The organism is Sinorhizobium fredii, assembly GCF_002944405.1.
Classification (GTDB): Bacteria; Pseudomonadota; Alphaproteobacteria; order Rhizobiales; family Rhizobiaceae; genus Sinorhizobium; species Sinorhizobium fredii_C.
The window spans coordinates 2,389,367-2,442,865 of sequence record NZ_CP024307.1 but is presented as its reverse complement, the minus strand read 5'-3'; the positions used below and the strand labels follow the sequence as shown (position 1 = coordinate 2,442,865).

Genomic DNA, 53,499 nt, shown 5'->3' with positions numbered 1-53,499 from the left:
CATCTGGGACGAATGGGCCGATGAAAGCGGCGAACTCGGGCCTGTCTATGGCTACCAGTGGCGGTCCTGGCCGGCGCCCGCCGGCGGCCACATCGACCAGATCGCCGGGCTGATCGAGGGCCTGAAGACCAATCCGAATTCGCGCCGGCACATCGTCTCGGCCTGGAACCCGGCGCTCGTCGACGCAATGGCGCTGCCGCCGTGCCATTGCCTCTTCCAGTTCTACGTCTCGGACGGCAAGCTCTCGTGCCAGCTTTATCAGCGTTCCGCCGACATCTTCCTGGGCGTGCCGTTCAACATCGCGTCCTATGCGCTGCTGACGATGATGGTGGCGCAGGTGACCGGGCTGAAGCCGGGCGACTTCGTGCACACCCTCGGCGACGCGCATATCTACCATAACCACTTCGAGCAGGCGCGGCTGCAACTGACGCGGACGCCGAAGGCGCTGCCGAGGATGGAGATCAATCCGGCGGTCAAGGACATTTTCTCCTTCAAGTTCGAGGACTTTACGCTCTTCGGCTACGAAGCCTATTCACATATAAAGGCGCCCGTCGCGGTCTGAACGCGAATGTACTGGAGTATCGGGCGGCCAGTCACCCGGTGACGCCCAAAAATGCCGGCGAGGACGGGAGGTTCTGATGCTGACATTGATCCATGCACCCTTGTCGCGCTCGTCGCGGATCATCTGGCTGCTCGAGGAGCTCGGCGCCGAATACGAGATTCGCTACGTCAATATTCGCCGCTGGGATGGGTCCGGCGGCCCGGACGAGAACAATCCGCATCCGCACAAGCAGGTGCCGGCGCTGCTGCACGACGGAACGCTCGTCTGGGAGTCGGCCGCCGTCGTGCAATATCTGACCGATCTCTATCCCGACTCAAGCCTCGGTCGGCCGCCCGGCCACCCGGACCGCGGCGCCTATCTTTCCTGGCTTGCCTATTATGCCGGGGTGATCGAGCCGACGGCGCTTGCCCATATTTCCGGCGTGACAGTCAGCAACCCGATGCTGGCGCGCCTCTACACCGAGATGTGCGCGCATGTCATCGGTGTCTTGACGCGCCAGCCCTATCTCATAGGCGACAGGATGAGTGCGGCCGACCTGCTGCTCGCAAGCGCGCTCCAATGGATGCGCAAGATCCTGCCGGAAAGCGACGTGATCGACCGTTACATCCACGCCGTGACCGACCGGCCGGCGCTGCTGCGCGCCCGCGAAATCGACAGCAAACCGAGTGGCTTCCATGACTGATGCAAGACCGGAGCCGAAAATCGTCATCGTCGTCGCGGTTGCGACCAACGGTGTGATCGGGCGCGAGGGCGACCTGCCGTGGCGGCTTTCGACGGACCTCAAGCGGTTCAAGGCGCTGACGATCGGCAAGCCGGTTATCATGGGGCGAAAGACCTGGGCGTCGCTCGGCCGCCCGCTGCCAAGCCGGCCGAACATCGTCATCAGCCGCGACCTGAACTTTACGGCCCCGGGAGCCGAGGTCGCCTCTTCGCTCCAGGAGGCGCTCGACAAGGCGCGAGCGCATGCGGCGGAGCTCGGTGCCGACGAGATCTGCATCATCGGCGGCGGGGAGATCTACCGGCAGTCGATCGACCTTGCCGACGTGCTGCACGTGACCGAAGTGCAGGCCGAGGTGGAGGGCGATACGCGCTTTCCGCCGATCGACCCCCAAATTTTCGAGAAGGTCTTCGAGGAGGATCTGCCGCGCGGTGAGAAGGACAGCCATGCGATGCATTTTGTCACGTGGCGTCGCCGCGAAACGCTGCCAAAATAGTCGAAGCCGACCGGTGGCGAATACTCGCTTCGTTCCTTTCCGATCGCGTCGAGAGGCCGTCAACTATTTTTAGCACTTTACGGTGAACTCGCCCGTATCGCGTTGAAAGCAATGCACATGATACCTATAACGGGATCACGTCGTGACCGGCCGCATGTCTGCGGGGCGTCCAGCGAGAGAATTTTCTTTGAAGAGAGGTTTTGATGCCCTGGAGCAATCAGAATGGCGGCGGCGGCCCATGGGGCGGCGGCGGCAATCAAGGGCCATGGGGTCAGGGAAACAGACCGCGCGGAGGCCGGGGCGGCCCGCCGGATCTGGAAGAGATCATCCGTCGCGGCCAGGATCAGCTGAAGAACGTCGTTCCGGGCGGCTTCAACGGTGGCATCTTCGTCATCGTCGGCCTGCTGATCGTCGGCTTCCTGCTGCTGAATTCGATCTACACCGTCCAGCCGGATGAACGCGGCGTCGAGATGCGCTTCGGAAAGCCGAAGGAAGAAATCTCCATGCCCGGCCTGCATTACCATTTCTGGCCGCTCGAAACCGTCGAGATCGTCAAGGTGACGGAGCAGCAGCTGAATATCGGCAGCCGTGTTGGCGCCCAGTCGAGCGCCGGGCTGATGCTGTCCGGCGATCAGAATATCGTCAACGTGCAATTCTCGGTACTGTTCTCGGTCACCGATCCGAAGTCCTATCTCTTCAACGTCGAAAACCCGGCCGACACGCTGCAGCAGGTGGCCGAGAGCGCCATGCGCGAGGTCGTCGGCCGGCGCCCGGCCCAGGACATCTTCCGCGACAACCGTCAGGCGATCGCCGCCGACGTCAAGAACACCATCCAGGCCACCATGGACACCTATGGCGCCGGCATTTCGGTGAACACGGTCGCGATCGAGGATGCGGCGCCGCCGCGCGAAGTGGCCGACGCCTTCGACGAGGTGCAGCGCGCCGAGCAGGATGAGGACCGTTTCGTCGAGGAAGCCAACCAATATGCCAACCAGGTGCTCGGCAAGGCGCGCGGCCAGGGAGCCCAGATCCGGGAAGAGGCGGCCGCCTACAAGGACCGCGTCGTCAAGGAGGCCCAGGGTGAGGCGCAGCGCTTCATTTCGGTCTATGACGCCTATTCCAAGGCGCCGGAGGTCACCCGCAGACGGCTTTACCTCGAAACCATGCAGGATGTTCTCGGCAAGTCGAAAAAGGTCATTCTCGACGAGAAGAACGGCCAGGGCGTGCTGCCCTATCTGCCGCTCAACGAAATCGGCAGGCCCGCGCAGTCGGGAGGTACCCAATGATAAACAATCGCAGTTCCATCATCCTCATCGTCCTCGCGGCGCTGCTGGTCGTCGTCTACTCGTCGGTGTTCGTCGTCAATGAGCGCCAGCAGGCGATCGTCGTTCGCTTCGGTGAAATCCGCGACGTGAAGACCGAGCCCGGGCTTTATTTCAAGCTGCCTTTCGCCTTCATGGATGCCGACCGTGTACAATATGTCGAGGACCAGGCGCTCCGCTTCGACCTCGACAATATCCGCGTGCAGGTTTCCGGCGGCAAGTTCTACGAGGTGGACGCCTTCGTGGTCTACAGGATCGCCGATCCCCGCCGCTTCCGTGAAACGGTGTCCGGCGACCGCGAATCTGCAGAAGCGCGTCTTCGCACGCGTCTCGACGCGTCGCTGCGCCGCGTCTACGGCCTGAGGGGCTTCGAGGCGGCGCTTTCGGACGAGCGCGCGTCGATGATGCGCGAGGTTCGCGCCGATCTGCGGGGAGACGCGGAATCGCTCGGACTCAACATCGAGGACGTCCGCATCCGCCGGACGGACCTGACGCAGGAAGTCTCGCAGCAGACCTTCGACCGCATGAAGGCGGAGCGCCTAGCCGAGGCCGAACTGATCCGCGCCCGCGGCAACGAAGAGGGCCAGCGCCGTCGCGCTATTGCCGATCGCCAGGTGGTCGAGATCGTCGCCGAAGCCCAGCGCGATTCGGAAATCCTTCGAGGCGAGGGCGAAGCCGAGCGGACGGGCATCTTCGCAGACGCTTTCCAACGCGACCCCGGTTTCTTCGAATTCTATCGCTCGATGGCGGCCTATACCCAGTCGATCGGAAATCCGGACACAACCGTCGTGCTGTCGCCGCACTCCGAATTCTTCCGTTATTTCAACAGCGCGGACGGGGCGGCGGCGCCGCTTTCGCCGACCGTACCGGCAGCGCCTGCGACCGGAGATTGAGCGGACGATGTCCGATCTTTTGACCGGGTTTGCATTTTTCCTGATCATCGAGGGGCTGGTGTACGCACTGGCCCCTTTGGTTCTTGTGGAATTGGCGAAGCGTTTGCCGTATGTCCCGGAGCATCAGCTGCGCCTCGCCGGGCTCACATCGGTGGCGGTTGGCGTCGGACTTGTTTGGTTGCTTCGAGGGTAGTGCGAAATGCCACATACACTGCTGATCCGGTTGGTCGATGCCGAATATGCAATTACCCGCCTGACTATCGGGTCCGCTATTCCGGAGTGGCTGCCCGGGCCAGGGTTTTGGACCGTTTCGAGTTCGCGCGAGGAGATGACGCTCGTCTGCCGTGCCGCCCGTGTCCCTTCGAGCGTCCAGAGCTCGCTTGGCTGGCGCTGCCTCCGCATCGAACAGCATTTCAGCTTCGACGTGCCGGGGGTCCTGTCTTCCGTGCTCCGCCCGCTTTCGGCGGCCGGTGTCGGCGTCTTCGCCAATTCGACCTTCAGCACCGACTATGTCTTCGTTGCCGGTTCCGATCTCGAAAAGGCGGTACAGGCGCTGAAGGAGCACGGCCACGAAATCACCAGCTGATCCGCCGAAGATCAGGAAATCGTGTCTGGACGCTCCGGAAAACCGCCGTATCTTCAACAGAAGATCGTTTGCTGCGCGAAGCAGCCGCGGCAACGCCTTGCGGCAGTGGTATAATTCGCCGAAACGAATGGGAAGGGATCACGTGGTGACCGCGGACGAGCGGAGTCCGTGGACCGTGTGGCGCAACGGAATACAGGAGCACAGCGACTTGTCGAAACGACCCAAGATCTTCCGCGGCCTGGTGTTGGCGGCTGCGACGGCACTGCTCTTTTCCAATACGGCTCTTGCCGAAACGGCGCTGCCGCGGCCGGCGGCCGGGCCGCCCTCGGTCGCCGATCTCGCCGAAAGCCTGCTCGATGCCGTGGTCAACATCTCCATCTCGCAGAACGTCAAGGCCGACGATGACAATGCGCCGATGCCGCAGGTGCCGGAGGGTTCGCCGCATCAGGAATTCTTCGACGAATTCTTCAAAGGGCAGGGCGGCGAGGGCGGGCGCCCGCGTACGGTCAACTCGCTTGGCTCCGGCTTCATCATCGATCCGTCCGGCTATATCGTCACCAACAATCACGTCATCCAAGATGCCGACGATATCGAGATCAATCTCTCCGACGGCACGCGGCTGAAGGCGAAGCTGGTCGGCAACGATACCAAGACCGATCTGGCGGTGCTGAAAGTCGAGCCGAAGAAGCCGCTAAAGGCGGTGTCCTTCGGCGATTCACGAAAGATCAGGATCGGCGATTGGGTCATGGTCGTCGGCAACCCCTTCGGCCTCGGCGTGTCCGTCTCCGTCGGCGTGGTTTCGGCGCGCGGCCGCAATATCAATGCCGGACCCTATGATAGCTTCATCCAGACCGATGCCGCCATCAACCGCGGCAATTCCGGCGGGCCGCTGTTCAACATGCAGGGCGAGGTGATCGGCATCAACACCGCGATCCTGTCGCAGACCGGCATGTCGGTCGGCATCGGCTTTGCGGTGCCGACCGAGCTTGCGATGAACGTCGTCAACCAGCTCAAGGAGTTCGGCGAGACGCGGCGCGGCTGGCTCGGCGTGCGCATTCAGCCGGTCACCGACGATATCGCCGAGAGCCTGAAGATGGACGCGCCGCAAGGAGCGCTGGTTTCCGGCATCATCGAGGGAGGCCCGATTACCAAGGGCGAGATCAAGGCGGGCGACATCATCATCCGCTTCGACGGAACGGCGATCGGCGAAATGCGCGATCTCATGCGTGCCGTCGGCGAAAGCCCGGTCGGCAAGGCCGTCGAGGTCGTAATCATCCGGGACGGCAAGGAGCAGACGGTGCGCGTGACGCTTGGTCGACTCGAGGATGGCGAACACCTGGCGGCCGCCGGAGCTGGCGGGGAACTGAAAAAAGAGAGCGCCAAGCCGAGCGAGCCGCCGGCCGCCACGTTGCCGGCGACGGACGTCGTCCTTGGCATGAAGCTCGCGGTGCTCGACGCCGATCGCCGCAAGAGCTTTGGCATCGCCGAGAATGTCAGCGGCGTCGTCGTGACCGAGGTCCAGCCGAACTCGCCCGCCGCCGAGCGCCGCGTCGAGGCGGGAGACGTCATTGTCGAGGTCGGTCAGGAGGCAATGGACTCGCCGGAAGACGTCACCTCCCGCGTCGGCGAACTGAAGGCCGACGGCCGCCGCAACGCATTGCTGATGATCGCCAGCAAGACCGGCGAGCTGCGTTTCGTGACGGTGCGGATGGAGTAGCGAGGCCCAGTCTTCGAGCTTGCCGGAGAGGGCGCGGGAAATCAGTTCGGTGTCTTTGCGCCCAGCCTCCATTCGTCCGCTGTGATCGTGTAAAGCACGTGGCGCTTCAGAGGCTGATGCGTGTGGGGCACGCCCGGATGATCGAAGTCGCGAGATGGGTCCGGCCGCATGCCGATGCGCCTCATCACGGCGATCGACCGGGCATTCGTCGCCACCGCGAAGGAGACGATCTCGCCGAGATCCCTTTCACCGAAACCGAGGTCTACAAGCGCCAGCGCTGCCTCGGTGACGTAGCCTTTGCGCCAATAGGAAACGGCAAGGCGCCAGCCGATTTCGACTGTGCCGTCGGGCAGATGCGGCTCAAGATGGGTGCGGGCCAGCCCGCAGAAGCCGATCGGCACGTCGCCGTCGCGCAGCGCAAGCGCGAAGAAGCCGAAGCCCGTCTCGGCGATGGTGCCGGCATTGCGGTCGAACAGCGCATCGGCCGCCGCCCGGTCACGTCGAAACGGAAAAAATTCCATCACCTTCGGATCGCTGTTGATCTCGGCGAAGAGATCGCGATCGCCCTCGCGCCAGTTGCGGATGATGAGGCGCTCGGTCTTGCCGATGATCACGTCACAAAATCCGTCTTGCGATAGCCCTGGAGATAGAGGAGGGCGGAGAGATCGCCATGATCGATCCGGATCTTCGCCTGTTCGGCAACGACCGGCTTGGCGTGCAGCGCCACGCCGCTGCCTGCAAGCTGCAGCATGCCGAGATCGTTGGCGCCGTCGCCGACGGCGATCGCGTCCGCCGTCGAGATGCCGAGCCGTTCCGTGATGTCGATCAGCGCGTCGACCTTGGCTTGCTTGCCGAGGATCGGCCGGGCGACCTCGCCGGTCAGTGCTCCGTTCTCTTCCAGAAGCTCGTTGGCACGGTTTTCATCGAAGCCGAGCTTTTCGGCGATCGGACCGGTAAAAACGGTGAAGCCGCCGGAAACGAGCGCCGTATAGTGGCCCTTTGCCTTCATGGTGGCGATCAGCTCGCGTCCGCCGGGCGTCAGTGTGATGCGCTTGGCGATCACTTCGGCAATGACCGTGGCCGGCAAGCCTTTCAGGAGCGCCACGCGTTCGATCAGCGCCGGTTCGAAGGCGATCTCGCCGTTCATGGCGCGGGCAGTTATCGCGGCAACCTTTTCCTTCAGCCCGACTTCCGCGGCGAGTTCGTCGATGCATTCCTGGCCAATCATGGTTGAATCCATGTCGGCGATGAGAAATTTCTTTCGGCGCGTCTCGGCATCCTGCACGGCGACGTCGACGGCGGCTCCATCCATCGTGTCCCGCAGCCGCGCTTCGGCTTCAATTGGATCCGTGCCGTCCTTTAGCGCAAGGTCGCAGGCAACGCCATCGGCCAGCCAGTAAAGCCCTGATGCCTCAACGGCTGCGGCCGCCGCCTCAGCCAGCGCGGGGGTGAGAACGGGATTTGACGGATTGGCGATAAGCGTGGCAACGAGAGCCATGATGAAAAACCTTGAACGAGATCTGGACGCGATCCTGATAACCGGGCCGACCGCCAGCGGCAAGTCCGCGCTTGCGGTGGCGCTGGCGAAGCGGCACGGCGGCGTGGTGGTCAATGCCGACAGCATGCAGGTCTACGATACCTTGAAGGTGCTGACCGCGCGTCCCGACGAGCCCGAGATAGGCGGCATCGCGCATTTTCTCTACGGCCATGTGCCGGCCGGGCGTCTCTACTCCACCGGCGCCTGGCTGCGGGACGCCGAGGTCTTGGTCGAGAGACTGCGCGGCGAGGGCAGGTTGCCCGTTTTCGTCGGCGGCACGGGCCTCTATTTCAAGGCGCTGACCGGTGGGCTGGCGGACATGCCCGACATTCCGCCGGCGATCCGGCAGCGGCTGCGACAGCGGCTGACGGTCGAAGGGGCTGCCGCACTCCACGCCGAGCTCGAGCGCAGCGACAGGCAGGCGGCGGCACAATTGCGGCCTGAAGACGGCCAACGGATCGTCCGCGCACTCGAGGTCGTCGAGGCGACCGGCAAGCCGATTCGTCACTATCAGCAGATGCGCGGCCCGGTGATTGTCGATCCGGACCGAGCCCGGAAAATCGTCGTACTGCCCGAACGGTCGCTTCTTCACAGCCGGATCGATCGGCGCTTCGAGGCGATGCTCGCTAGCGGCGCGGTCGAGGAGGTGCAGGCGCTCCTGGCGCTGAAGCTTTCGCCGGACATGCCGGTGATGAAAGCAATCGGCGTGCAGCAGATCGCCGCGATGCTGAGGGGCGAGATGAGGGAGGCGGAGGTGATCTCCACGGGCGCGGCGGCGACCCGGCAATATGCCAAGCGCCAGATGACCTGGTTCCGCAACCAGCTCGATGACAGCTGGCAGCGGATCGCGCAGCCAGACGAAGTTCTCTAGGCGCGTTTCGCTCAGCCGATGCCGTGTTCCCGGAGCACGGCCTCTTCGTCGCCGCTCACCCAGCCGAAGATCTTCGGCTCTCCATTGCGCAGCTGGACAAGATAGTGGACCTCGAAATCGATGACTACATCGGGTCGCCCATCGGCCTCATAGACGGACCGCCAGTCGACGCGGACGAGCGAATGCAGCGGGTCGATCGGCGTTGTCTTGAGGTCGCGGATCTTCAGCTCCTTCGTGCCGATTTCCCTGTAGCGGGCGTAACCCTTTTCCATCGACGCTTTGAGGCTCTGGTCGTTCTTCCCCGCCATGACGCCCGCCGGTGAGGCGGCGATGAAATCGGATGCGAAGGCGAAGGTCGTCTCGGCTACGTCCATTTCCCTGGCGAGCACGCGGTTTGCCATGCTCTCGTAGCGATTGAAAAAGCTACGAAGGATTTCATCCATTGCGTTCTCCTGTCGCGGCGCCGTGCCCGGTTGGTTTGCCGAGGGATCGATCGGCGTCTGCTGGTGCTGAACCAGCCGCCACGCCTTCCCGGTTCGTGCATAGGTCGAGGTGCAATAGGCCGCATAGGGGGCATCGGAGTCGCGTCGGGCGTCGACCCTGTAGGCCAATACGAGGACGCTGTCATTCGGCCGAGCGCTCCTCCGCTCCGTCATCTCCACGTCCAGCCAGCGCGGCGCGCCATCGAGAGCCCGGATGATTTCCACCCCGCCGAGGATGCCCACCGGAGCAAAGGCCATCAGGCATTCGTCGTCGAGCAGTTGCTGGTACGCGCCGGCACCTTCGAGCCACAGTCCGCGTTCCCGTTGCCAGGCCTCTCGCTCGTCCATTGCAGCCTCCCGTCCTGTTGCTGCGCGTTCTATGGCAACAACGTCGGAGGTCGCGATCCGATCCCTGCTATTTGCGGATGATGCTTCCGAGAGGGCGCTTCAGCAGGCTCTCGCGCAGCGATCCCGAGGTTGCGGAGGCCGAGAAGCCGCGCTCCGGCACTGCCGGCGTGTTCAGCATTCGCGCGGCGTCTTTTTCCGCCTGCCCGGAGAGGATCTGGTCGCGGATCTGGTTGAAGCGTTCAAGCTGCGGATTGGTCGGCTCGGACCCGCGCGGCAACATTTCGGGCCGATAGGATTCAAGCGCGGACGTGGAGAAATCGTCGCGCAGATCCATCGGCTCGACTTCGTCGGGCGCATCGCCGGTACGATCCTCATAGGGAACCGCCAGGTTGCTTTGGGCGGCAAGATAGCTTTGCTGAAAGCTCGAAATGTCCGGCCCGTTCATGGCGCGCATGCGGCTGACGATCGAACGAAGGTCGACGACCGGCGGCTGATCCTCGTCGACCTTGTCGATGATGCCGTGGGCGCGGGGAAGCCTCGCCTCTTCGACCCGGCCGAAGCGCATGCGCATCGGCACTGCCACGGCCTCGCCGAATGCGATCGCCTCACCGTTGCCGATCGAGGAAATGAAGCTGGTGGTCGACATCGACGAATTGGAAATCGCCGAGCGGATGATTTCCTGGTCGCGGTCGTTGGCGAGCCGCATGGCAAAGACCGTCGAGCATTGCGACAGAATCGTCGGATCGAGCTCGCCCGGGCGCTGCGTGATGATGCCGAGCGACACGCCGTATTTGCGGCCCTCCTTGGCAATCCGGGCGATCGCCTGGCGCGTCGGCAGGAAGCCGAGCGTCGGATCGGCGGGCACGTAGCGGTGCGCCTCTTCGCAGACCACCAGCATATGGATGCCGCCATTGCTCCAGAGGCCGATTTCGAACGCCATGCGGCAGAGCACCGAGGCGACCGAATTGACGACCTCGGACGGAATGCCGGCGAGTTCGAAGGTGGCGATCGGCTTGCCTTCGCCCGGTATACGGAAGATCTTGGCGATCGTGTCCTGGATCGTGTCGGTGATCGTGTTCGACGAGAACATGAAGTGATAGCGCGGATCGTTGATCGCCGAGACGATCTTCACCTTCAGCGAGCGCAAATGCGGCTTGTCGTTGCGGCCCTCGAGCCGGCCGATGCGCTCGTCGATCATCGCCAGCAGATCGGCGATGCGGTAGGGGACCGGCGTGTCCGCGGTGATCGAGCTTTTTTCGGTCTGACGGCGCATTAGGCCGGACTCGCCGCCCTTGAAGGCCTTCTTGGCATCCGGGATCACATCGCGCAGGATATCGAGCTCTTCGGGCACGGGCGGCCGACCGCGAAAGAGGACTTCCGCGAATTCCTCGAGGCGGAAGAGCCAGAACGGCAGGTCGAGCGTATCGGTCTCGATGACCACCGCACTCTCCGGAAAGGCGGCCGCGAACTCGTTGTGAGGATCGAGAATCAGGACGCGTAGCTTCGGATCGGCGGCAATCGCCTTGTTGAGCAGCAGTGTGACGGCCGTAGACTTGCCGACGCCGGTCGTGCCGACGATGGCGAAATGCTTGGCCAGCATCGAGGGCACATGGATGGTGGCATCGAGGCTTTCGTCCTGCGTCAGCTTGCCGATGACGCAACTGTCCGCCTGCCGGGAATCATAGATCCGCGCAAGATCGGCTGCACGGATCCGGTGCGCGATGGCGCCGAGATAGGGATAGCGGCTGATGCCGGCTGAGAACTCTTCCTGTCCGTCGGGGCGCTTGAAGACTTCGCCCATCAATTCGACCTCGATGCGGAAGGTGTTGTTGGTCTCCTCGCTCCATTCTTCGGCCGCGGTCTGCATGGAGCAGACCAGAGCGACGATCCGGTTTGTGCCGACTGAGATCGAAATCAGCCGACCGACCGACCAGAGTTCGGTGAGGGAGGTCTCGCCCCCCTCGGCCACGGCTGCGATGGTTGCGCGCGAGCCGTTGCACGCGACGACCCGCCCGAGGAAACGGTTCCCCGGCTTCATGCCGTCGCGGCGGTCCTGTTCTCCGGCGCTGATCGGAGCTTGAGTTTCACTGTTGAGCAAGACACACCTCGGCTAACAGCGTTCCAGAATAACGAAACGATTTTAATAAGTGGTTGCGCACTATGGGGCGCCCTTCAGGTTCAAACGGCTCACAATGAACTTCGCTCGCATCCCTAAGCATTGAGGGATGTAGCCACGAATGGCTCGTGTTATCCACGGAATGGACCGCGCAGCCATTCATTTCTCCGCGTCGACGAGGGGGAAGCCATGCCGAGCTTGAGCAATGGGAGCGAGTTGACCGTCTGGGAGGACCTCGACAATCAAAGCCCTGATGCGGTCCTCTTCACGATAACGGCATCGAATGGGGATGTTCTCGGCCCCGTCGGCGCACGCGCGGATTACCCTTTCGGTTCGATTGAAGTGGCTTCGATCGACGTGTTCGACGGGTTCTTCACGATCACGACTTTCACCCATGACGGCAGGACCGAGGTCGCAACGACGATAGAGACCCTCGTCTTCGACAACGAGGGCAATTACATTCGCAGCTTGTCTGATCAGGCCGCTTATCTTTCGGCCCAGATCGTGTCAGTGACCGCGGAGAGTCCCGACGACATCACGGTGACCTGGATCGGCGCAAATCAATACTTTGGCGGCGAAAACACGCAATACGGCCAACACCAGATCATCCTGCGGGATGGCGCGCTGCACCTGGACAGCTTCGTCAACCATGTCCCCGTAGCGACCGATATGAACTTCACGCTTCTCCCTGGCCAGTCCCTCGACGACGTGGCCTTTAGTGCGGCGGACGCCGATTTCGATCTGCTGGCCTTCATCGTCGTGGAGGGGCCGGCCCATGGCACGCTGGAACAGGAGACGCGCTACGAAAGCGGCTACTATCCATTCCCCCAGGGTGAATACGGGGGCAGCCTTCACTTTCATCAGGATTTCCTCAGTGGAAACCTGTTCGACTACACTCCCCAGGCGGGTTTTCTCGGGACCGACAGGTTCACCATCTACGTCACCGATGGTCAGGGAAACAGCAATCTGGCGACCATCACCATAACGGTCACTCCGCCCGCGCAATCGATCATACTGACAGATGCCGCCGAGAAGATCAGCTATCAGGCATATGATCACCCTGTGCTGGTCGTCGCCGCGGGCGGCAACGACCGGATCGCGGGTAGCCGGTTCGACGATACACTCGAGGGCATGGCGGGCAATGACAGGCTGAATGGCGGCGCGGGCAACGACATCCTCAGCGGCGGCGTCGGTCGCGACAAGCTGATCGGGGGGGAGGGAGCCGATACCTTCCTGTTCGACGTTGCCCCGGACACGGCAAGCTGCGACCGCGTCCTCGACTTCTGCGCGGCCGATGACCTGTTCAGGCTGGACGCTGCTGTATTTGCGGCGCTCTCGGTAGGCACGCTGGACAGTGAGACCTTGGCTTTTGGCAAGGCTGCGTCCCACGAGGACGACCGGATCGTATATGACCAAGCTCGTGGGGAGCTATTTTACGATGCGGATGGCACCGGGGGCGCAGATGCCGTTCGGTTCGCCATCGTGAGCCGTGGCACTTCGCTCGCCGCAGAGGATTTCCTTGTGTTCTAAGGGTCCGGTCCGGGAAGGACGTCCGTTAAATCGGCGTTGACGGGTCACGGTTTTCTGTTTATCAAATCGACCCATGAAAAATTTCGCGGTTATTCTTGTGGTGGGACGGCGCATGGGCAGGATGGTGTAACCATCCGGCGGTAGCCACCCATGCGCTGAACGAGGCTCCTGATGGGGCCTTTTTTTATGTCCTCAAACAAGCTAATCACCCCAAGCCTTACAAAAGGGACGGAAGCAGGCCAATGAGCGGAACTGAAAACCAGATGACAGGGGCGGAGATCGTTCTCCAGGCCCTGAAGGACAATGGTGTCGAACACATCTTCGGCTACCCGGGCGGCGCCGTGCTTCCGATCTACGACGAAATTTTCCAGCAGGAAGAGATCCAGCACATTCTCGTCCGCCATGAGCAGGGCGCCGGCCACATGGCCGAGGGCTATGCCCGCTCCACCGGCAAGGTCGGCGTCATGCTGGTCACCTCCGGTCCCGGCGCCACCAATGCGGTCACGCCGCTCCAGGACGCGCTGATGGATTCGATCCCGCTCGTCTGCATCTCCGGCCAGGTTCCGACCCCGTTGATCGGCTCGGATGCCTTCCAGGAATGCGACACGGTCGGCATCACGAGGCCCTGCACCAAGCACAACTGGCTGGTCAAGGACGTCAACGATCTTGCCCGCATCATCCATGAGGCGTTCCGCATCGCCCAGTCCGGTCGTCCGGGTCCGGTCGTCGTCGACATCCCGAAGGACATCCAGTTCGCGACCGGCACCTACACGCCGCCTTCCGCCGTGCCGACGCAGAAGAGCTACCAGCCGAAGACCCAAGGGGACCTCAAGAAGATCGAGGAAGCGGTCGCGCTGATGAAGTCGGCGCGCCAACCGGTCATCTATTCCGGCGGCGGCGTCATCAACTCCGGGTTGGAGGCGGCGCATTTCCTGCGCGAGCTCGTCGACCTCACCGGCTTTCCGATCACCTCGACGCTGATGGGCCTCGGCGCCTATCCGGCCTCCGGCAAGAACTGGCTCGGCATGCTCGGCATGCACGGCACCTACGAGGCCAACATGGCGATGCATGACTGCGACGTCATGATCTGCATCGGCGCCCGATTCGACGACCGCATCACCGGCCGCCTCAACGCCTTTTCGCCGAACTCCAAGAAGATCCATATCGATATCGATCCGTCCTCGATCAACAAGAACGTCCGGGTCGACGTTCCGATCGTCGGCGATGTCGGCAACGTCCTCGAAGACATGGTCCGGCTGTGGCACGCGGCGGCAAAGACGGTCGACAAGGCACGGCTGAACGATTGGTGGGGGTCGATCGCCAAGTGGCGGGCGCGCAATTCGCTTGCATATACGCCGAGCGACGATGTCATCATGCCGCAATATGCGATCCAGCGGCTCTATGAGCTCACCAAGGACCGCGACACCTATATCACCACCGAGGTCGGCCAGCACCAGATGTGGGCGGCGCAGTTCTTCGGCTTCGAGCAGCCGAACCGCTGGATGACGTCGGGCGGCCTCGGCACCATGGGCTACGGCTTCCCGGCCGCTGTCGGCGTCCAGGTGGCGCATCCGCAAAGCCTCGTCATCGACATCGCCGGCGATGCATCCATCCAGATGTGCATCCAGGAAATGTCCTGCGCGGTCCAGTACGGGCTGCCGGTCAAGATCTTCATCCTCAACAACCAGTACATGGGCATGGTCCGCCAATGGCAGCAACTGCTGCACGGCAACCGGCTGTCGCATTCCTATACGGAAGCGATGCCCGACTTCGTCAAGCTGGCCGAAGCCTATGGCGGCGTCGGCATCCGTTGCGAGAAGCCCGGCGAACTGGACGACGCGATCCGCCGCATGATCGACACGCCGGTGCCGGTGATCTTCGACTGCCGCGTCGCCAACCTCGCCAACTGCTTCCCGATGATCCCGTCCGGCAAGGCGCATAACGAAATGCTGCTTCCCGACGAGGCGACGGACGAGGCGGTTGCCAATGCCATCGATGCCAAGGGCCGCCAGCTCGTCTGAGGATAAGGATTAGGAACAAGAGAATGAGCGCACATCTTCAACCGACGGGCTCCGCCTATTTCATCGCCAAGGAGACGGAGCTTGCGGAGACGCACACGCTCTCCGTCCTCGTCGACAACGAGCCGGGCGTGCTGGCCCGCGTCATCGGCCTCTTTTCCGGCCGCGGCTACAACATCGAAAGCCTGACGGTCTCCGAGACCGAGCACGAGGCGCATCTGTCGCGCATCACCATCGTCACGCGCGGCACGCCGCACGTGCTGGAGCAGATCAAGAACCAGCTCGAGCGGCTCGTGCCGGTGCACCGCGTCGTCGACCTCACCGTGCGCGCCGCAGGGCTTGGCCACGACCGGCCGGTCGAGCGCGAGCTGGCGCTCGTCAAGGTGCACGGTTCGGGCGAGCACCGGGTGGAGGCGCTGAGACTTGCCGATGCCTTCCGCGCTTCGGTCATCGACGCCAATATCGATCACTTCGTCTTCGAGATCACCGGCAAGCCTTCGAAGATCGAGCAATTCATCGCAATCATGAAGCCGCTCGGTCTGATCGAGGTCTGCCGCACGGGCATTGCCGCAATGAACCGCGGCCCGCAGGGGATGTGAGGGATTGCGCACCTTTGGTGCGCGCCCCGCCCCAACCCCTCCCCACAGGTGGGAGGGGCTTGGCGCCCGCGGCGCGCTCCTGCAATTTCAGTCGCTTTGTGCTCGCTGCAAAGGCCAGGAATTAATTACCGCAGAGGGCGCGGCAGGTTAAGCCCCTCCCACCTGTGGGGAGGGGCATTCTTCCTTTTGGGCAGGGCTATCTTCCTGTGTTCTCAAATCACCTCCAGCCGCATCTTCCGTCTTGGCGGCGGGAAGATGCGATCGAGTTCGGCGAGGTTTTCCGCCGTCAGGTGAATATCCATGGCGTCGCGGTTTTCGCGGGCGCGCTCGGCAGAGCCGGTCTTCGGTATGGAGATCACGCCGGCGCGGGTCTTTAGGAAGGCGAGAGCGACCTGAGCGGGGGTCGCCTGGTGCGCCTTGGCGATATGAACGAGGTCCGCATCGTGGAGCAGGCGCCCTTCGTCGAGCGGCGAATAGGCCATGATCGGCACGCTGCGGTCGCGGCACCAGGGCAGGAGGTCGTATTCGATGCCGCGGCGGCCAAGGTTATAGAGCACCTGGTTTGCCGCGACGCTGCCGCCGCCCGGGACCGATATCAATTCCTCCATGTCGTCGACATCGAAGTTCGAAACGCCCCAGGCGACGATCTTGCCGTCCCGCTTCAACTCCTCGAAAGCGGCGAGGGTTTCGGCGAGCGGATAGCCGCCGCGCCAATGCAGCAGATAGAGATCGACGCGGTCGGTGCCGAGATGGCGGAGGCTACGCTCGCAGGCGGCAATGGTGCCCGAGCGGCTGGCATTGGAGGGCAGCACCTTGCTGACGATGAAGGCTTCGTCGCGACGGCCGCGGACCGCCTCGCCCACAATCCGCTCGGAGCCGCCGTTCCCGTACATTTCGGCCGTGTCGATAAGCGTCATGCCGAGATCAAGCCCAATCTGGAGGCTGCGGATTTCGTCGGCAGCCGTGGTGCGGTTCTCGCCCATCCGCCAGGTTCCCTGACCGAGGACCGGAACCTTGCGCCCATCCGGGAACGTGGTGGTCGGGATAGGATCGTGCATGACATGCGCCCTCGCTCGCTTCTGACAATGACAAAATGGCACCCGGGCGGAAAAAGTCCATGATCTGCGGGCGACAGGAGACCTGATTGAAAATTTCGTCCAATGCCTTGCGAAGACCACATTGTCTCACGACAGGCGGCTCATCGATGTTGATCGGCGACGTTCTTTATTGCGCCAAGGCACGATGTCGCTGGGTCCTCCCGAGTTTGGTTGCCTTTCGGAGGCGCAAGGCGGGCCATTTCGGTGCGGGACATTCGTTCAACAGATGTCATCTCCCTGCCTTTGACCACGGATGTACCGGCATCGGCAGGTCGAGATGATGAGGAAGGTCGGGTTTTCACCCGGCCTTTTTTGTTGCCTCCTACCGACGTATCGGGCGATTCATCGCTTCCGGTTTTGTAACCATGACAAGATTTGACTGGTCTTTGGATTTAGGTCAGCTAGGCTGACCTAAATTTCCAAAATGCGGAACGTCGCTGCCGACGACCGTCTCGAACAATGCCTTGGGAGAAATGCATGCAAGCCGATACGCTTCTGGCGTTGTTCCTGTTCGCCTTCACGACATCGATCACGCCCGGCCCGAACAATATGATGCTGTTTGCCTCGGGCGTGAATTTCGGCTTCGCCCGTACGATCCCGCATATGCTCGGGATCGGTAGCGGCTTCTTCCTGCTGTTGATTGCGGTTGGCCTGGGCCTTGGCGCGCTGCTTCACTCCGTGCCGCTTCTCTACACCGGGCTGAAGTTCGCCGGTGGCGCCTATCTCGTCTGGATTGCATGGAAGATCGGATCCTCGCGCTCGCTTGGCGAGGGCAAGTCAGGGGCTGCGCCTTTGACTTTTCTCCAGGCTGCCGCCTTTCAATGGGTCAATCCGAAAGCCTGGGTGATGGCTGTCTCGGCCATGGCCACTTATACCAGTGGCGAACGCTATCTCGCGAGCGTGCTCGTCGTCGGCCTCGTCTTCGCGCTCGTTAACGTGCCGAGCGTCTCGACCTGGGCAGGCTTCGGCTCGGCGCTGAGGCAATGGCTCTCCGAGCCGGCGCGGCTCAAATGGTTCAACATCACCATGGCCGTGCTGCTCGTCGTCAGCCTCTGGCCGATGCTAAAGTAGAGTAACTCTTGAAATATCGATTCCGATTCCCGCCCTGATGCATTAGAGATGGCCGGGTTTCCGGCGGAGGAGGCACGGAATGTCCGAGCATCATCGTGGCCAGGACGGCGATCACGGCCATCACCATCACGACAATCATTTCACCGATGTGGAAGCGCGGGTGAAGGCGCTGGAAACGGTGCTGACGGAGAAGGGACTGATCGACCCGGCGGCAATCGATGCGATCGTCGACACCTACGAGACGAAGGTCGGTCCGAGGAACGGTGCGCGCGTCGTTGCCAGGGCCTGGAGCGATGCGGAGTTTGCGGACTGGCTGAAGCGCGATGCAACGGCGGCGATCGCGAGTCTCGGCTTCACCGGCCGGCAGGGCGAACACATGCGCGCCGTCTTCAACACGCCCGATACCCACAATCTCATCGTCTGCACGCTCTGCTCCTGCTATCCCTGGGCCGTGCTCGGCCTGCCGCCCGTCTGGTACAAGGCGCCACCCTATCGCTCGCGCGCCGTCATCGATCCGCGCGGCGTGCTCGCCGAATTCGGGCTGGAGCTGCCGATCGACAAGAAGATCCGCGTCTGGGATTCGACCGCGGAGCTGCGTTATCTCGTGGTGCCGGAGCGGCCCGACGGCACCGAAGACTTCAGCGAGGAGGCGCTCGCCGATCTCGTCACGCGCGATTCGATGATCGGCACCGGGCTCGCCCTTTCACCGCAGGCCAAGCCATGAACGGGCCTCACGACCTTGGCGGCCAGCATGGCCTTGGGCCGATCGCGCCGGAAAAGGACGAGCCCTATTTCCATGCGGAATGGGAAAAGCGCGCACTCGGGATCACGCTCTCCTGCGGAGCCTTCGGCGCCTGGACGATCGACGAGAGCCGGCATGCGCGCGAAAGCCTGCCCCCCGCCACTTATCTCGCGGCAAGCTATTACGAGATCTGGACCCGTGCGCTGGAAACGCTCCTGAAGCGCCACGGCTTCGTGACCCAAGCGGAGCTCGATGCCGGCCATATGCACGAGAAGGGGCGGGAGCCGAAGCGGGTGCTCAAGGCCGATATGGTGGCGGGCGTGCTCGCCAGAGGCGGGCCTTGCGACCGGCCGGTCGCTACGCCGCCGCGTTTCGGCGTCGGCGACCGTGTCCGTACGAAGAACTTCCATCCGGAAACCCACACGCGCCTGCCGCGCTACGCCCGTGCCAAAGTCGGCGTGGTGGAAGCGGTGCAGGGCAGTTTTGTCTTTCCGGACGACAACGCCCACGGCAAGGGCGAGAACCCGCAATGGGTCTACACGGTCGTCTTTGATGGCGGGGAGATCTGGGGTGAGGGCGGCGATCCGTCATTGACCGTCTCAATCGATGCCTGGGAGAGCTATCTTGAGTCCGTGTAGCACCACCTCTCCACTTGTCGCCTCTGCCGAACTGCCGAAATCGGCGGACGGCGATCCAGTCTTTGCCGAGCCCTGGCAGGCTGCCGCCTTCGCCATGACCGTCCGGCTCCATGAACAGGGCGTGTTTTCCTGGAGCGAGTGGGCCGAGGCGCTTTCGGCCGAGCTCCACAAGCCCGGCCGGAAGCCGGACGGCAGCGATTACTATGATTGCTGGGTGGCGGCCCTCAGCCACCTGGTCGAGAAGCTTTCCATCACCTCTGGGCCGGAGCTGGAGGCGCTCGTCCGAAGCTGGCAGCGTGCTGCCGAAGGGACGCCGCATGGCAAGCCTATCGTCCTGGAGAACGATCCGCTGCGACGAGGATGAGCCCGCGTGCTATGAGCCCTCCGACCCCTCGAACTGGCGGTAACACGCGTCGGCGACCCGCTGCAGGAGGCTGCGCGGCACCTCGCCGGTAACCGCGTAGCCGATCTCGCCGTCAATCCAGTAGAAAGTTTCGAGATCGCCCTGGCTCGCGATGCGGAAGCTCGTCTCGCGATTGTCGCTGTTGCGGCCGAGAAGTACGGTGAGCCGCTGGCGGGAGCCGTCCTCATACATCAGCAGGGCGCCCGCCGTGCCGTTGACGGGGATCAGCCGGCCGCCTACGAGCGAAAATCCGAAAGCCGACAGATCCGGAATCTTCAACCCGTAATCGAGCCGCTTGCCGAGCCAGGTGGCGAGATGCGCCTCCTGGTCGGCGCCGACCTCGACCGGATGGCGCACCTCGCTCGCATAGACGAGAAAAGCGGATTGCGCCTGGCGCGGAAGGCTGTCGGTGCTCTCGGCCGCCGCGGGCAACCGATCCCCGGAGACGATCGCAGGGGCGTAGAACCCGGTCAGGGCACCGGCCGCGAAGATCAGGAGACCGGCGGCGATCCGTAGGAGGACGGGCGCAGGGGCCGAGGCAACGCCGTGCCCCCGGCCTCGACGGGCCGAGACCAGCGCCCGATCGCCTTCATGATCACGGGCATAGGATGCGAAATGGTGTTGGAGCGCAGCCGCCTGGGCCTGCCATTCGCGGACTTCCTGAGCGCGATCCGGGTGCCTTTCGAGCCAGGCTTCGATGCGCCTGCGCTCCGGCTCGCTCAGCTGGCCATCGACATAGGCATGCAGTTCGTCTTCGGAGACGGTGTTGAATTCGTCCGTCATTTCGGTCTCCGCAGGGCGATCACGTTGTCGTCCTTCATCGCTTCGGCGAGCTGGCGGCGCGCGCGCGACAGGCGCGACATCACCGTGCCGATCGGGATAGCCATCATCTCCGCCACATCCTGATAGCGGTAGCCTTCGATCACCACGAGCATCAGCACGGAGCGGTTGTCGACCGACAGCCGCTCCAGCGCGCGCTCGAGCCGCCGGCTTTGCAGGGGGTCGGCATTCTGGTCTTCGGCGACGAGGCCAAGAGCCTCCTCATATTCGACCTCGGGATGCAAGGCGCGATGGCGGTGACGGTTGCGGTAGAGGTTCGTCATGATGGTGAAGGCCCAGGCGCGCAGGTTCACGCCTCGCCATTGCTGCCGGCGCGCCAGCACCTTTTCGACGCAGTCCTGGAGAAGGTCCTCGCCGTCCGTGTCGGATCGGGCGAGGCTACGTGAATAGCGCCTGAGCGCCGGCATGAGGGTGAGGACGTCTTCCTCGAAAGCGTCGGGTGCGGAAGCATCCGCACCTGCTTCCGAATCGTCACGGCCGTGCGACATCCCATTCGCCCTTCACACCGTCACCGGTAATATCGCCCATTTTCTTGTCCTTTACCCAGAAGTAGAGCGGCATGCCGTCCTTTGCCCATTGCTTGCTGCCGTCCTTGCGTTCGACGATCGAATAGGCGCCTTCTGCCATCGCGTCGCCTTCCACCATGAAGGGCGGCCAGTTCTTTGCGCATTGATCATAGCAGGTGGAGACGCCCTTCTGATCATCCTTGTAGGTGTAGAGCGTCATGCCGTTTGCCGCGGCAAGCACCGGACCTTTTTCGCTCTCAACCGTTTTGACGGGCGGTGCCGCGAAAGCGGAAGCGCTGGTGACGAGGCAAATGGTGATGGTCAAGGGGATCGTTCTCATTGCGGGGCTCCTTCCTAGAACCGTTCCAAGCGGGTTCATGGATGAGACACGGCGGGCCAAGAATTTATTCCCTAGGCGCTCGTGCTGGTTGCAAATGACGGGAAGGTGCTTCGCGTTCGCGTTGGGGTGCCGTGACGGCGTCAGGCCCGGTCGGCGACGAAGCGGGCAAGAGCCGGGCCGATCAGCGTGATGATCAGCAGGCGGGCCGTCTGCAGCGCCATGACAAAGGGAAGGTCGACATCGCTCGAGGCGGCGATCACGGCAATGGAATCGAGGCCACCGGGACTGGTGGCGAGATAGGCTGTCAACGGATCGATGCCGACCGCCTTGGTGAGGAGCAGTGCGAGCAAACCGGAAGAGGCCATCAGCACGAGGATGGAGACGACCGTCGGCACGAAGGCCCGACGCGCATGCGCGATGATGCTGCGGGTAAAGCCCAGCCCGATGTTCCAGCCGAGCAGCGCGAAGGAGAGCGCCAGCAGCCATTGCGGCAATTCGATCGTCAGCATGCCGGAGACATTGAGAGCCGAGCCGATCGCGAAGGGGACGAGGAAAGCGCCGGCCGGGACGCGCAGCAGCTTGCCGAGGAAGCCGCCGACGATGCCGACGGCGAGCGTCGCAAGGAAGGGCAGGGCAGCGACCGGCGCAAACCAATGGGTTGCCGTCTCGGCCTCCGTGCCGCTGACCCAGAGATGCGCGACCATCGTCGCGGCGCCGGCGACGCAGACGACCCGCAAATATTGCATGAAGGCGACGAGGCGGGCATCGGCGCCATAGGCGTCGGCCATCAGCAGCATGGTCGAGGCCGCACCGGCCGAGGACCCCCAGATCGCCGTCGTTCCAGGCAGGATGCGCATCCGCGTGATCGTCCAGCCGCACAGCGTGCTGACGCCGATCACCGACAGGATGACGGCGAGGAAGAGCGGCCAATTGCTGGAGAAGGTGGCGAACAGATCGGGCCGCATCGAGCCGGCGATCATCATCGCCAGGACGAACTGGACGCAGAAAATGAACTGGCGGGGCAGGCGGATCGTGCCGCCATTCATGCCGACAAGCGCGCCGGCCACCATGGGGCCCATGAGAAGCCCGGCCGGAATGCCCGCCATTTCGAAGAGAGCAGCAAGCAGCAGGGAAAGCACGCCCAGCAGGCACCATTGCCAGATGCGCGGCAAGCGACCAAGCCGGCTGCTTTCGGGGGTCATCGGCGTTGCGGGCTGTTCCGGCTTCAACGGCATTCTCCGGCGAGGACGGCCGCTCGTGCACACAGTATGCAGCCACCCTGTTGTTAGCAGCATCGCGCGCGCCGTTTCAAGTGCCGTGGCAAGAAACTGCCACAGGCGATCTTGATCCAGACAGGGCTTCGGCGCGCAGCGCATGAAAGTGATTGACGGTGCTCCCGCCGCAGAAGATTTCGCGCTGAAGCCGCTCGACGGCATTGTGACCGCCGAAGCATCCACACCGACGCCAGACAGAAATCCGGGCTTGCGCCTGGCCACCGAATCCTGACACTGCAGGTCATGCAATTCGCTCCGCAACAGGACGAGGCCCTGAAGGCCGTTTCGCGTTGGCTGAAGGAAGGCCGCTCGCCGCTCTTCCGGCTGTTCGGCTATGCCGGCACCGGCAAGACGACGCTGGCACGGCATTTCGCGGAGCACGTCGACGGCGAGGTGCTCTTTGCGGCCTTCACCGGCAAGGCCGCGCAGGTGCTGCGTTCCAAGGGCGCCAGCAATGCCAAGACCATTCATTCGCTGATCTACCGGCCTCGTGGCGAGGAGGAGGTCGCGGACGAGGAGACCGGCAAGACCTCGATCGCGCCGATGTTCGCCATCAACCGCCAGAGCCCGGTCGCCAAGGCGGCGCTGATCATCATCGACGAATGCTCGATGGTCGACGAGGCGCTCGGCAAGGACCTGATGAGCTTCGGCACGCCAATCCTGGTGCTCGGCGATCCGGGTCAGTTGCCGCCCGTGTCGGGCGGCGGCTATTTCACCAATCACGAGCCGGACTATCTGCTGACCGATATCCACCGCCAGGCGCGCGACAACCCGATCATCCAGCTCGCCATGCATGTTCGCGAGGGCAAGGAGATCATGCAGGGCGACTACGGCACGGCACAGATCATCTCCAAGAGCGAGGTCACCCAGCCGCTGGTGCTGGAAGCCGACCAGGTGCTTGTCGGCACCAACCGGACGCGGCGGCGCTACAACCAACGTCTGCGCGAGCTGAAGGGTTTTTCGAGCGAGTATCCTCAATCGGGCGACAAGCTCGTCTGCCTGAGGAACGATCCTGCCAAAGGCCTGCTCAACGGTTCTCTCTGGCAGGTGATGAGCTCGTCGAAAGAGACGGTGAAGCCGGGGATCAACCTGATGATCCGTCCCGAAGAGGATGACATGGACCGCGGCGCGGCGAAGATCAAGCTCTTGAAAGCGGCCTTCGAAGAGGTCGAGGGCGAGATTCCCTGGTCCACCCGCAAACGCTACGACGAGTTCGACTATGGCTATGCGCTGACCGTGCACAAGGCACAGGGTTCGCAATGGGACAATGTCGTGCTCTTCGACGAGAGCTGGGCCTTCCGCGATACGCGCGAACGCTGGCTCTACACGGCAATCACCCGCGCGGCGGAGCGGCTGACGATCGTCAGGTAATCGTTCTGCGAAGAGTTGCCTCCAAAGGAGCCGCTAATGCCGTCGACCGGTTTGCTGATCACCTTTCTCGTCACCACCGCCGTATTCGCCTATGTGCCGGGACCGGCCATGCTCTACGCGGCCGCCCAGACGATGGCGCGCGGCCGCTGGTCCGGTGTGATGGCGACGCTCGGCATTCACATCGGCGGCTATGTGCATGTCGCTGCGGCTGCTGCAGGGCTTTCGGCCCTCTTTCATGCCGTGCCCACACTTTATCTGACCGTCAAGCTGGCCGGTGCCGCCTATCTGATCTGGATGGGTGTTTCGCTCTTCCGTGCCAAGGCTCAAGGCGATGTGGTATTGCCGGGGGTGCAGGCGAAATCGGGCCGGCGTGCCCTTTTCGAGAGCGTCACAATCGAGGTTCTCAATCCGAAGACCGCGATCTTCTTCGTTTCCTTCCTGCCGCAGTTCATCGACACGTCAGCCACACTTCCCGTATGGGTGCAATTCGTCGTCCTCGGGTCGATCGTCAACCTGATGTTCTCGTCGGCGGACATCCTCTGCGTCATGCTCGCCAGCGTGCTCGTATCGAGGCTCAGGCATTCAAGTCGCACCCAGCGTCTGGTTCAGCGCGTTGGCGGCGCCACGCTCATCGGATTGGGCGCCCATCTCGCCCTGCAGAAGAGCTGACAGAATGGCCGCTTTCGTCATACGGCCGCGATCGCTTTTGATCTCAACATGCCATCGTGCGGGCTCAAATAGAGAGATCGGATCGTTGCAACTCTGCGCCGATTGACATAGACCGGTTTCGGTGAGCAGCCTTGGCTACGCCAAGTGGGGAGCGTGACGCATGGTCTGCAGCACGCCTATCAAGCCAGATATTTCAGAAATTGCAAGAACCAGCTTATTTGTCTTGAACATGCGCGTATAGTCTTCGGGGGCGCGCTGCCGAACGCGGGGTGGTGGTGCATGCTGCGCGAAAACCGGACCAATACACCACGAAAAGGAGTCAGTCGCACCGCGCGCGCCGGCGGTTCGTCGGCACACGGCAGCGAGCGCCATATCGTTACCGCCCTTTGCTACGACCTCGTAGGGTCGACCGATCTCCTGCATGTCATGGACATCGAGGATTATCAGGATCTGATGTCCGCCTTCCAGCGGTCGAGCAGGCAGTCGATCGCCGCGCATTCCGGAGTGATGCAGCACGAGGCGGGCGATGGCGGCGTGGCGCTGTTTCCGATCGATCTCGATGCCAAGGACGCGGCTTCGCTCGCCATCCGGGCGGGGCTCGACATCGTCGACGCCTGCAAGCGCGTCGGCCGAGAGTGGGGACGGGATGATCTTCGCGTCCGCGTCGGCATCGCCACGTCCGCGGCGCTCATCCGCGACATGGAGCGCGAGAGCTGGCTGCAGGAGCCCGTCACCGGAGCGGCACTCGCCATGGCCGCTCGTCTGCAAGTCATCGCCGAGCCCAACAGCGTCCTGGTCTCGGAGGAGACACGAAACCTGGCAGGGCGATCGCACGCCTTCGTTTTTCAGGGCAGTAAGCCGCTCAAGGGCTTTTCAACGCCCGAGAAAGTGTGGCGGGCGCTCGGACACAAGATGGAGGTCGATCGCTTCCATGCGTACGGGCGACTGGGCGGTCCGTTCATCAACCGCGAGAGCGAGCTTAATACGATCGCTCGTACCTGGGACGGCGTTCTTGCCGGCCGGGGCGCAAGCCTGCTCATCGAGGGCGATGCCGGCATCGGCAAGTCCCGCCTTTTGCGGGAGATCCGCAGGAGAACGCGGGATCGGCGCTCGAAGCTGTTTTTCTTCCAGTGCCTCCCCGGGGGATTGCGCTCGACGCTGCATCCCCTGCTGCACAGCTTTCCCGGGTCGACGACGAGAAACGGCCAGATGGGCGTCACGGCATCCGATGTGGCGACATTGTTCGAGCGCAACGGCATCGAGGACAAGGAGGCGATCGAGGTCTTCGCCTATCTGCTCGGAGCAGAGGGACGAAACCAGCTTCTGGCGAATGACAACCCCAAGGCGATCCGTGAAAAGGCGCACCGGGCGCTTTTGCGGACGCTGGAAGCTGTCTCGCGAAGCGGCCCTGTGGTCGTCGCCGTTGAGGACATCCATTGGATAGACCCGACTTCGCGCGATCTGCTCGGCGAAGCAGCCCGGCTCATCGGTCAATTCCCGATCTTTCTCATCTTGACGTCGCGCCGCGGTGCACCGGTCGAGTGGCTGGATACGGCAACCCCGCTGCGGCTGTCGTTGCGGCCGCTCGACAGCGACGAAACGCGGCTGGCGATCAGGGCGAAGTGGCCTGAGCATCGGCTGGCGAGGCTGCCGGAGCTCTTCGAAGTGGCGGAACGGATATCCGGCGGCGTCCCGCTTTTCATCGAGGAAATCTGCCAATGGGCATCCCAAAGTGCCGAAGCGGATGAGGCGAGCCTGTCGGAGACCATGAAGCCGGTCCATCTATCCGCATTCGAATCCATACTCGACGCACGGCTGCAGCATCTGGGGCCGGCCCGGGAAGTGGCGCGTGCGGCGGCCGCCGCCGGCACGCAGGTGACCCTGCCCCTGCTGCGCGTGCTTCTGCCCGATTTCAGCAAGAAGGCGATCGCAAGTGCGGCCGATATGCTGTGCGAGACCGGCTTCCTGACGCGTGTACGCGCGCCAGGAAGCATTGCATACGGCTTTCGCCACGTGCTGATCCAGGAGACGATCTACAACGCGCTGCTGCGCAAACAGCGGCAGGTGCTGCACCGGCGGCTCTTCGGCGCCGTCAACCAGAACCGCGGCATGGCCGCCTGGATCGACACCGGCGCACTGGCCGAACATGCCGAACGGGCCGGGCTCATCGAGAATGCGGTCGAACTGCTGATTGCCGCCGGCAAGGAGAGCTCGAGCCGCTCGGCAATGATCGAGGCGCGGCAATATCTGGAACATGCGCTGGCGCTCTGCAGCGAATTGGGTGAGGAGAGCGCCGTCGAGACTTTGCAGCTGGCGGCGTTGACGGCACTGGGGCCGATTCTCACGGGGCTGGTGGGGCTGAACTCGCCTCCCGCGCGCAAGCTCTACGAAGACGGCGTGGAAATCGCCCGCCGGCAGCCGATGGAGGAGCAGTCCAAGTGGTTCCCGATCTACTGGGGCTGGTGGTTCACCGGGTCGGACTTCCGCATCATGCACGACCGGGCGCTCGAAGTGCAGTCCATGCTGGCGAAGGTGGACGACCCCGAGATCCAACTGCAGGTGAACCACTGCATCTGGGCGATCGACTTCAACCTCGGCCGGCACCGCGAAACCCAGGAGGCGATCAAGGCCGGCCTGGCGCTCTATGACGAGCGAACGGCGAGGAAGAGCCGGACGGAATTCGGTGGGCACGACGCGAAGGTCTGCGGGCTTGGGCAAATGGCGCTTTCCCTGTGGCTGACCGGGCAAACCAAGGCATCGGATGCGGCGCTCTCCAGGATGATCGCTTTTGTCGACCGCATAGCCCATGCGCCGAGCAAGGCGCATTCGCTCGATACGGAAGCCGTATCGGCGTTTTACCGGGACGATTTCGATCGCCTCATCGAGGTTTCGGCGCGGATGGCGGACTTTGCCAGGAAGCACGACATGCAGTCGCTGTCCGGCCTGTCGCAACTCTTCAGGGGCTGGGCCGAGGCTCATCGGGGAAATCTTGCGAGTGGTCACAGCGTCTTCCGGGAGGGCCTGTCGCTTCTCAGGACGTTGGGGGCGGTCGCCGACCTGCCGATCTATCTCTATATGCATGCCACCTTGGTGGGGCTCGCCGGCAGGCTCGGGGACGCGATCGACATCGTGAACGAGGCGATCCAAAAGGCCGAGGAAACCGGTCACGCCTATTGGCTGGCGGAGCTTCACCGCTGCCGCACGGTACTCGGCGCACAGGCTGGAGTGCCTCGCGATGCGCTCGCGGCAGACCTTCGATCGGCCGTTGAAATTGCCGAAAGTCAGGGGGCGACAACGCTTGTCAGGCGCGCCCGACGATCGATGCAGGAGCTGGGTCTTGTCGCGGGGCGCTGATCGAGCCAGCCTGAATGGGGATCTGGCCGATTTTTATGCCTCGTTAGTTTCATGCCCGCGCGCCGCCCTTTCCGTTCACTCCACTCCTGACGAAACCAAACGACGGTTCCAGGCACTTCTGCCGCTTTGCAGGAGAGCTCGAATAACGCGGATCGGCGACCTGACGGGGCTGGACCGGCTGGGGCTCCCCGTGGTGCAAGCCGTTCGTCCGGCGGCTCTATCGGAAGTCACCTCTCTGGGGCGAGGCTTCACGACAACTGAAGCGTCGGTGGGAGCAATCATGGAATCGCTGGAGCGCTATTATGCCGAAGCCATTCCGCCCGAACGCATCTTTCTCGCAACGGCCGAGGAACTCGAAATTGCCAACGGCCTGTTTGATACTCTTGTCGTGGCCGGCTCGGAAGATTGGCGGAGCAGGACCATAGCTTGGACGATGGGCGTCGATGTCGCCACGGGGCACGCGCTGCCCGTTCCTTTAGAGCTGGTCCACACCTGTTACACGGAACCGCCGCCGGTCCACGACGGCTGGTTCGTGCGCACGACAACGGGTCTGGCCTGCCATGTGGACGCCCACAGTGCCTATCTGCATGGCTTGTTCGAATGTATCGAGCGCGACGCCATGGCCCGCGCTTTCGCCACACACGGGTTTTTCGACCGGATGCGCATCGCCACGACGGGGCTCGGCGCTGGGGTCGATCGGGTCTGTTCCGTTGCAGGATCCTGCGGCATAGCCGTCGCCCTGTGGCAGGCCCCTTCTCCGACGGGCCTTGCGGTCATCTGGTGCCAGACGATCGAGACGGGTTCTGGCGAGCCGATTCTCGCCCTGCCGACGGAAGGCTATGCCGCAGGTCCGAGCGTCGAAGCAGCCGGCGTAAGCGCCATGCTCGAAGCGCTGGCGGCGAGGGCAGGGGCGATCTCCGGTGCTCGCGATGATCAGACGAGAGCACACTACAAGCGGAGCACCGAGGAGGTCGTAGCGAGAGCCCGCCAGCTGATTCTCGCCGAGGTTTCGGCAGGGCCGATGCAGGGGGCGTCTTCGTCGACGGCGGCTGATGCTGGCTCCCTGCTGAGCAGCGTTCTCGCGGCCGGCCTCGGCCCAGTCGTCGCCGTTCCGGTCGGGCATGATCGCGAAGCGGGTGTCCAGTGCGTGAGGACGGTCCTTGCCCGCGCCCATCCCTTCTCTGTTGTCAGGTGAGCAGATGCCAGATGCGGGATGCGACGGTCCAATTCTGGTGTTTCTCGGTCCGACCCTGCGGCTTGACGAGGCCCGTGCGGTGCTCGATGCCATCTATCTGCAGCCCGCCGCCCAAGGTGATATTCTACTGGCCGCCCATGCTTTCAGGCCCCGTGCCATGGTCTTGATCGACGGCCGGTTCGAAGACCGGCCCGCCGTCAGGCACAAGGAAATCCTCTGGGCGATGGCCCAGGGAATTGTCATGGTCGGAGGCGCCAGCATGGGGGCGCTCAGAGCAGCGGAACTCGGCGATTTCGGCATGATCGGCGTCGGCCTGATCTACAGGTGGTATCGGCGATGGGCTCTTTCTTCCCGAATGGAGGGTTGCGTCTCGCCCCCCGCCCTGGCCCCGGACGACGCCGTGGCGGTGCATTCGGGGCCGGCTGAGCTCGGCTTCCTGCAACTGACCGACGCGCTCGTCGATCTGCAGCGCACCTTTTCCACGCTGATGCGCCGCAGGGTCATCAGTGCCGCCGAACGGGCGCAGCTCACAACAATGGCGCGAAACATGAACTTTCGCGACCGGACGCTAGCGGCGGTTTTGGGTGCCGCGGGATGGACGGACAGCCGCATTCAAGAGGTACGGCAGAAAGCGGTGCGTCAGAAGAGAGAAGACGCTTTGCTGGCACTTCACAGGGCGCCGCGCCTTGTGCGAGAGGCACGGATGGCAGATGGCCAGAATGCTTGGGCCGCGACGAACACCTTCATTCGGGACCTGGAAGCTGGCGGCATTGACTCCAAATTAGTGAACACTTATAAATTGAATCCCTGATTGCCGGTTTTCACCGATCGAGGGGGCAATTGTGCGATGCATCCGCTTCGGAACGAGGCCCTCGAGTCTGGCGAGGCGCGTCTAGGTACGCGCTTCTGGATCTTCCCCCAGCCTCCTTTCCTCCCGGGTTACGAGCAACCGGATCGAGTTTGGCTGCCGATTTTGAGGGACGAGATCGGAGCGGGGCCAAGTGACGCGACGATGTATGTCATCGATCCGCTCTCCGAAAAGCAACCCTACGGCTTCGATCGCCTGCCGCCCTTCGACGGGCCGCGGCGCGCAGCACCGAAGCCGGGGCCGGACCGTCATTTTGACAATGTATCGCCGAGCTCACGTGAATTCCTGGCCGTGCACGCCTATGCCTGTGTGCACTTCGTTCTCGACATATGGCAGAGCTATCTCGGCCGGCCGGTTCGATGGTTCTTCGAGCAGACCTTTCCGCGTCTCGAGATCGTTGCCTTTGTGAATTGGGACAACGCACAGGCGGGTTACGGCTTCCTGGAATTGGGGTGCTCGGATACCGACGGAGTGCGACGGCCGTATGCGTTGAATTTCGATACGATCGCCCACGAAGTCGGACATCTGATCCTTCTGTCCGAAACCGGCGTGCCGACGATAGTCTCGCCCGAAGCTGACTTCTTTCCCTTTTCGGAGGCGTTTTCCGACGCTGTCTCGCTGATCTCGTTCCTCCATTTCGGCTCTGCCATTGACCGGCTGTTGCGACGAACGAGGGGCAATCTTCTCTTATACAACGAGCTCAACCGCTTTGCGGAAACCAGTCCCGAGACCCAGGTGCGGCTCGCCACCAATTTTCGCCGCATGTCGGAGGTGACCCGGGAAGTCCACGACCGCGCGCTCCCCTTCGTCGGCGCCATTTTCGATACGATCGTCGAGCTATATCACCGCGAACTGGTTGCCCGGGATTGCGCCGACAGCAGGCTTCTCGACCTCGACCTTCGCGCGTTGAGTCAGCGGGATTTCGATGCGTTCCGCGCAGCAACGGCCGAAGCCTTTCGGGTGAAGCCGTTGATCTTCGAGCTCGCTTTGGCCGCCGCGCGTGACACGGTCGGACAGGCGCTCGCCTCTTCATTGCGGACGCTCGATCCCACGACGATGCGTCTGGATCAGGCGGCAACAGCCGTCATTGCCGCTGCCCCTGGAGCGGCCGCGGAGGTGTTGGAAGCAAATTTCGCATGGCGCGAGATTATCGGTCGAAGGTGAGGCCAGGAAAAGGAGAGGAACATGAGCGATTGTTGCAATCATCCCGGCGTCGGCAACCAGGCGAAAGGCCTCGAGGCTCCACAATATGACGCTTACAATCCGAGCGAAGTGCGTCTTTATGGCCGCCCGGCTGTCTCTCTATCGATATTTACGCCCGAGGAAATCGGAAATATCGACCTCACTCTCGAAGAGGAACTGAGAGGTCGTGAGATAAATAGCGAAGATAAGAAACTTATCTCCGGCATCATCAGGCGTGTTGCCCAAAAGAAACTCATTGACCTGTTTCAGCAGCAGATAGTTTTGGCTTTAGTTGATGAGAACCAGGCGGAAGTCCTAAAGCTTACCGTCGAGATAAACATCCCGTCGCGAAATTTTCGCGGAGACGACAGTAAATACATAAAGAGCATTGGCGTGATTTATGGCTACGCCTATGAGGGACATTGCTACAAGCTGCCGAAGCCGCAGATCATGTATCTGCCCGCGGAGCCGAGAGAAATCATCGGTGGCGATTGTGGATGCGACTGCGGATATGTCCCGGAACTTGGCTACGCCGTTTGGCAGATTGACAAGCTCGAACGTGTCATTGCTCTCGACGTTCGCTCCGATGATGTAAAGACGCTGGTTCTCGACGAGAACATGCCTGGCAGCCGTTCGCCAATGGCCTATGCACAAACCATGGCGCTGGCGCCGGCCCGACACCGCGATTGAGGCATAGGACGGTACGTCCGCGGTCCATGGGAGCTGTCAGGCGGCGTTCGAGCCGCTATTCCAGGTTGCCGTCGCCGCTGCGGTCGGCTGCCTGGAAATCGGCCATGACCCTGTTCAGGAATTCGGTCTGGCTCACCCTGCCGTCGCCGTTCTTGTCGGTGGCGGCAAATTGCTGGGCGGTGAGTGCCTGCGCCACCTCGTCGGAGCGCAGGCTGCCGTCCTTGTTCTTGTCCAGGCTTGCGAAGGCCATCGTCATGAACGCCTGGTATTCGGAGCGGTCAACCGCTCCGTTTCGGTCACGGTCGAGGCGATCCATCTGACCCTGGTTCATTGCCGCCGACTGAGCCTGTGCGGGCGACACGAGCTGGCAAAGCGCGAGCGCCGTGGAAAGAGCGAGTCTTGGCAGCATGGCGACCTTCCGCTTCAGCATCTTGCGGCACGGCGGAATCGCCTGACGTCGCACAAATGCGGCAAAAACAAACAATAGAACTGGCGCCGGGAATGTAAGCGAGCGCATTCCGCTTTAATAGGCGCAGGTCAGGGCGTTGCCTGCCGCGCTGCCGAGCGTGGCACCGCCGCCGACGGCCCAGAGCTGGCCGGTGCCCGAACCGATGGTCGCGCCGACCACGCCGCCGACGATCGCGCCGCCGACGGTCCCGGCAATACAGCCGAATTCGCCGACGCCTCCCCTCTGGGATGTCGCAGCGGACTGGCACCCGGATAAGGCGAGGGCGCCAAAGACAATCAAAGTTACAGTAGGCTTGCTCATCTTCTCCTCCAAAATATTCGTCCGAATGCAATACGAATCGGCGGAGGCGCCAAACTTGGCGTCGGATGCAAATAAGCTTCTGAGTATGTCTCCCGAACTACGAGAGGCTCTTGTGTTCGATCAGAAGCAGCTCATTGACGAAACATGCAGTCTGTCGACGCAGCCGTCCGGAACTGCGCGCAAATACTACCGCCACGGACGGATGATGACAACTCTTTGTGGACTGCGGCCTTTCGGAGGGCGGGTCCTGGTGGAGCGGAATCGTGCCGACGGTGCTATTCCGACGCGATCATGCCGGCGAGCACGGCCTTCGCGATCGCCTGGAAGCGATTTTGCGCATCGAATTTGCGGATAATTCCGGACTCGAGCGCGAGAGCCGCGGTGATTTCCATCTCCATCAGTTGCGCGATGCGGGCGGCGGCGTGCCCCTCCGCCATCAGGCCGAGGCATTCGCTCTCGATCGGCGACAGGTGGACGCCCCCGGATGCCGGATCAGCGGACCCGCCGGAGCCGTTTTCGAGCAGCTCGGCGATGCGTTGCATCTGCCGGCGCAGGATCGATTGCTGGGCCGCAAGCTCGCGCCGGCGCGAGCGAAGCGCCGTCTCGAAGATTTGGTTGGCCTCGGACTGGCTTCCGGCCGCGTCCAGCGCCGCCATCAGGTCCTGGATCCCGGCAACCGGCATGTCGATCTCCCGGCATGCGTTGATCACGGCCATGCGGCGGATATGGCTCTCGCCATAGACCCGCATCGGGCCCAGGCGTGCGGCGTTCAGCAGTCCCTTCTCTTCGTAGAAGTGCAAGGTGCGGTGCGTCACGCCGAAAGCCTCTGCCATTTCGGCAATGGTAAGCCGATCGTTCGAGCCTCTATAGGGGATAGGCAGCTTCGGCAGAAAGCCGCCGGTGCGAGGCGCCATGCCGGCCTCGGCATTCTTCCAAGAATCCTGTGGCATTTTCGCGCCCCCCGTTTCCGCGCCGTGACGAATGCGATCCGCCAATCGCACTGGCCACTACCGGCTGCCTCTCGGGGCACATCGTGCGCGCGGCACGACTTACTACAGACCAATGTGCTTGCCCTTCACCGGCCCGGCGCTTTGGAGGCGCGGGGGCCGCAGTGGTGGGCGGGAGCTTCTTCGCGCGCTCCTCGAACGCGCAATGCCCCAACGAGCAACCAGGCATTTATTTTCTAATGCACGAATTCACGGTAGGCGCGAATCGTCGAAATGAACAGCCCCAATGTTGCGGGTAAAATCTTGGCGTGGTTGCGGGCAATTATAGTCCGATCGAGCTGCTCAGTGGCTGAAAAGCTCATTCTGTTTCTTCGAGGAGAGGATGAAGAGCGGTTCATCGCCTTTGAGCGGGGCAAGTTCCTGCTGGCATGTCCAGGCCTCCTGAAAGGCCTCGCGCGTCAGGAGCTTCTTGTAGCGCGCCGTCGTCACCATGCATCGCATCAATGTACTCTGCAGCCCCTCGGTGGCGGCGTGGGCGTAGATCTCGCCATTGAGAGCGAAAAACTGCGCTGCGAGCGAGGTGGTCTTGTAGAGGATGTCCGATTCATTGGCGAGCTGTTGCGCGCCGATGAACTCCTGGCGGAGCGGCACGCGCTCGCCATTGTGCGAAAGCGTGAGCCGAAGGCCGGGCTCGGGACTGTCGTGCCAGTCGACCTTGACGGAGAAGGCGAGCGCCGAATCCATGGAAACGGCCGGATGTGAAGTGCCCGCAACCTCTGCCGCGGCAAGGGTCCTGTGACGCAGCGCGGCTGCGCGCAACAGCGCGGCGAAATGTTCTGCGGTGCCATGCTCCCCGTCGATGACGAAACTTACCGACGGAAGTCCCCGGACGGCGGCCATCGGGCCGTTTGCGAGCTTGGCTTCTGCACCGAAGTCGAGCGCGACCTTCGGTGACGGCAGCGGCGTGAACAAAAGAAGCGGAAGCACCGTCAGCACAGCCCAGGGGGAGGAGAAGGGCGAGGGCTGCCATGCGGGGCGGCGCCTGGAAAGGCGATCTCGGGCATTCGTGGCCGGCTCCCCAAGGCGTTCCGCCGCAGGTTCACGCAGCCGGCGGTACTCCGGCACGTAGGTTCCCTTCGGAATGCTGATCTGCCATTCCTCGCCGGCCCCTTCGGCGTCATAGAAGCCTTTCAGCAATTTGCGCAGCTTTCCGGCGTGAACGCGCACGAGCGGATCGCTATCGGCATCGAAAGCCTGGCTGCGTCCGAAGACGTCGACCGCGATCGAATAGCCTTTCAATTGCCCGGCCTCGCCGGCGATCTCCTTCTCGACGACATAGGTGAGGAAGGCACGCAGCCGCTCGGAGCGCTGAAAGCTCTTGCTGTCGAGAATCCGGCCGAGCGCGGAGCGGATCGCCGCGTCGCAGGGCCTTTCGGCTGGCGTCATCAATTGCTCCGGAAGAAGCCGTGTCGAATGAAAATCGGGCAACAATACCCTGATTCGGAATTTAAACCGAAAGAACGATGGTTGTCAGGTTTAGTAATACGAAATTGAGGCTTTTCTGAACGGCCGAGGCCGCGCACCTCTCGCGAAGGCGCGAGCGGCGCGGCCGGATGTCCGGATTAAATCGGTCCGCCGTATGCTACTGCATGTATCCTTAAATCGAACTCGATTTAAGGACACAGACATGCAGCAACTCAAAGTGCTACAGCGACCTTTGCGCGTCTGATAAGACGCGCGGCGCTGCAGAGTGTGCAAGTTAACCGCGCTCAGCGCCGCGATATTCAAGCTTCGGATACCAATCGGCGCCGCGGCCTTCGGGCGTCGTGTCGAGCAGGTGCCACAACGGATCGGGGTCGGGTGCATCGCGCGGGTCCTGGCCAGGATCGGCCATTTCGCCGCTCATCTCGCCGCTCCAGAAATGCCGGATCGTACCGTCCCGGCGGGTGAAGACCGTGTAGCCGGGGACGTCCGCGTCCTCGGCGCTGACATAATCGCGGGTAAAGCTCCCCTCGCTATCGGAATAGACCTTCAGCTGGGTCCAGCCGCGCGCCTTCTTGGCCTCGAGGAGCCGCTCGATCGGTGATCGGGCGACCATCGCCAGAGCGATGCGTTGTTCGATGTCCGGCACTTTTCCCTCCCAGGCGGCCATGAGTGAGGTGCACATGGGGCAGGGCTTTTCGCGCTTCGGGCCGAACATGTAGCTGTAGATGATGAGCGTGTCCTTGTCCCCGAAGAGGTCGTCGAGCGTCACAGGACCGTTCTCACTTTCGAAAACGTAGGTCCGTGGCACTTCGCCACCCGGCGGCAGTTGCCGGCGTTGCGCGGCGACGCGTTCGATATGGCGGCGGAGTTCGATTTCCTCGGCGAGCAAAGCGTTGCGTGCCCGACGATACTCCGCACTCTCGTTCGGGAAGCGGGCGCGGTTCCTTGCGGCGAGTTCCGTTGCCGGGACGAGTGGGGCCTGCGTCGTCATGGTGCTCTCCTCCTTGAATGCTGCGGTTGATAACGTTGATCTCAACATATTTACGCGGTGTCAAAACTTCGCGACGAAGCCGTGCAAAGGCCGTTTCCGGTCTTGCAAAATCTGCGGTAGAACTGCGACGATCGGTTTGGTCGCCGACACCCGCCTTCCAGCTGTCGCTTTGAAAGTTTCAATATGCCCGCAAAGCTCTCCGTGAATCTCAATGCCATCGCCATGCTGCGCAACCGGCGCGATCTTCCATGGCCCTCCGTGACCGGGCTCGGCCGGATCGCGCTTCAGGCGGGGGCGAGCGGACTGACCGTGCATCCGCGTCCCGACCAGCGGCACATCCGCTTTTCCGACCTGCAGCCGATCCGCGACCTGATCGACGACGAATTCGCGGGCGCGGAGTTCAACATGGAAGGCTATCCCAACGAGGAGTTCCTGCAACTCGTCGAGCGAAACGAACCGGAACAGGTGACGCTGGTGCCTGATGATCCGGCGCAGGCGACTTCCGACCACGGCTGGGACTTTCGCGAGAACCAGGCTCTGCTCGGCAAGGTCGTCGGGCGTCTCAAGAAGAAGGGCTTCCGCGTGTCGCTGTTTGCCGATGGGGATCCGGACGCCGAAGCGCTGAAAATCGCCAAGGAGACCGGGGCGGACCGCATCGAACTCTATACAGGGCCCTACGGCGGCTGCCACGACGATCCGGAGAAGGCCGAGCGGATCGCCGGCGAGCTCGGCCGCACGGCCGCGATCGCAATCGATCTCGGCCTCGCCGTCAATGCGGGGCACGACCTGACCGTCGCCAACCTGCCGCGGCTCGCCAAGCATATCCCGGCGCTTGCCGAGGTCTCGATCGGCCACGGCCTGACGGCCGACGCGCTGCAATACGGCATGGCCGAGACCGTGCGCCGCTTCCGCCGCGCCTGCGGGGAAGCCCTGTAAGCGGTCCACCGCATCGTAACGAGTTCGAGGCCCGCGGATTTATCCGCTTGGGTGCCGGTAACCGCGTGCTTGCCCAACAAGCGCTTCCATGCAATATCCATACATTACGACGGAGGTTTGCATGGGTGGAAACCGCGAGGGCCTTTCATGGGTGCCGGTGCTCGGCAAGGCCCGGGGGCCGCTCTACCTCGACATCGCCGACCAGATCGCTGCCGACAGCGCGGCGGGGCGGCTGGCGGCCGGGACACGCTTGCCGCCGCAGCGGGCGCTCGCGGCCGCCCTTGGCATCGATTTCACGACGGTGAGCCGCGCCTATAACGAGGCAAGGCGTCGCGGTTTGATCGAAGGCCGCGTGGGGCAAGGGACCTATGTGCGGGCGCGGCCGAGAGGCACGGGCCGTTCGTCTCCGGGCGGACTCGTCGACATGAGCATGAACCTGCCGCCGCTTTTCGATGGTCCGGCGCTTGCGGAACGAATGTGGCGCGATATCGCCGACGTGCAGCACGAGCAGGGTGTCGCTCTGCTGATGCGCTATCAACCCGTCGGTGGTGCCCGGGAAGACCGGGCGGCGGGGACGGCTTGGCTGAAGCCGCGGCTCGGCGAGGTGTCGCCGGAGCGGGTGCTGGTTTGCCCCGGGGCGCAAGGCGCGCTGCTTGCCGTCCTTGGCCTACTGGTGGCGAAGGGCGACATGATCTGTGCCGAGGCGCTCACCTATCCAGGTCTTCGTTCCGTGGCGGCCTATCTCGGCATCGAGGTTCTGGGCGTTGACATGGACGAAGAGGGCCTCGTACCGGAGGCCTTCGAGGCCGTGTGCCGCGAGCAGCGGCCCAAGGCTCTCTATTGCAATCCGACACTGCACAATCCAACAACCGCTACGCTGCCGTTGAAAAGGCGCGAGGCGATCGTCGCCATTGCGCGCAGACACGGCGTCGCCATCGTCGAGGACGACGCCTATGGGGCATTGCCCGCAACGCCGGTGCCGCCGCTTGCGGCGCTCGCACCCGACCTCGTCTATCATGTGGCGGGGCTTGCCAAATGTCTCTCGCCGGCCCTGCGGATCGCCTATCTGGTCGTGCCGAATCCGATAGCGGCCGGTCGCCTGGAGAGCGCCATCCGGGCGACGGCCGGAATGGCCTCGCCGCTTTCTGCGGCGGTTGCTACGCGTTGGATCGAGGAGGGGACGGCGAAAGCGGTGCTGTCCGCCATACGAAGCGAGGCGGGGCGGCGCCAGAAGATGGTTTCCGTCAGCCTGCCGGGCGCCGATGTTCTCAACGACCGCGAGGGCTTTCATCTGTGGCTGAGATTGCCGCCCCATTGGAGCCGCGGCGAGTTTGCCGCCCGGCTCAGGGCGGCGGGTATCGGTATCGTTGCGAGCGATGCCTTCGCGCTTTTGGAGCCGCCGGAGGCGGTGCGTCTCGGCCTTGGCGCGCCGGAGACGCAGGCTGATCTGCAGCGAAGCCTTGACGTCATTTCCGAACTTCTCGCACAATCGCCCGCGGCGCTCAATCTCGTTGTCTGAGGACGCACTGCGTTTTTCTCGTGGCGTGCCTTTCGTCGTAAGCGGGCCGAATTGTCGCAGATGCGGATGCATACAATACCAGGAGTGTATGCTATGTATGCTCATGAGGGAGGCCTGTGGCAGTGCTGTGGAACGTCGGTCTCCATTCGCGGTTTGCCCACGCGCCCGAAGAGAATCTTGGAAAGGAAGAATGATGTCTTCAACCAATGAGTGGCCGCCCCTGTCGCCGCTCCATACGGGCCTCCGTGGCCGCTGCCCGCGCTGCGGGCAGGGGCATCTGTTCCAGGGATTTTTGAAGCTCCGGCCAGAATGCGAGGTCTGCGGCCTCGACTATTCCTTCGCCGACCCTGCCGACGGCCCCGCCTTCTTCGTCATTTGCTTTGCCTGCGTGCCGAGCGTGTTTCTCGGCGTCTGGCTGGAAGTGCAATACAGTGCGCCGCTTTGGGTGCATCTGCTCGTCACCGGGCCCTTCATGCTGTTGACCTGTATTCCGCCGCTAAGGCCGCTGAAAGGCTGGCTGGTCGCCAGCCAGTTCTTCTACAAGGCCGAAGAGGGCAAGCTGGTGCGCAAGCCAATTGCAACGCCCGCTGATGCGAAGGAAGGGCAGCGGGCGGCTTAAGCGTTCACCCCGGATTCCCCTGGTCCAGATTGTGCTGCCATTCGATGGCGTCTTCCAGCCGATCGTGACCCCAAAACAGCTCGCCATCCGCCACGAAGGAGGGCGTACCGAAGATGCCGATCTCCTACGCCTCCTGAGTGGCGGCGTCTAGCGCCTCGGCGGCCGCCCGTGTGCTCGCCTCCTCCAGCACGCGAGCAGGGTCTTGCCCCGCTTCCTTGATGCTCGCCGAGAGGTTTGGCTCGCTCCCGGCCGGCTCGCGGTCGACGAACCAGCGCCGGTAGGCGGCGATGGCATAGGCGGGGCACCAGCCAGGGTGGCGGATGCGGGCTTCGAGCAAAGACTGACGACGGGCTGGGCATGGAGGGCCCGGGTCGGGACGCCGGGCCGATCGCCATCGCGGCGATTGCTACTGAACGAGCGCAGGCTTGTTTGCTGCGAGGAAGGCCGGCAGCCCGACCGGGGTTCTGCCGGTCAAGATGGCGACGTCATCGGTCACCAGGTCGAAATGACCTTCGCGCGTATTGGTGTCGAAGGAGACGAGGATCGGCACGAAGAAGTCCGGCAGCCCGGCTCCCTTGAGCCCGCCCGCCAGAGCCTCGTCGGAAATCTGGACGACCTCGAGCGGCTTGCCGGTGGCTTCGGCGACGAGGCCGGCGATCTCTGCGGTCGTCATCGCCTCTGTTCCGGTTAGCGTATAAATGCGGCTTTCCGTCGAAGCTGCTTCCAGCGCGGCGGCAGCGGCCTTGGCGAGATCGTCGCGCGCCACATGCGAGATCCGGCCTTCACCCGCCGACGAGAACCATTGGCCCGTCTGAAGCGCATGCGGCAGCGCCAGGAACAGGTTTTCCATGTACCAGGCATTGCGCAGGATCGTATAGGGAATGCCGCTTGCCTTGATGGCGTTTTCGGTGCCGAGATGGTCGGCGGCAAATGGAATGACCGAGGTTTCAGGGTTGGGCATGGACGTGTAGAGGATGTGCTTGACGCCCGCCTTCCTGGCGGCTTCGACGGCGGCGAGATGCTGCTTCAGCCGCTTGCCCGGCTCGTCAAGCGTGTCGGTCGAGATGATGAGGATCCGGTCGGCGCCGGCAAAGGCCTTTTCGAGTGAGGCCGGATCGTCGAAATTGGCGGCGCGGGTCTCTACGCCCTTGGCGGCGTAATCGGCGAGCTTGGCGGTATCGCGGCTGGTGGCGATGATGTCGGCAGGCTTCGTCTTGCCGGAGGCGAGAAGCGCATCGAGGACGAGTTTGCCGAGCTGACCTGCAGCGCCGGTTACGAGCAATCTCTGGGACATGATCTTCCTTTCACTTTGCTTTCCAGCTCCGCAATGCCTCGACCGGCCGATGTCGAATGCTGGTCTCTTTTTGAGAGTTGCTCTTATCCCGTAATCTGCTAAGAGCTGTAAAGGAGGCAGTTTTTTCTGCGAAGGTTACGGAAAGGGTACCGCCATGAACAAGGCGACCGGCAAGGTGAAGGGGAAGCGCGTCGCCCTAGTCGGCGGCGTGCCGCTCGACATCGACGACTGCCCGGTGCGGGATGTGATGGACAATATCGGCGGCAAATGGAATTCGCTGATGATCCTGTCGCTCGCCGACGGCCCGCTGCGCTTTTCGCAACTGCGCCGGCTGATCCCGGACATTTCCCAGCGGATGCTGACGCAGACGCTGCGCGATCTACAGCGTGACGGCTATTTGAGCCGCACCGTCTATCCGACACAGCCGCCGAGCGTGGAATACGGCCTCACCGATCTCGGCCGATCGTTTCTGACGATTTTGAGGCCGTTCGTCGACTGGTCACTCGAAAATCACGAGGCGATCCGCAACGCGCGGGCGGAGTATGACGCCGCCATCTAGGCGGCACCGAGGCTCAGGCGGCGCGGCTCACATTCCGCGAGTTCAGCGAGAACTCGACGGCGGCTGCGGCGTGGATGGCTGTGGAATCGAAGCCGGGCAAGGGCAGGTTTGCCGGATCAAGGATCAGGCAGATCTCGGTGCAGCCGAGGATGACGGCGTCGGCGCCATCCGCCTTTGCCTTCTCGATCAGCGCCACCAGCGCTTGACGCGACGTGTCCAGCACCTTGCCAGCGCAGAGTTCGTCGAAAATCACTCCGTGGGTCAGCGTACGTCCGTCTGCATCCGGCACGACCACGTCGATGCCGTGCGCCTTCATCCGCTCGGCATAGAAGCCGTGCTCCATCGTGTAGCGGGTGGCGAGCAGCAGCGGCCGGCGACTCCCGGCGGCCTTGAGACGAAGTGCGGTCTCGTCGATGATGTTGATCAGCGGGATCTCGACGGAAGCGGCAACCGCGTCGGCGATCAGGTGCATGGTGTTGGTGCAGATCAGCACGCAGTCGGCTCCGCCGGATTGAAGTGCGCGCGCGACCTCGGACAGGCGCCGGGCGGCCTCGTCCCAGCGGCCGGCCTTCTGCAGGTCGACGATTTTCTGGAAGTCGACGGAATGGAGCAGCACCTCGGCCGAATGCAACGCGCCCAGCCGCTCGCGAACCGCCTCGTTGACCATCCGGTAATAGACCGCCGAACTTTCGAAGCTCATGCCGCCGATGAGGCCGATCTTGCGCATTTCCATCAACTCGCTCCCTTTTTGCATCCAATTGCTGGAACTGAAGCCGAAAGGGCGCGTTGCCACTTTCCTATCTCGATCCAGCCGTAAGATTATGGCGCGACTCGGGTTGGATTTGTTTGCTTTGAGGGCTATCTAAAAGAGAATCATCAATAGGTTTTTGCGTCATTTCTTCAGTTCATGCAAGATTCAGGCGTCGTTGTGGCATAGAGTGAGGAGTAAGGGGCGTGCTGGATGAGAGGGACCGAAAGCTGCTCACGCTTCTGCAGGAAGATGCGAGCGTTGCGATGGGCGATCTCGCCGAGCGGGTAAACCTTTCCTTGTCCGCTTGCTCGCGCCGCATTCAGCGGCTGGAAGAGGCCGGCTATGTGTCCAGGCGCATCGTCGTTCTCGATCGCGAGAAGATGGGCGTGCCCACGACGGTCTTCGCGCTCATCAAGACTGCGCATCACTCCGATGAGTGGATTGAGACGTTCCGGCGCGCAATCAGCGACATTCCCGAAATCGTCGAGGCGCACCGGTTGACCGGCAACTACGATTACATCGTCAAGGTTGTCCTGCCGCGGGTCGAGCAATATGACATGGTCTACAAGCAGATCGTCCGAAAGGTGGAGCTTTTCGACGTTACCGCCTCGATCTCCATGGAAGTGCTGAAAAGCGGCACGGCGGTTCCGGTCCGTTACGCTGAGTAGGATGCTGCGGCGCGGGCATGGCGTGTCGGAAGCGCCGGTGTAATTTTGGATTTATCCAGCGAACGAGGCAGCGACGATGCAGGAAAGACATCACGTGGTGGTCGTGGGCGGCGGCTTCGGCGGGTTGCAACTGGTGCATGACCTCAAGGGCGCGCCGGTCCGCATCACGCTCATCGATCGGCGCAACCACCATCTCTTTCAGCCGCTGCTCTACCAGGTCGCGACCACCATTCTTGCGACCTCCGAGATTGCCTGGCCGATCCGTCATCTCTACCGCGATCGACCGGAGGTTACGACCCTGCTCGGCGAGGTGCAGGGCATCGACAGGGCGGAAAGGGCCGTGCGGCTGTCGAGCGGCCAGGCCATCCACTACGACACGCTGGTGCTCGCGACCGGCGCGACCCACGCCTATTTCGGCCATGACGAATGGGCCGCGGTCGCACCCGGGCTGAAGACGCTCGAGGATGCGACGACCATTCGCCGACGCGTGCTGCTCGCATTCGAGCAGGCGGAAGTCGAGGACGACCCTGCGAGGCGCGATGCACTGTTGACCTTCACGATCATCGGTGCCGGTCCGACAGGCGTGGAACTTGCCGGTATCATTGCCGAAATGGCGCACCGAACCTTGCCGGACGAGTTCCGCCGCATCGATACGCGTCAGGCCCGCGTGGTCCTCGTCGAGGCGGGGCCGCGCATCCTGCCGGCCTTCGCGGAAGAGCTTTCCGCCTATGCTATGGCCGCACTCGCGAAGCTCGGCGTCGAGGTGCGCACCGGAACGCCGGTGACGGACTGTACGGCGGACGGGGTCAAGATCGGCGACAGTTTCGTGCCAAGCTGCACGCTCGTCTGGGCGGCGGGCGTTCAGGCGTCTCCAGCCGCCCAGTGGCTCGGGATCGAGGCGGATCGTGCGGGCCGGGCGATGGTTGATCCTGACCTCACCGCACCGGGCAACGCGGACGCCTTCGTGATCGGCGACACCGCCGCGGTCAAGCAGGAGAATGGTATGCCGGTGCCGGGCATTGCGCCCGCTGCCAAGCAGCAGGGCGCCTATGTGGCCCGGGTGATCCGCGCCCGTCTCACCGGCCGGCCTTCTCCGGGCCCTTTCCGCTACCGCCACCAGGGAAGCCTAGCCACGATCGGCAAGCGGGCCGCAATCATCGACTTCGGCAGGATAAAGCTCAAAGGCGGCCTTGCCTGGTGGATCTGGGGCATCGCTCACATCTACTTCCTGATCGGCACCCGCAGCCGTTTCGCCGTGGCCTGGAGCTGGTTGTGGATCTATCTGAGCGGTCAGCACAGCGCGCGCCTGATTACGCAAAAGGAAACGATGCGCGGGGAGGGATAGCCTTGGGTTGCAAAACGATCGCTGCCAATGCAACCTGACTGCCCGACGTAACAACGAGTGCCGATGGTCAACGCCTCCGAAAGCATCGAAATCGACAGCTCCCTTGTCAGGCGGCTGATCGCGGCTCAGTTTCCGCAGTGGGCGGACCTGCCGGTGCGACCGGTCCGGCATGGCGGCTGGGACAACCGGACCTTTCATCTTGGCGATGATCTCTCCGTTCGTCTGCCGAGTGCCGCGTCCTATGCGCTGCAGGTCGAGAAGGAACAGCGCTGGCTGCCGCAGCTGGCAGCGCACCTGCCGCTGCCGATTCCGGCGCCCGTCGCGATGGGGCGGCCGGGCGAAGGTTATCCCTGGCCTTGGTCCGTCTATCGATGGCGCTATGGCGAGATCGCCACGCATGCTCCGATCGCCGATCTGCCGGCCTTCGCGGCGACGCTCGGCGAATTTCTCGCCGCCCTGCAGCGGATCGACGCCGATGGAGGGCCGTCACCGGGGCAGCACAATTTCTTCCGGGGCGGTCCGCTGACCGTCTACGACCACGAAACGCGCTGGGCTCTCGATGCACTTGAAGGTCAAATCGACACAAATGCGACGCGCTCTGTCTGGGAGGCGGCGCTTGCCGCCAGCTGGACGGGAAACCCGGTCTGGTTCCATGGCGATGTCAGTTCCGGCAACCTGCTCGTCGAAGGCGGCTGTCTCACCGCCGTCATCGATTTCGGCACGTCCGGCGTCGGCGATCCCGCCTGCGATCTCTCGATTGCCTGGACGATGTTCAGCGGCGATAGCCGCGAGGCGTTTCGTGCGGCACTTCCTCTCGACCGGGGAACCTGGGCGCGCGGCCGCGGCTGGACCCTGTGGAAGGCCATGATCGTTGCAGCCGAGATGCCGGGCACCGATCGTCTCGAAGTCGAAAAGTCGCGGCGCGTGATTGCCGAAGTGCTCGCCGATCACCTGCGGTACGGTTGATGGGTTTAGCCGGAGGCGCGCGGAGCCTGGCCGCACCAGCTTGCCGGCCGGCTGGTGCGCTTTCTCACCAGCCCCTCGGAAAGGAGGAGGTCTCCCAGCGACCTGCCGCCTCTCATGACGACGCGGGGCTTGCCCGCCTCCTCGTCGGCGAATCCGCCCGATGAAGCGACCAGTGTGAATTCCCCGGCGTTCAGTACTTCACGCAGTCGTGCCTTGGCATAGGAACCGCGCGACCGCTCCGCGTCGCACTTCGCGAGCTTCGTCTCGGGCGCGTCGATATCGGCGATAAGAATTCTTTCTCCGTTGAAGAGGAAAGTGTCGCCGTCGATCACGCAGTTATCGTGGCGAATGCCGCAGAAGAAAAAAGTGTTGCTTCCCGTTTGAACGGAGGCGAGTTGCGCCGGCGGCTGCTGCATCGGCCTGCCGACCGGTGCCGGTGGGACCAATGCCGATTTTGTCGCGACGGTGCCCGCATGCTCCTTCGGACGCGGGGCGATAACGGTCGTCTTTGATCTCTTCTCGGGCGCCTTCTCCGACTTGGAGAGGAACGCGGTCATTTCGCTTTGGTCCAGCCAGTCCCGGAGTTGTTCGCGGTTATCATAGCCAATAATGCCCCCGACAAGAACCGTAGCGGCGAGATACCAGGGCATCATACCGCCCCGGCTGCCTTTCGAGCGTGTGCTGCGTTTCCGTCGCGGGGATTTTGCCTTGGCCATCCGATTCGGTCCTTGATTGCGCGGGCATTATCCTGGCGAGGAGTTGCTGAAAGGTTTCGCGGAGGTCGGGCGGCCTTCGTTTCTGACTTTCCTCAGCAACAAGGGGCGGGCTCCGCCGGAACCCGCCCCTTGTCGATCGTATGTCTCGGTAGCTGCGCTCTATCGGAGGCGAGCGTTGCACGACTTTGATGCGATCGCGCATTAACCGCAATGCGTTAGCGGGTGACGTCGCTTTTACCGGAATTGCCCGGGGTCCCGTCGCCACCGCCGTTCCCATTTCCATTGTTGCCGCCGCCACCGGAGCCACCGCTGCCGCCGCCGCCGGAGCCGCCACCGCCGCTGGAGCCACCGCTGCCGCCAGAGCCGCCACCGCCGCCGCCGGAGCCGCCACCGCCACCGGAGCCACCGCCACCGCCGGAACCGCCGCCACCGCCACTGGAGCCACCGCCGCCGGAGCCGCCGCTACCACCGGACCCGCCACCGCCGCCGGAGCCGCCACCGCCGCCGGAGCCGCCACCGCCAGAGCCGCCACCACCGCCGGAGCCGCCGCTACCACCGGAGCCACCGCCACCGCCGGAGCCGCCGCTGCCGCCAGATCCGCCACCGCCGCCACCGCCGCCGGAGCCACCGCCATCACCGGAGCCACCACCACCGCCGGAGCCACCGCTGCCGCCGGAGCCACCGCTACCGCCGGAGCCACCGCCAGAGCCGCCGCCACCACCGGAGCTACCGCCACCACCGCCGGAGCCGCCACCGCCGGAACCACCGCCACCGCCGGAGCCCCCGCTACCGGAGCCACTACCGCCGGAGCCGGAGCCACCGGAGCCTCCGCTGCCGCTGCCGCGGCTGGCGGTGTCGCTGCGATCATCTCGGCGCGTGTTCTTGCCAATGGTCGCGGTTGACAGAGGCGGGCACATTTTGATTTGCGCAGGAGTAAGAATTTTCGAGCGATTTATCGCAACGCAACACGCTGCAAAGTTGTCTTCTGTCAAAGGGCTGCATTGCGCAGTAGTCATACGTCGACGCTCTACTGCATTCGCATCCGTCGTAACGACGACGGATGCTATCGCGGCCGTAGAGAGAAGGAAGAACGTATGGAAAATCGATCTATGAATTCTTTTCATTACTTAACTCCACGCAAAATATAACTATGAAAATAAATCCAATGATTTACTTAAAGATGTTTGGGGTCAATTTACGAATTATTAGTATGTCGCCATAACATCGCCCTATTCCGGGCTAATCAACCCCGGATTAACCCGTCTGATTTAATCTCTACGTCGGACGCGGGGGACGTTACGCCTGCCGTTGGAGAACACTTCATGAATCGCTTCATCGCGAAGACCGCATTCCTTTTGCTTTTTTTTGCCCCGGCGATCGCTGATGCGGGGACGATCATGAAAACGGCCGGCAAGGCGTTTGCACCGCCGGCCTTCGCTTCGTTCTGCTCGCGCGAACCGCAGTTGTGCAGGACCGATGGTGGGCAAAAGGCTGTTGTCCTTCGCTCAGACAAGGCCAGTGAACTTCAGCAGGTCAACAGCGCCGTCAACGCTCGTATTAAAGAACGCAGCGACCGCGCGAATGTCGGCAGAGACGACGACTGGCGCGTGCCGACGACCTACGGAGATTGCGAGGATTTTGCGATTTTGAAGAAGCGCGAGCTCCTCAAGCGCGGCTGGCCGGCTTCCGCATTGTTGCTGACAGTCGCCCGTTATCACGGCGATGGCCATACGGTGCTGACTGTCCGCACCAGTGAAGGCGATCTTGTGCTCGACAATCTGACCAACTCTGTCAGGGACTGGTCGCGCACGCCCTACGATTATTTCGCCCGCCAGTCGCAATCAAACGGTAGCCGCTGGGAGCGGATCGCCGGAGCACAGCAGATCTGACGGGCACCGTCCGGTGCAGTGACACGCTCTTCAATCGGCACTCAGCGCCACGGCGGGCTGCAGGCGTGAGGCATTGCGGGCCGGCAGGAAACCGAAAAGCAGGCCCGTCAAAAAGGCGCAGGCAAAGGCCAGCGCCACCGGACCGGCGGTGAAGCTGACGGGCATGCCGAAGGTGCGGGCGACGTAAGCGGTGCCGAGGCCGGCAACGATGCCGATCGCGCCGCCGATGGCGGAGACGACCAGCGCCTCGACGATGAATTGGACGAGTATGTCTCGCTGGCGGGCGCCGGTCGCCATGCGCACGCCGATTTCGCGGGTTCGCTCGCTGACGCTGACCAGCATGATGTTCATCACCCCGATGCCGCCCACGAGAAGCGATATCGCTGCAACGGAGCCGAGGAAGAGCTTCATCGTGTTCGAGGTCTCGGTGAAGGCCTCGCGCACGGAGGACATGTTGGTGATCTGCGTGTCTTCCTTCTTGTGGCGCTCGTTGAGCAGGGCCTGGATGCGTTCCTGAGTCAGGTCGATGGCCGCGGCGTCCTTCACCTTGACGGTGATGGTGCGGATGTTGCGCTGGCCGAATATGCGCATGCTGCCGGTGGTGAGCGGCACGAGGACGACGTCGTCCTGATCGTTGCCGCCGGCGCTGGCGCCCATTTCGCTCATCACGCCGATCACCTGGAAGGGGATCTTGTTGACGAGCACAAATTGACCGATCGGATCGGAGCCGTCGGGGAAGAGCGTCCTCACCACCGTTTGGCCGAGGACCGTGACTGGCGCATAGCCCTCCATGTCGTCGCGGTTGATGAACTCCCCGCGTCCGATCGGCCAGGATTTCGCTGCCGTGAACTGCGGCACGGTTCCGTTGGCGGTCGTCTGATAGTCGATATTGCCGCGCCTGAGCGTCACGGTACTCGTCATCTCCGGAACGGCGAAGGCGACATTCGGCAGTTCGAGGATGGCGTCGGCATCCGCCGGTACGAGCGTGACGTTGCTGCCGCCGGCGCTGCCGCGGAAATTGGCCATGCTGGGGCGCACCAGCAAGAGGTCGGAGCCCATGGAGGAAATGCGGCTCAGCACCGAATCCTGCGCGCCGGTGCCGATCGCCAGCATGGCGACGACGGAGCCGACACCGATGACGATGCCGAGCAGTGTCAGGATCGTGCGGAACAGGTTTGCCCGCAGCGCCCGCATCGCCATCTTGACCGCTTCCGAGACGTCGGCGAGCGCGGCAAGGCCCTCGCGCGTGCGCTGCGCAAGGCCGAAAGCCGCTTCCGGATTGCTCCGGCCCTTCTTGGCGCGATCGGAGATAATGCGGCCGTCGCGGATCTCGATCAGCCGGTCGGCCTGTTCCGCCACCTCGCGCGAATGGGTGATGACGACGATCGTGTGGCCCTTGTCGTTCATCTCGCGCAGGAGCGCCATCACGTCGCGACCGCTCTGGCTGTCGAGCGCACCGGTGGGTTCGTCGGCAAGGATGACGCGGCCGCCGTTCATCAGGGCGCGGGCGATCGAGACGCGCTGCTGCTGCCCGCCGGAAAGCTGGCTTGGCCGGTGGTCGAGCCGCTCACCGAGGTTGAGCGATCTCAACAGCGCCTCGGCACGCTCGCGCCGGCCATGGGCCGGCACACCGGCATAGACGGCGGGCACCTCGACATTCTCCTGGGCGCTCGCGGTCGGGATCAGGTTGTAGGCCTGGAAGACGAAGCCGAAGGTGCGCCGGCGCAACGCTGCGAGCTCGTCGCCGTTGAAGCCGGAGATCCTTTCGCCTTCGATCAGGTATTCGCCCGCGGTCGGCTGGTCGAGGCAGCCGAGAATATTCATCAAGGTCGATTTGCCGGAGCCGGACTGACCAATGATCGCCACGAACTCGCCCGCCTCGATGTCGAGCGAGATATCATGGAGGACCTCGACGGCGAGGTCGCCGTTGAAATAGGTCTTGCTGACGTTCCGGAGCGAGATGAGGGGCTGCATCGGCGTTTTCAGAACATCGGCGGCATGCGCATGCCGCGCGTTCGCGTGCTGCGCTGGCTGCTGCCGGACGAACCTGAATCCGAGTCGACGACGACGCTCTCCCCCTCCTTCAGGCCGCTGACGATCTCCGCGCTGACGCGATTGCGGATGCCGACTTCGACCGGGCGGGTTTCGGTGGCGCCCGACCGGGTAAGCACGGTCACTTCGGTCCCCGGTTTGCCTCCACCATCGCCGCGCGCCGTGCGGATGGCGGCGCTGGGCACGACAAGAACGTCCTTGGCGGCAGCCTCGACGAAGAAGACCTGGGCGCTCATCGACATCATCAGTTCGCCGGTCGGATTGGGAACGTCGAAGAGCGCGTAATAGAGGACGACGTTGTTTTCCGTGTCCGGCATCGGCTGGATCTGCCGCAGCTTGCCGGTGAAGCGCTTGCCCGGCTGGCCGAGCAGGGTGAAATAGGCGTCCATGCCGATTTTCAGCTTGCCGACGTCGGCTTCCGACACCTGGGCCTTGACGGTCATCGTCGAGAGATCGGCGATCGTGACGATCGTCGGCGTCGTCTGGTTGGCATTGAGGGTCTGGCCTTCCTTGGCCGGATTGGCGACGATCGTGCCGGCCATCGGCGCGTAGATCTTGGTGTAGCCGAGATCGACCTTGTCGCCGGCGAGCGTTGCCTTCTGCTTGCGGATCTGCGCCTCGATCGCCTTTACGTCGGCTTGAGCGGCGGTGTGATCCGCGATTGCCTGGTCGAGCGTCGATTGGGAAACGCTCTTCGTCGCGACGAGACTGCGCTGCCGCTCGATATTCGCTTCCTTCAGCACGAGTTGGGCCTTCGTCGAGACAAGCTGAGCTTCCAGGTTGGCAAGCTCCGCCTGGTCGATCTCGATCCTGTTTTCGATCGAGGCGGGATCGATTTCGGCGACGAGCTGGTTGGCCTCGACCTTGTCGCCAATCTCGACATGCAGCGACTTCAGCTGGCCGGAGACCTGCGCACCGGCATCGACAGATTTGATCGCATCGAGCGTGCCGACGGCGGTGACGCTGTCTTCAATGTCGCCGCGGGTCACGGCTTGCGTGATCATCGCGGTCTCGGGCTGCGCGCCGTATTGGCTCCAGGCATAATAGCCGGCGCCGAGCACAGCGATTAGAACCGGCACGGCGAATACCAGGCGCCAGCGTCGCTTGCGGCGGACGGGTAGGGCCGGGCTCGGCATCAGGGTGACGTTCGGCGCCGCAGCCGGCGCTTCCTGTCTGATCGTCTTCGCTGTCTTGCTCATCGGCACAATGGCTTTCCGCCGGCGGATTTTCTCCTTTCAAAATAAAGGCGAACGGGGCGAGGGAACAGCGTCGGGATCATTATATTTTCGTAATCATTTACCGCTGCCGGGGCAGGTCGATGCTGCAATCCGACAATGTTGATAGCAGGAGCCTGTTTCGCATCGGCAGAATTGGGCTTGACGGCCAGCGACCATCTCACTAAAACGGCGAACCGTACCGTACGGTACTGATGGAGCGGCAGCGAAGTGCAAGGCGTCGAAACGATCAAGCGGAGCAGTAGCGGAAGCGGCCTGACGGAGCGTCAGGGTGCCGTGCTCGAACAGGCGCTGCGTCTGCTTGTCGATGGCGGCGAGCGAGCGCTGACCACCGCCGGCGTTGCGCGCGCGGCGAACTGCTCCAAGGAGAGCCTCTACAAGTGGTTCGGCGACCGCGACGGGCTGCTTTCGGCGATGATCGCCTTCCAGGCAAGCAAAGTCAGGACGCTCGACGTTTCTGGCGGGGTGCTGGACGCGGCAAGCCTCAAGGCGCATCTTGTCGCCTTTGCCAAGGACCTGCTCGACGTGTTGGCAGGCGACGTGTCGCTGGCGCTCAACCGGCTGGCGATCGGCCAGGCAAGCCGCGAGGGCTCCAAGCTCGGCCGTCTGCTCGAGGAGCGCGGGCGCCGGCAGATCGGCCGCAGGGCCGGGGCACTGCTCGAGGCGGGCCGCAAGGCGGGTTTTCTTGCCTTCGGCGATGCGGAGGAGGCCTATGGCGCCCTCTATGGGCTGGTCGTCTCCGACTGGCATTTGCGCATGCTGCTCGGCGAGGATCCGGGCGGCCTGAAGAAGAATTTCGGCCTGAGGGCGGAGCGGGCGGTCGACGCCTTTCTCACCCTTTACGGCAGAAAGGTGTAACGGCGGCCGAACTGCGGACCGTCAAAGGGAAACGGACAAGCAAAGGGAAGGAAAGTTCAATGCGCGTCTATTACGATCGTGATGCCGATCTCAACCTCATCAAGTCGAAGAAGGTCGCCATCATCGGCTACGGCTCGCAGGGCCGCGCCCATGCGCTGAACCTCAAAGATTCCGGCGCACAGAATGTCGCCATCGCGCTGAAGGCCGGCTCCGCCACGGCAAAGAAGGCCGAAGCCGACGGGTTCAAGGTCATGACGGTTGCCGAGGCTGCCGCCTGGGCCGACCTGATGATGATGGCGACCCCGGACGAGCTCCAGGCCGACATCTACAAGGCCGAAATCGCCGGCAACATCCGCGACGGCGCGGCGATCGCCTTCGCCCACGGCCTCAATGTTCACTTCGGCCTGATCGAGCCGAAGGCTTCCGTCGACGTCGTCATGATCGCGCCGAAGGGCCCGGGCCACACGGTTCGCGGCGAATACCAGAAGGGCGGCGGCGTACCCTGCCTTGTCGCCGTTCACCAGAACGCTTCCGGCAATGCACTTGACCTCGCGCTCTCCTACGCCTGCGGCGTCGGCGGCGGCCGCTCCGGCATCATCGAAACCAACTTCAAGGAAGAGTGCGAAACCGACCTCTTCGGCGAGCAGGTCGTTCTCTGCGGTGGTCTGGTCGAGCTCATCCGCGCCGGTTTCGAAACGCTGGTCGAGGCCGGCTACGCACCGGAAATGGCCTATTTCGAGTGCCTGCACGAAGTGAAGCTGATCGTCGACCTGATCTATGAAGGCGGCATCGCCAACATGAACTACTCGATCTCCAACACGGCCGAGTGGGGCGAATACGTCACCGGCCCGCGCATCATCACGGAAGAGACCAAGGCCGAGATGAAGCGCGTGCTTAAGGACATCCAGACCGGCAAGTTCACCTCGGAATGGATGCAGGAATATCGTTCGGGTGCTGCCCGCTTCAAGGGTATCCGCCGCGTCAACGACGCCCACCAGATCGAGGAAGTCGGCGCCAAGCTGCGCGGCATGATGCCCTGGATCGGCAAGAACAAGCTGGTCGACAAGGCGAAGAACTAAAGCATTTGCAGTCAGGTGGAATCACCTGACGTCGCACAAATGCGGCAAAAACGATAGAGCGGGGGCGCGAACGAATGTGAGCGCATCTCGCTCTAAAGCCTTACCTCCCAAGGCTGGAGAAGCCGGGGCATCGTGCCTCGGCTTTCTCATTTGCGGTGACGGAACGCGACTGATGGTGCGGCACGAGGCGGCGCAGAATCACATCGGATCTTTGCCCTTCATGGCGTTGGCCATATGGGTTTTGCACTTCTCCTGGTCATTAGCCGCCAAAGCTTCCTTGGCCATGGTCAGCTCTTTCTGCGCCATCTCCTTACGTCCAGAGTCGGTGATCTGACCCACGTCCGTTTCGAGCTTCGTCATGCCCGCCTGATCGCAGACGAGATCGGCCTGGGCGAGAGCCGGGGACACGCAAGCCGCCGAGATCGCGGCTGCAACCAACAGTTTCTTGAACATATGTAACCTCCAATGCCATCGCTTCATGCGATACACGCGGGCCAAACCGCCGTTGGGCGGTTCCGTTCCCAAGGAGGCTGTCAGTCGCGGTAGAAATTGCGGGACCATCGGTGCGACCGCAGCTTCTCGCGCTGTGCTTGCGACAGGCCGCGTCCGTCGCCGATCACGCAGTTGCGCTCGACATTGCGGACCGAGCGCATGCCGGGAATGACTGTCGACACGGCGGGGTGGCTGAGGACGAAGCGGAGTGCTGTTTCTGCGAGCGCGTCGGGTGCGATCTCCAGGTCCTCGACGATCTTTCGGACGCGCTCCTCGACGTCGCGCTTGCGCTCG

General features: G+C 63.2%; 56 protein-coding genes and 1 pseudogene (2 of these 57 only partly in view). 34 read left to right on the top strand and 23 right to left on the bottom strand.

The features are described from left to right. The 8 genes from NXT3_RS12060 to NXT3_RS12025 all read left to right on the top strand — a co-directional run. On the top strand, positions 1-562 hold the 3' portion of the coding sequence (locus NXT3_RS12060) for a thymidylate synthase (protein WP_104839993.1). 233 nt of this gene lie to the left of the window's left edge; the window shows 562 of its 795 coding nt (coding positions 234-795); its start codon lies beyond the left edge, outside the window; it ends in the stop codon at positions 560-562. Between the two features lie 76 nt (positions 563-638). Continuing rightward, entirely contained in the window at positions 639-1,244 is a 606-nt protein-coding gene (locus tag NXT3_RS12055; protein ID WP_104839400.1) for a glutathione S-transferase family protein, read from the top strand. Next, positions 1,237-1,776, top strand: a complete 540-nt coding sequence (locus NXT3_RS12050) for a dihydrofolate reductase (RefSeq protein ID WP_097525360.1) — start codon at positions 1,237-1,239, stop codon at positions 1,774-1,776. The genes NXT3_RS12055 and NXT3_RS12050 overlap by 8 nt, the downstream gene beginning before the upstream one ends. 203 nt (positions 1,777-1,979) lie before the next feature. Next, complete coding sequence (gene hflK, locus NXT3_RS12045) at positions 1,980-3,062, top strand: FtsH protease activity modulator HflK (RefSeq protein ID WP_037415648.1); 1,083 nt, start codon at positions 1,980-1,982, stop codon at positions 3,060-3,062. After that, the gene (gene hflC / locus NXT3_RS12040) at positions 3,059-3,991 is read left to right on the top strand and encodes a protease modulator HflC (protein ID WP_037415651.1); all 933 of its coding nucleotides are present in this window, start codon (positions 3,059-3,061) and stop codon (positions 3,989-3,991) included. The genes hflK and hflC overlap by 4 nt, the downstream gene beginning before the upstream one ends. 7 nt (positions 3,992-3,998) lie before the next feature. Beyond that, positions 3,999-4,184: a DUF2065 domain-containing protein gene (locus NXT3_RS12035; protein WP_012708553.1), complete on the top strand. Its 186-nt coding sequence runs from the start codon at positions 3,999-4,001 to the stop codon at positions 4,182-4,184. 6 nt (positions 4,185-4,190) lie between these two features. After that, a complete protein-coding gene (locus NXT3_RS12030) occupies positions 4,191-4,577 on the top strand; it encodes an ACT domain-containing protein (RefSeq protein ID WP_037415654.1) in 387 nt (128 codons plus the stop codon). A gap of 208 nt (positions 4,578-4,785) precedes the next feature. After that, the gene (locus NXT3_RS12025; protein ID WP_104839399.1) at positions 4,786-6,294 is read left to right on the top strand and encodes a Do family serine endopeptidase; all 1,509 of its coding nucleotides are present in this window, start codon (positions 4,786-4,788) and stop codon (positions 6,292-6,294) included. A gap of 41 nt (positions 6,295-6,335) precedes the next feature. On the opposite strand, the gene NXT3_RS12020 is transcribed toward NXT3_RS12025, so the two are convergent. Then, positions 6,336-6,908: a GNAT family N-acetyltransferase gene (locus tag NXT3_RS12020; protein WP_104839398.1), complete on the bottom strand. Its 573-nt coding sequence runs from the start codon at positions 6,906-6,908 to the stop codon at positions 6,336-6,338. Then, positions 6,905-7,792, bottom strand: coding sequence for a phosphoserine phosphatase SerB (gene serB, locus NXT3_RS12015; RefSeq protein WP_104839397.1), 888 nt, complete (start codon positions 7,790-7,792; stop codon positions 6,905-6,907). The genes NXT3_RS12020 and serB overlap by 4 nt, the downstream gene beginning before the upstream one ends. Here serB and miaA point away from each other — a divergent pair. Beyond that, positions 7,791-8,702, top strand: coding sequence for a tRNA (adenosine(37)-N6)-dimethylallyltransferase MiaA (miaA, locus tag NXT3_RS12010; RefSeq protein ID WP_104839396.1), 912 nt, complete (start codon positions 7,791-7,793; stop codon positions 8,700-8,702). The two genes, serB and miaA, sit on opposite strands and share 2 nt — an antisense overlap. An 11-nt stretch (positions 8,703-8,713) precedes the next feature. On the opposite strand, the gene NXT3_RS33080 is transcribed toward miaA, so the two are convergent. Together NXT3_RS33080 and NXT3_RS12000 are read right to left on the bottom strand one after the other, a co-directional pair. Continuing rightward, positions 8,714-9,145: a DUF6841 family protein gene (locus NXT3_RS33080; protein ID WP_179864729.1), complete on the bottom strand. Its 432-nt coding sequence runs from the start codon at positions 9,143-9,145 to the stop codon at positions 8,714-8,716. 454 nt (positions 9,146-9,599) lie between these two features. Then, on the bottom strand, positions 9,600-11,570 hold the full coding sequence (locus NXT3_RS12000; RefSeq protein WP_172900186.1) for an ATP-binding protein: 1,971 nt from the start codon (positions 11,568-11,570) through the stop codon (positions 9,600-9,602). Between the two features lie 267 nt (positions 11,571-11,837). On the opposite strand from NXT3_RS12000, the gene NXT3_RS11995 reads away from it, so the two are divergent. The 3 genes from NXT3_RS11995 to ilvN all read left to right on the top strand — a co-directional run bounded on the left by NXT3_RS11995 (position 11,838) and on the right by ilvN (position 15,795). Beyond that, positions 11,838-13,178, top strand: coding sequence for an Ig-like domain-containing protein (locus NXT3_RS11995; RefSeq protein ID WP_104839394.1), 1,341 nt, complete (start codon positions 11,838-11,840; stop codon positions 13,176-13,178). A 242-nt stretch (positions 13,179-13,420) separates the two neighbouring features. After that, entirely contained in the window at positions 13,421-15,199 is a 1,779-nt protein-coding gene (locus tag NXT3_RS11985; RefSeq protein WP_104839393.1) for an acetolactate synthase 3 large subunit, read from the top strand. 23 nt (positions 15,200-15,222) lie between these two features. Further along, on the top strand, positions 15,223-15,795 hold the full coding sequence (ilvN, locus tag NXT3_RS11980; protein ID WP_012708543.1) for an acetolactate synthase small subunit: 573 nt from the start codon (positions 15,223-15,225) through the stop codon (positions 15,793-15,795). Positions 15,796-16,007: 212 nt separating this feature from the next. Here the strand turns inward: ilvN and NXT3_RS11975 are convergent, their stop codons facing one another. After that, the gene (locus NXT3_RS11975; protein ID WP_097538115.1) at positions 16,008-16,853 is read right to left on the bottom strand and encodes an aldo/keto reductase; all 846 of its coding nucleotides are present in this window, start codon (positions 16,851-16,853) and stop codon (positions 16,008-16,010) included. Positions 16,854-17,369: 516 nt separating this feature from the next. Here NXT3_RS11975 and NXT3_RS11970 point away from each other — a divergent pair. The 4 genes from NXT3_RS11970 to NXT3_RS11955 all read left to right on the top strand — a co-directional run bounded on the left by NXT3_RS11970 (position 17,370) and on the right by NXT3_RS11955 (position 19,707). Continuing rightward, entirely contained in the window at positions 17,370-17,963 is a 594-nt protein-coding gene (locus NXT3_RS11970; RefSeq protein ID WP_097538116.1) for a LysE family translocator, read from the top strand. 79 nt (positions 17,964-18,042) lie between these two features. Then, a complete protein-coding gene (gene nthA / locus NXT3_RS11965; RefSeq protein WP_097525369.1) occupies positions 18,043-18,687 on the top strand; it encodes a nitrile hydratase subunit alpha in 645 nt (214 codons plus the stop codon). Continuing rightward, entirely contained in the window at positions 18,684-19,343 is a 660-nt protein-coding gene (gene nthB / locus NXT3_RS11960; protein WP_104839392.1) for a nitrile hydratase subunit beta, read from the top strand. Before nthA ends, nthB begins: the two co-directional genes overlap by 4 nt. Then, positions 19,330-19,707: a nitrile hydratase accessory protein gene (locus NXT3_RS11955; RefSeq protein ID WP_104839391.1), complete on the top strand. Its 378-nt coding sequence runs from the start codon at positions 19,330-19,332 to the stop codon at positions 19,705-19,707. The genes nthB and NXT3_RS11955 overlap by 14 nt, the downstream gene beginning before the upstream one ends. Before the next feature lie 9 nt (positions 19,708-19,716). Here NXT3_RS11955 and NXT3_RS11950 read toward each other — a convergent pair whose 3' ends face one another. The 4 genes from NXT3_RS11950 to NXT3_RS11935 form a co-directional block, all read right to left on the bottom strand. Beyond that, a complete protein-coding gene (locus NXT3_RS11950; protein ID WP_037415713.1) occupies positions 19,717-20,529 on the bottom strand; it encodes an anti-sigma factor family protein in 813 nt (270 codons plus the stop codon). Further along, a complete protein-coding gene (locus tag NXT3_RS11945; protein ID WP_037386789.1) occupies positions 20,526-21,074 on the bottom strand; it encodes an RNA polymerase sigma factor in 549 nt (182 codons plus the stop codon). The genes NXT3_RS11950 and NXT3_RS11945 overlap by 4 nt, the downstream gene beginning before the upstream one ends. Beyond that, on the bottom strand, positions 21,058-21,432 hold the full coding sequence (locus NXT3_RS11940; protein ID WP_037415719.1) for a COG4315 family predicted lipoprotein: 375 nt from the start codon (positions 21,430-21,432) through the stop codon (positions 21,058-21,060). Before NXT3_RS11940 ends, NXT3_RS11945 begins: the two co-directional genes overlap by 17 nt. Positions 21,433-21,572: 140 nt before the next feature. Next, positions 21,573-22,661 carry an AbrB family protein gene (locus NXT3_RS11935; RefSeq protein WP_104839390.1) on the bottom strand — a complete coding sequence of 363 codons (1,089 nt, stop codon included), beginning with the start codon at positions 22,659-22,661 and terminating at the stop codon, positions 21,573-21,575. Positions 22,662-22,806: 145 nt separating this feature from the next. Here NXT3_RS11935 and NXT3_RS32935 point away from each other — a divergent pair, with 145 nt between their 5' ends. The 8 genes from NXT3_RS32935 (at position 22,807) to NXT3_RS11900 (ending at position 32,035) form a co-directional block, all read left to right on the top strand. Next, positions 22,807-22,938: a hypothetical protein gene (locus NXT3_RS32935; protein ID WP_272938890.1), complete on the top strand. Its 132-nt coding sequence runs from the start codon at positions 22,807-22,809 to the stop codon at positions 22,936-22,938. Positions 22,939-22,949: 11 nt separating this feature from the next. Continuing rightward, positions 22,950-24,077: an ATP-dependent DNA helicase gene (locus tag NXT3_RS11930; protein WP_097525374.1), complete on the top strand. Its 1,128-nt coding sequence runs from the start codon at positions 22,950-22,952 to the stop codon at positions 24,075-24,077. Positions 24,078-24,113: 36 nt separating this feature from the next. Beyond that, on the top strand, positions 24,114-24,746 hold the full coding sequence (locus NXT3_RS11925; RefSeq protein WP_104839389.1) for a LysE family translocator: 633 nt from the start codon (positions 24,114-24,116) through the stop codon (positions 24,744-24,746). A gap of 279 nt (positions 24,747-25,025) precedes the next feature. Further along, a complete protein-coding gene (locus NXT3_RS11920) occupies positions 25,026-28,100 on the top strand; it encodes an ATP-binding protein (protein WP_104839388.1) in 3,075 nt (1,024 codons plus the stop codon). Then, positions 28,084-29,295 (top strand): YcaO-like family protein, encoded by a 1,212-nt coding sequence (locus NXT3_RS11915; RefSeq protein WP_234828040.1) that lies wholly within the window; start codon positions 28,084-28,086, stop codon positions 29,293-29,295. Before NXT3_RS11920 ends, NXT3_RS11915 begins: the two co-directional genes overlap by 17 nt. 4 nt (positions 29,296-29,299) lie before the next feature. Then, on the top strand, positions 29,300-30,106 hold the full coding sequence (locus tag NXT3_RS11910; protein WP_104839387.1) for a TfuA-like protein: 807 nt from the start codon (positions 29,300-29,302) through the stop codon (positions 30,104-30,106). 36 nt (positions 30,107-30,142) lie between these two features. After that, positions 30,143-31,327 carry a gluzincin family metallopeptidase gene (locus NXT3_RS11905; protein WP_097525378.1) on the top strand — a complete coding sequence of 395 codons (1,185 nt, stop codon included), beginning with the start codon at positions 30,143-30,145 and terminating at the stop codon, positions 31,325-31,327. 21 nt (positions 31,328-31,348) lie between these two features. Beyond that, positions 31,349-32,035, top strand: coding sequence for a hypothetical protein (locus tag NXT3_RS11900; protein WP_037415736.1), 687 nt, complete (start codon positions 31,349-31,351; stop codon positions 32,033-32,035). A gap of 55 nt (positions 32,036-32,090) precedes the next feature. On the opposite strand, the gene NXT3_RS11895 is transcribed toward NXT3_RS11900, so the two are convergent. The 5 genes from NXT3_RS11895 to NXT3_RS11875 form a co-directional block, all read right to left on the bottom strand. After that, the gene (locus tag NXT3_RS11895; RefSeq protein WP_037415758.1) at positions 32,091-32,444 is read right to left on the bottom strand and encodes an EF-hand domain-containing protein; all 354 of its coding nucleotides are present in this window, start codon (positions 32,442-32,444) and stop codon (positions 32,091-32,093) included. A gap of 114 nt (positions 32,445-32,558) precedes the next feature. Next, positions 32,559-32,804 (bottom strand): glycine zipper 2TM domain-containing protein, encoded by a 246-nt coding sequence (locus NXT3_RS11890; RefSeq protein ID WP_037415739.1) that lies wholly within the window; start codon positions 32,802-32,804, stop codon positions 32,559-32,561. Positions 32,805-33,079: 275 nt separating this feature from the next. Next, positions 33,080-33,754 carry a MerR family transcriptional regulator gene (locus NXT3_RS11885; RefSeq protein WP_104839386.1) on the bottom strand — a complete coding sequence of 225 codons (675 nt, stop codon included), beginning with the start codon at positions 33,752-33,754 and terminating at the stop codon, positions 33,080-33,082. Positions 33,755-34,093: 339 nt separating this feature from the next. Then, complete coding sequence (locus tag NXT3_RS11880) at positions 34,094-35,197, bottom strand: hypothetical protein (protein WP_104839385.1); 1,104 nt, start codon at positions 35,195-35,197, stop codon at positions 34,094-34,096. 313 nt (positions 35,198-35,510) lie between these two features. Beyond that, positions 35,511-36,227, bottom strand: a complete 717-nt coding sequence (locus NXT3_RS11875) for a DUF899 family protein (protein WP_037415748.1) — start codon at positions 36,225-36,227, stop codon at positions 35,511-35,513. 183 nt (positions 36,228-36,410) lie between these two features. Here NXT3_RS11875 and NXT3_RS11870 point away from each other — a divergent pair, with 183 nt between their 5' ends. From NXT3_RS11870 to NXT3_RS11860, 3 genes are all read left to right on the top strand, one after another. Next, positions 36,411-37,163, top strand: a complete 753-nt coding sequence (locus NXT3_RS11870; RefSeq protein ID WP_097538126.1) for a pyridoxine 5'-phosphate synthase — start codon at positions 36,411-36,413, stop codon at positions 37,161-37,163. Positions 37,164-37,284: 121 nt separating this feature from the next. After that, positions 37,285-38,682 carry an aminotransferase-like domain-containing protein gene (locus tag NXT3_RS11865; RefSeq protein WP_199773283.1) on the top strand — a complete coding sequence of 466 codons (1,398 nt, stop codon included), beginning with the start codon at positions 37,285-37,287 and terminating at the stop codon, positions 38,680-38,682. Positions 38,683-38,875: 193 nt separating this feature from the next. Continuing rightward, positions 38,876-39,301, top strand: a complete 426-nt coding sequence (locus tag NXT3_RS11860; protein ID WP_037415801.1) for a DUF983 domain-containing protein — start codon at positions 38,876-38,878, stop codon at positions 39,299-39,301. 4 nt (positions 39,302-39,305) lie between these two features. On the opposite strand, the pseudogene NXT3_RS33245 reads toward NXT3_RS11860, so the two are convergent. Both NXT3_RS33245 and NXT3_RS11850 read right to left on the bottom strand, forming a co-directional pair. Next, a pseudogene (locus NXT3_RS33245) lies at positions 39,306-39,614 on the bottom strand (DsbA family protein); the annotation flags it as partial. Positions 39,615-39,707: 93 nt separating this feature from the next. Further along, positions 39,708-40,595 (bottom strand): SDR family oxidoreductase, encoded by an 888-nt coding sequence (locus tag NXT3_RS11850; protein ID WP_104839383.1) that lies wholly within the window; start codon positions 40,593-40,595, stop codon positions 39,708-39,710. Positions 40,596-40,749: 154 nt separating this feature from the next. Here NXT3_RS11850 and NXT3_RS11845 point away from each other — a divergent pair, with 154 nt between their 5' ends. After that, positions 40,750-41,154: a winged helix-turn-helix transcriptional regulator gene (locus NXT3_RS11845; RefSeq protein WP_037415781.1), complete on the top strand. Its 405-nt coding sequence runs from the start codon at positions 40,750-40,752 to the stop codon at positions 41,152-41,154. A gap of 13 nt (positions 41,155-41,167) precedes the next feature. On the opposite strand, the gene NXT3_RS11840 is transcribed toward NXT3_RS11845, so the two are convergent. Continuing rightward, positions 41,168-41,887: an aspartate/glutamate racemase family protein gene (locus tag NXT3_RS11840; protein WP_097525385.1), complete on the bottom strand. Its 720-nt coding sequence runs from the start codon at positions 41,885-41,887 to the stop codon at positions 41,168-41,170. 221 nt (positions 41,888-42,108) lie between these two features. Between NXT3_RS11840 and NXT3_RS11835 the strand changes: the two genes are divergently transcribed. The 3 genes from NXT3_RS11835 (at position 42,109) to NXT3_RS11825 (ending at position 44,884) form a co-directional block, all read left to right on the top strand. Next, the gene (locus tag NXT3_RS11835; RefSeq protein WP_014765064.1) at positions 42,109-42,573 is read left to right on the top strand and encodes an Lrp/AsnC family transcriptional regulator; all 465 of its coding nucleotides are present in this window, start codon (positions 42,109-42,111) and stop codon (positions 42,571-42,573) included. Positions 42,574-42,649: 76 nt separating this feature from the next. Continuing rightward, positions 42,650-43,918: an NAD(P)/FAD-dependent oxidoreductase gene (locus tag NXT3_RS11830; protein ID WP_104839382.1), complete on the top strand. Its 1,269-nt coding sequence runs from the start codon at positions 42,650-42,652 to the stop codon at positions 43,916-43,918. A gap of 63 nt (positions 43,919-43,981) precedes the next feature. Continuing rightward, complete coding sequence (locus tag NXT3_RS11825; protein ID WP_104839381.1) at positions 43,982-44,884, top strand: aminoglycoside phosphotransferase family protein; 903 nt, start codon at positions 43,982-43,984, stop codon at positions 44,882-44,884. 5 nt (positions 44,885-44,889) lie between these two features. On the opposite strand, the gene NXT3_RS11820 is transcribed toward NXT3_RS11825, so the two are convergent. Next, positions 44,890-45,600 carry a thermonuclease family protein gene (locus tag NXT3_RS11820; protein ID WP_037415798.1) on the bottom strand — a complete coding sequence of 237 codons (711 nt, stop codon included), beginning with the start codon at positions 45,598-45,600 and terminating at the stop codon, positions 44,890-44,892. A gap of 215 nt (positions 45,601-45,815) precedes the next feature. Then, positions 45,816-46,517: a hypothetical protein gene (locus NXT3_RS33075; RefSeq protein WP_337442158.1), complete on the bottom strand. Its 702-nt coding sequence runs from the start codon at positions 46,515-46,517 to the stop codon at positions 45,816-45,818. Between the two features lie 405 nt (positions 46,518-46,922). Here NXT3_RS33075 and NXT3_RS11810 point away from each other — a divergent pair, with 405 nt between their 5' ends. Continuing rightward, positions 46,923-47,489 carry a transglutaminase-like cysteine peptidase gene (locus NXT3_RS11810; RefSeq protein WP_037423292.1) on the top strand — a complete coding sequence of 189 codons (567 nt, stop codon included), beginning with the start codon at positions 46,923-46,925 and terminating at the stop codon, positions 47,487-47,489. 30 nt (positions 47,490-47,519) lie between these two features. Here the strand turns inward: NXT3_RS11810 and NXT3_RS11805 are convergent, their stop codons facing one another. After that, on the bottom strand, positions 47,520-49,463 hold the full coding sequence (locus NXT3_RS11805) for a MacB family efflux pump subunit (protein ID WP_104839380.1): 1,944 nt from the start codon (positions 49,461-49,463) through the stop codon (positions 47,520-47,522). An 8-nt stretch (positions 49,464-49,471) separates the two neighbouring features. Next, positions 49,472-50,740 carry a macrolide transporter subunit MacA gene (gene macA, locus NXT3_RS11800; protein WP_104839379.1) on the bottom strand — a complete coding sequence of 423 codons (1,269 nt, stop codon included), beginning with the start codon at positions 50,738-50,740 and terminating at the stop codon, positions 49,472-49,474. Positions 50,741-50,986: 246 nt separating this feature from the next. Between macA and NXT3_RS11795 the strand changes: the two genes are divergently transcribed. Both NXT3_RS11795 and ilvC read left to right on the top strand, forming a co-directional pair. Then, positions 50,987-51,634 carry a TetR/AcrR family transcriptional regulator gene (locus NXT3_RS11795; RefSeq protein WP_037423301.1) on the top strand — a complete coding sequence of 216 codons (648 nt, stop codon included), beginning with the start codon at positions 50,987-50,989 and terminating at the stop codon, positions 51,632-51,634. Positions 51,635-51,693: 59 nt separating this feature from the next. Then, positions 51,694-52,713 carry a ketol-acid reductoisomerase gene (gene ilvC, locus NXT3_RS11790; RefSeq protein WP_037386668.1) on the top strand — a complete coding sequence of 340 codons (1,020 nt, stop codon included), beginning with the start codon at positions 51,694-51,696 and terminating at the stop codon, positions 52,711-52,713. A gap of 198 nt (positions 52,714-52,911) precedes the next feature. Here the strand turns inward: ilvC and NXT3_RS11785 are convergent, their stop codons facing one another. Both NXT3_RS11785 and NXT3_RS11780 read right to left on the bottom strand, forming a co-directional pair. Beyond that, on the bottom strand, positions 52,912-53,166 hold the full coding sequence (locus NXT3_RS11785) for a hypothetical protein (protein ID WP_097525035.1): 255 nt from the start codon (positions 53,164-53,166) through the stop codon (positions 52,912-52,914). 80 nt (positions 53,167-53,246) lie between these two features. Then, positions 53,247-53,499: the 3' end of an aldo/keto reductase gene (locus NXT3_RS11780; RefSeq protein ID WP_104839378.1), read on the bottom strand. 719 nt of this gene lie beyond the right edge of the window; the window shows 253 of its 972 coding nt (coding positions 720-972); its start codon lies beyond the right edge, outside the window; the stop codon is at positions 53,247-53,249.

What these genes read in the sequence shown, in the direction of transcription:
- NXT3_RS12055 (WP_104839400.1), top strand. Translation starts at nt 639, where the DNA reads ATGCTGACATTGATCCATGCACCCTTGTCGCGCTCGTCGCGGATCATC.
- NXT3_RS12050 (WP_097525360.1), top strand. Translation starts at nt 1,237, where the DNA reads ATGACTGATGCAAGACCGGAGCCGAAAATCGTCATCGTCGTCGCGGTT.
- hflK (WP_037415648.1), top strand. Translation starts at nt 1,980, where the DNA reads ATGCCCTGGAGCAATCAGAATGGCGGCGGCGGCCCATGGGGCGGCGGC.
- hflC (WP_037415651.1), top strand. Translation starts at nt 3,059, where the DNA reads ATGATAAACAATCGCAGTTCCATCATCCTCATCGTCCTCGCGGCGCTG.
- NXT3_RS12035 (WP_012708553.1), top strand. Translation starts at nt 3,999, where the DNA reads ATGTCCGATCTTTTGACCGGGTTTGCATTTTTCCTGATCATCGAGGGG.
- NXT3_RS12030 (WP_037415654.1), top strand. Translation starts at nt 4,191, where the DNA reads ATGCCACATACACTGCTGATCCGGTTGGTCGATGCCGAATATGCAATT.
- miaA (WP_104839396.1), top strand. Translation starts at nt 7,791, where the DNA reads ATGATGAAAAACCTTGAACGAGATCTGGACGCGATCCTGATAACCGGG.
- serB (WP_104839397.1), bottom strand. Translation starts at nt 7,792, where the DNA reads ATGGCTCTCGTTGCCACGCTTATCGCCAATCCGTCAAATCCCGTTCTC.
- NXT3_RS33080 (WP_179864729.1), bottom strand. Translation starts at nt 9,145, where the DNA reads ATGGATGAAATCCTTCGTAGCTTTTTCAATCGCTACGAGAGCATGGCA.
- NXT3_RS12000 (WP_172900186.1), bottom strand. Translation starts at nt 11,570, where the DNA reads ATGAAGCCGGGGAACCGTTTCCTCGGGCGGGTCGTCGCGTGCAACGGC.
- NXT3_RS11995 (WP_104839394.1), top strand. Translation starts at nt 11,838, where the DNA reads ATGCCGAGCTTGAGCAATGGGAGCGAGTTGACCGTCTGGGAGGACCTC.
- NXT3_RS11985 (WP_104839393.1), top strand. Translation starts at nt 13,421, where the DNA reads ATGAGCGGAACTGAAAACCAGATGACAGGGGCGGAGATCGTTCTCCAG.
- ilvN (WP_012708543.1), top strand. Translation starts at nt 15,223, where the DNA reads ATGAGCGCACATCTTCAACCGACGGGCTCCGCCTATTTCATCGCCAAG.
- NXT3_RS11975 (WP_097538115.1), bottom strand. Translation starts at nt 16,853, where the DNA reads ATGCACGATCCTATCCCGACCACCACGTTCCCGGATGGGCGCAAGGTT.
- NXT3_RS11970 (WP_097538116.1), top strand. Translation starts at nt 17,370, where the DNA reads ATGCAAGCCGATACGCTTCTGGCGTTGTTCCTGTTCGCCTTCACGACA.
- nthA (WP_097525369.1), top strand. Translation starts at nt 18,043, where the DNA reads ATGTCCGAGCATCATCGTGGCCAGGACGGCGATCACGGCCATCACCAT.
- nthB (WP_104839392.1), top strand. Translation starts at nt 18,684, where the DNA reads ATGAACGGGCCTCACGACCTTGGCGGCCAGCATGGCCTTGGGCCGATC.
- NXT3_RS11950 (WP_037415713.1), bottom strand. Translation starts at nt 20,529, where the DNA reads ATGACGGACGAATTCAACACCGTCTCCGAAGACGAACTGCATGCCTAT.
- NXT3_RS11945 (WP_037386789.1), bottom strand. Translation starts at nt 21,074, where the DNA reads ATGTCGCACGGCCGTGACGATTCGGAAGCAGGTGCGGATGCTTCCGCA.
- NXT3_RS11940 (WP_037415719.1), bottom strand. Translation starts at nt 21,432, where the DNA reads ATGAGAACGATCCCCTTGACCATCACCATTTGCCTCGTCACCAGCGCT.
- NXT3_RS32935 (WP_272938890.1), top strand. Translation starts at nt 22,807, where the DNA reads ATGAAAGTGATTGACGGTGCTCCCGCCGCAGAAGATTTCGCGCTGAAG.
- NXT3_RS11930 (WP_097525374.1), top strand. Translation starts at nt 22,950, where the DNA reads ATGCAATTCGCTCCGCAACAGGACGAGGCCCTGAAGGCCGTTTCGCGT.
- NXT3_RS11925 (WP_104839389.1), top strand. Translation starts at nt 24,114, where the DNA reads ATGCCGTCGACCGGTTTGCTGATCACCTTTCTCGTCACCACCGCCGTA.
- NXT3_RS11920 (WP_104839388.1), top strand. Translation starts at nt 25,026, where the DNA reads ATGCTGCGCGAAAACCGGACCAATACACCACGAAAAGGAGTCAGTCGC.
- NXT3_RS11910 (WP_104839387.1), top strand. Translation starts at nt 29,300, where the DNA reads ATGCCAGATGCGGGATGCGACGGTCCAATTCTGGTGTTTCTCGGTCCG.
- NXT3_RS11905 (WP_097525378.1), top strand. Translation starts at nt 30,143, where the DNA reads ATGCATCCGCTTCGGAACGAGGCCCTCGAGTCTGGCGAGGCGCGTCTA.
- NXT3_RS11900 (WP_037415736.1), top strand. Translation starts at nt 31,349, where the DNA reads ATGAGCGATTGTTGCAATCATCCCGGCGTCGGCAACCAGGCGAAAGGC.
- NXT3_RS11895 (WP_037415758.1), bottom strand. Translation starts at nt 32,444, where the DNA reads ATGCTGCCAAGACTCGCTCTTTCCACGGCGCTCGCGCTTTGCCAGCTC.
- NXT3_RS11890 (WP_037415739.1), bottom strand. Translation starts at nt 32,804, where the DNA reads ATGAGCAAGCCTACTGTAACTTTGATTGTCTTTGGCGCCCTCGCCTTA.
- NXT3_RS11885 (WP_104839386.1), bottom strand. Translation starts at nt 33,754, where the DNA reads ATGCCACAGGATTCTTGGAAGAATGCCGAGGCCGGCATGGCGCCTCGC.
- NXT3_RS11880 (WP_104839385.1), bottom strand. Translation starts at nt 35,197, where the DNA reads ATGACGCCAGCCGAAAGGCCCTGCGACGCGGCGATCCGCTCCGCGCTC.
- NXT3_RS11875 (WP_037415748.1), bottom strand. Translation starts at nt 36,227, where the DNA reads ATGACGACGCAGGCCCCACTCGTCCCGGCAACGGAACTCGCCGCAAGG.
- NXT3_RS11870 (WP_097538126.1), top strand. Translation starts at nt 36,411, where the DNA reads ATGCCCGCAAAGCTCTCCGTGAATCTCAATGCCATCGCCATGCTGCGC.
- NXT3_RS11865 (WP_199773283.1), top strand. Translation starts at nt 37,285, where the DNA reads ATGGGTGGAAACCGCGAGGGCCTTTCATGGGTGCCGGTGCTCGGCAAG.
- NXT3_RS11860 (WP_037415801.1), top strand. Translation starts at nt 38,876, where the DNA reads ATGTCTTCAACCAATGAGTGGCCGCCCCTGTCGCCGCTCCATACGGGC.
- NXT3_RS11850 (WP_104839383.1), bottom strand. Translation starts at nt 40,595, where the DNA reads ATGTCCCAGAGATTGCTCGTAACCGGCGCTGCAGGTCAGCTCGGCAAA.
- NXT3_RS11845 (WP_037415781.1), top strand. Translation starts at nt 40,750, where the DNA reads ATGAACAAGGCGACCGGCAAGGTGAAGGGGAAGCGCGTCGCCCTAGTC.
- NXT3_RS11840 (WP_097525385.1), bottom strand. Translation starts at nt 41,887, where the DNA reads ATGGAAATGCGCAAGATCGGCCTCATCGGCGGCATGAGCTTCGAAAGT.
- NXT3_RS11830 (WP_104839382.1), top strand. Translation starts at nt 42,650, where the DNA reads ATGCAGGAAAGACATCACGTGGTGGTCGTGGGCGGCGGCTTCGGCGGG.
- NXT3_RS11825 (WP_104839381.1), top strand. Translation starts at nt 43,982, where the DNA reads ATGGTCAACGCCTCCGAAAGCATCGAAATCGACAGCTCCCTTGTCAGG.
- NXT3_RS11820 (WP_037415798.1), bottom strand. Translation starts at nt 45,600, where the DNA reads ATGGCCAAGGCAAAATCCCCGCGACGGAAACGCAGCACACGCTCGAAA.
- NXT3_RS33075 (WP_337442158.1), bottom strand. Translation starts at nt 46,517, where the DNA reads ATGTGCCCGCCTCTGTCAACCGCGACCATTGGCAAGAACACGCGCCGA.
- NXT3_RS11810 (WP_037423292.1), top strand. Translation starts at nt 46,923, where the DNA reads ATGAATCGCTTCATCGCGAAGACCGCATTCCTTTTGCTTTTTTTTGCC.
- NXT3_RS11805 (WP_104839380.1), bottom strand. Translation starts at nt 49,463, where the DNA reads ATGCAGCCCCTCATCTCGCTCCGGAACGTCAGCAAGACCTATTTCAAC.
- macA (WP_104839379.1), bottom strand. Translation starts at nt 50,740, where the DNA reads ATGAGCAAGACAGCGAAGACGATCAGACAGGAAGCGCCGGCTGCGGCG.
- ilvC (WP_037386668.1), top strand. Translation starts at nt 51,694, where the DNA reads ATGCGCGTCTATTACGATCGTGATGCCGATCTCAACCTCATCAAGTCG.
- NXT3_RS11785 (WP_097525035.1), bottom strand. Translation starts at nt 53,166, where the DNA reads ATGTTCAAGAAACTGTTGGTTGCAGCCGCGATCTCGGCGGCTTGCGTG.